This window comes from Phosphitispora fastidiosa, from assembly GCF_019008365.1.
In the GTDB taxonomy this organism is placed as follows: domain Bacteria; phylum Bacillota; class Thermincolia; order Thermincolales; family UBA2595; genus Phosphitispora; species Phosphitispora fastidiosa.
The window spans coordinates 1-57,671 of sequence record NZ_JAHHUL010000015.1 but is presented as its reverse complement, the minus strand read 5'-3'; the positions used below and the strand labels follow the sequence as shown (position 1 = coordinate 57,671).

Below are 57,671 nucleotides of genomic sequence, written 5' to 3'. Positions count from 1 at the left end.
TTTCTGTTCCCCTGCAGACTTAAATCTGCTTAACATCTCCACCCGGATAGGATATCCCGTAAACCTCTCCCTAAAGGTGTTAAAATGCTGCTGGGCGAGTATAGTTGTGGGGACCAGGACCGCAACCTGTTTATTGTCCATCACAGCCTTGAAAATGCCCCTGATGGCAACTTCTGTTTTGCCATAGCCGACATCCCCACACAAAAGACGGTCCATTGGCCTGGAAGTTTCCATATCTTTTTTGACATCCTCAATAGCGCTTACCTGGTCATGGGTCTCCTCAAAAGGAAAGGCATCTTCGAATTCCTGCTGCCATACTGTATCCGGGGAAAAACTGTGTCCCGGAATTTTCTGCCTGGCGGCATAAAGTGCAATAAGGTCATTGGCCAGGTCTTTGACGGATTCCTTTACCTTTTGCTTAACCCTGCTCCACTCGCTTCCACCCAATTTGTAGAGTTTTGGCGCCGTCCCTTCTGCACCCAGGTACTTTTGAATAAGCTCTATCTGGTCTGTCGGAACATATAGTTTGTCCTCTCCGGAATACTGGACAAAAAGATAGTCCTTCCGAATTCCGCCTACCTCAAGTTGTTTGATACCCATATATTTCCCAATACCGTGGTTTACATGGACTACAAAGTCACCGGGCCGCAAGTCTGAAAAATGGCTTATCTTGGCTCCCTGCTGAGTCTGGGCCCGGACAACGCGGGTCTTTTTGGGCTGTCCATAAATTTCCCAGTCTGTAATCACAGCAAGTTTGACTGCAGTTAATTCAAACCCGGCCTCCAGCAGCCCACATGTGATGATAACTTCCCCGGGTGCAACCCTCTGGGGGAGTTCGGATTCCATACCGGCAAAGATACTGTTTTCCTTGAGAAGCTCTCTGATCTTTTCCATCCTGCCGGGAGTGCTTCCAAAAATAACAACTGCAAAGCCATTTTCCCTGAGCATTTTTATTTCATCAACCAGGATGTCAATTTTACCCTTAAATATGTGCATGGTTTTAGCAGAAAAGTTCACAATGTTACCCGGTTTTACCCCATGTTGTTTAGGCAGAAGGGAATAACCAATCCTGGTATACCGTGTCATGACCCTGTTAAGGTCTTCGGCAGTCAAGTTATTATGCTGCTGAGCGGGAAGAGCCAGTCCCTGTTCCAATAGGCTCACATGCATTTCTACCTGTTCCCGCAGCCTGTTCTGAATAATGTCCCTCTGCCGGGACGGCTCTTCAATAAAAACTGCTGATCCCTGAGGCAAATACTCCAATACCGTGACCCCATCCGGATAAAAATACGAAAACAGGGCCTCAATTCCCTCAGGAATTATTCCCTGGTCAAGTTTTTCCAGGAAGTCACCCATCCTTTCAGACAACCTCTTATAAGCTTCATTTTTTCCGGCTTTCAGGAGCATAGTTTTTTCGGTAACAAAATCCTTTTTCAGCCGCGGCAGCGCTTTTAAAATTCTTTCCGCGGGAAAGACAGCTTCCCGCGCCGGAATAATCGTGATACTGCTGCGTTTTTCGAGAGAACGCTGTGTCTCTACGGTAAAGTCCCTTACAGAATCTACCTCATCATCAAACAATTCGATCCTGACCGGGTTCTGCGAAACCGGAGAATATATATCCAATATTCCTCCCCTGAGGCTGAAATGCCCTGGACCTTCCACCATATCCACTTTCTCATACCCCTGGTCTACCAGCAGCCTGACCGTTTCTGACAGGTCGAGCCGCTGCCCCACTTCAATCTTTAGGCAAAACTCATAAAAGACCTGGTGAGGAATAATTTTCTTCAGAAGCGCTTCAACAGGTATTACCACAATGGCTCCCTCATGCCCAATAATCCCGTCAAGGGCTTGAAGACGTTGTATCATAACCTCTCTGCTTTGAGCAATGGCTCCAAAAGGAACAGGGTCAAGGTCGGGAAAAAGCAGGACTTCCCTATCCGGTAAAAGGGATTTCAGGTCAGTAAACTTTTTCTTAGCCGACAGGGCTCCGGCAGTTACAAAAAACACCGGCTGCCTGCTGCCGCTGATAAGACCTGCCGTCAAATAGCTTGTCTGAGTTGATGACAGCCCGTACACCATCTGATATCCGGTCTTTTTCTGAAGGCCTTTTACCAGTGAGAGATAATCTGAGCTTTCACGCAATGGATCGTAAAATCCGTGTACCTTCATAATTGCATTCCCTTTCTTGTAACGGAAATAAGCCTTAAGTCGGAACTCCCTTAAACCCCTCAAAAAACACGTGCACGCCAAAAAACACCGGTTTTGGCATCCGGTGGTATCTGGATATTAAAAAAGCTCCAGCACCTGGGCTAAAGCTCTGATAGGCCTCCGGGAATATCAATCCCCTTGCTCTCCGGTGATTAACCGCTGTTCGATATTTAAATTAAATATTATAAGCTTTAGTGCAACACCGGCTTTTGTAAGAAGGCAAACTTATCTTCCTCTCCAAAACCGAGATCCCTGTTACATTCGGGACAAACTGACAGGAAAAAAACTCCGTAATCGTCAGCGTCTTGTAATATTATACCCCTCCCGTTCTCCCAGGTCAAGGCTTCTATTTCCTCCGGAAATGCATCTTCAGCAACCTCAGTCTCATCAAAAACGGAATCACAGCAGTCACAAAAAAATCTGATCTTCAAGCTGACTGCCTCCTTCTCTTAACCAAAAATTTTAACACCGTAACGTTCCAGAGCATGTGCAGCAGATACCCGCTCAACACAGCAAATAACCAGCTATGATGCCTCTGCATAACCATAAAGGTAATATATCCGTAAAAAAGGTGTCCGGCAAGACTGGCCACTCCGGCCTGCAGCCCCTGCAAACCAGCATTCCAGGCATCATAAACCCCCTCTATTAAGCCAAATGCTCCGTGAGTCAGGATTAAAGAACTACCGGTCAGAATAGCTGCCCCGGTCTTTGCGGCTTCTTCAATCAGAGGCGCTAATAGCACTATTTCCCTGGCGCCCATTAACTTTAAGGCCAGCCTGTTCCCTATCCATGAAGCCATGGCAGCCAGTGCCCCGGCCGCGAAAAACAGCATAACATCCCTCCGACCGCTTACAGTTTATTTACCTCATTCATAGCCTGTGCAGCACCTTTTTCAATTACTGCCAGTACAGCCTCCGCAGCCTCTTTGACTGTTGCAGTCATTACCTTTGCTTCCGCTTCACTGAATTTGCCGAGGACAAAATCAATATTCTCCAAATGCTCATTCTCCGGTCGACCGAGGCCGATGCGCAAACGGGGGAAATCTTCAGACTGTATCAGGTAAATTATTGACTTCATCCCATTATGTCCTCCGGCACCGCCTTTGATTCTAAGGCGCAGCTTTCCAAGAGGCAGGTCCATATCATCATAGATTATCAGGATATCCTGCAGATCGGTTTTATACCAATGTACCATGTCAAGCACAGCTTCCCCGCTGAGATTCATATAGGTCTGGGGTTTGGCCAGAATTATTTTTTCACCATCCTTAAAGCCTTCACCGACCAGGCTTTTCAATCTGACTCTGTCTACGCTAATATCCAAAACCCCGGCCAGGTAATCAATAATCATAAAGCCGATATTATGTCTTGTGGAAGCATACTTATTACCAGGGTTGCCCAATCCAATTATCAGTTTCACAAAGAATCCCCCTTTATCCACTTGTTTATTCGAGGGCTGAAGGAATTTTCCTCCTGTGAAATTTAAACTTTAGCAACCCTTTTTATGTTTGCGGAAGCTCTAAGAAACCTCCGCATCTTCAGTTTCAGCTTCGGTTTCCGCTTCGGCAGTTTCCGCATCTCTTACGGTGTCTTCTTCCTTTTCTTCCGCCACTCTGGGTGCCGCTACCATGACAACCATCTTATCCGGTTCTGTTAGAATCTTAAACTCGCCAAATACCAAAAGGTCAGCCACTGTAATATGCTGACCGGTCTCAAGGCTGGAAATATCAACATTTACCGCATCCGGCATCTTGTCGGGAGTACACTCAATTTCCAGTTCCCGCAGCCCGGTTTGCAAAACACCCCCGGTCTTCTTTCCGGCAGCCTCGCCCTTTAACACCAGAGGAACGGTTGTACGTAATTTTTCCTCCAGGGATACTTTACACAGGTCGGCATGGACAATATCTCTACGGATAGGATCTCTTTGCAGGTCTTTAATCATAACAACATATTTTTTCTGCTCCGACCCTCCTGTTACATCCAGGTCAATAAGAACATTACGCCCCTTTTGGCGAATCACGGACTCCAGATCCTTGGCATCCAGTTCAATGGCCTGTCCCTTAATGCCCTTCCCATAAACCACCGCCGGTATCCTCCCGTTATCCCGTAAATAGTGCCGATAGCTTCCTTTGGTACTTGGCCTCAGGCTGGCGCCTATCTTTGCCTCAACCATTTTCATACCCCCTCTGTTAATTGTCAAATCAGCCTTCCAGGCTAACAATCAAATTTGTTATAGTATTTCCCGGAAAATGGTATAACAAACATGTCTCATGAATAATATGGTAGCAAAGAATTTTTTGGGGGGTTTTAAAATTGAGAAAGAGCCGTAAATTTATCTCCATGCCGATAATAAGTTTAGAAGAAGGTATCCAGATTGGTGCATCCAAAAATATAGTTGTGGACCCGTCCAAAATGGAGATTGCCGCAATAATTATTGACCAGCGCGGATGGTTCCGGGAACAAAAAATAATCCCCTACACAAAGGTCCGGAGTATGGGTGATGATGCCATTACCATAGACCAGTCGGCAAATGTGCAGAGAACCATGAGCCTCCCCCACATGCTGAAGCTAATCAAGGAAAATATTAATCCCATTGGCGTCAAGGTAATCACAGAAAGCGGAACCGTGTTAGGGGTAGTTGACGAATATTATATTGATGAAATAACCGGAAAAATCGAATGCTTCGAAATCAGCGGTAAATTTCTGGAGAGTCTTTTCAAGGGCAAGGCGCTCATGCCGGCGGAACATATCAGGACACTGGGTTCAGACATCATTGTTGTTAATGAAGGTACAGAAACATATCTGAAAAAGGTCGACGGCGGGTTAAATGAAACTATCCACAACCTGAAAGAAAGCACCTCCACACTTTGGGAAACCACTAAAAAACGCACCGGAAAAATCCGTAAAAACATTAAAGACAAGTATGAAAAAAATGATAACCCCAGTACATCACCTGCAGCTGATGCAGCAGAAGACTCCGGAAACGAAAATTTCCCCGAACCGAACTCTGGTCTTGATGTAACCAGTGAAGTGGAAATAAAAAATGAAGAAATAATTACCGGAGTTTCCGACAGCGAATGCGTGGAACCTGAAGACAATGAGACAGCAAATTCTCCTGATGTGCCGGAAAATAATTCTGCAGAGCCGGAGGCTGATACTCCTGAGGAGGCAGTTAACACCCCGGAAGAGGCCAACACCAAATAAACCCAAAGTGGGGCCGCCCTTTAACTTCAGGGCCGCCCCGTCTTCCATTTCAATTCCTGTAAAAAACTCCTAGGATGCCTTGAAAAGCTTTTTATACCTGATTGCCAGGTAGTCAAACTTTTTCCTGTCACCCTTCTCCAAGGCAAGGTCAATCTCGGCCAGCATTTCTGCCTTCCGCTCTTCCCGGTCCAGTATCTTCCGGCTCATTTCGCGTTCCAAAGCCCGAATAACCTGATAATAGAAAACCTTCTCCCTGACTTCAGGCGCTATTTCCAAATCAGTATTGCAGACAGAACACCTGTAGTCCTCCTCAAAAGAAAGCCAGACAAATAATTCTTCAGGAGCTTCCAGGTCCAACAAAGAAATAATTTCTTCGATATCCTCATAATATTCGTTATCAATCCGACACAGGAATGAAACCGTTGCTGCATTAGATGCAGAAATAATCAAGGCATTCGGAAGGTGTCTGACATTTTCCACAAAATAGGTATTGGCTAACAGCCCGTCCCTGGAGCGCAGAAAATTCAGAACTTGGGAAGCCTCCCGTTTCTTTAGTGCATATTTACTTAAAAATTCGTCAATAAACTTTTTCTTTTTATATAACATTACTGCTTCTTCCATATTTACCACCCAACTCTATTGTTTAGTCGACTATATCAATTAGACAACCCTGCCGAAAAAACCTGCCTAGCAGGTGTGGTAATTTATGGCCTTACAACGTACCCCCCCAAAAAACGGGGCCCCCCATTCAATTCTTGGGGAACCCCATCCGAAAAATCAATTTTTTCTTAATCAAGGCCGATTTTAGTCCTTTTTTTCTTGATATGTTCCTCTATGCCTGCGGCGACCTCAACCGGGTCATCGCCCAGAGCTACCTTACCACCCGTGAGACCCTCAAGGTCTTCTGTCAAAAGCTTGACCAGCTCAGGCCCCCCCGCCACGGGAGGTGTGGGTGATAGATGGGTGTAAAGCCCGTATGCCAGAGCAAACATGCCGTCTATTGTCGCCTTTTGTTCCATGTATTGGGGTGCCGTAACAGCCGCCGGCAGATCTGCGGAGTCAATCCCCAGATGATTGGCCAGGGCTGTTGTTAACATGGAAATCCTGCCCGTATCGGTACAGGTTCCGAAGCTAAGCACCGGTGGTATTTTGAGGCTCCGGCATACCTCTTTAAGCCCCGGTCCTGCCATCTCAATGGCTTCAAGGTTGCACAGTCCGGCAACTTCAAGACCGTGGTTGCCACATCCGCCGCTAATAATAAGAATATCCCTTCTGATAAGCTCCTTAGCCAGGTTGACAGTCATATAATCATGGGGTCCGGTAGATAAAGTAGTACAGTTTACCAGAGCAACCACGCCTTTTATCTTACCGGCCTTTATGGCCCCGGCCAAAGGCTCGGGAGTGCCCCCAAGAGCTTTAAGCACCGCCTCTGTGGAGAACCCTGAAATTGCCTTGGTAACCTTTTGGGGTACTCTTGGTGTAATTTTTCCCTTACGCCGGGTAAAGTTTCCCACAGCGAGGTCTAACAACTGATTGGCAATGCCGACTGCTTCAGGGGGTTTGTAATCAAAATTTCTGCTGACGCCCGGAATCCGAACCAGATCATTAACACTCACAAGGGTTACGCCGTACTTTTCCTCATAAGGCTTTAAAAAAGGAGGTGAACAGTTTTCATCCATGGCAAAAACATCTATTGCCCCAGTCGCCAATGCCGGTTCAATTGTCAGCCAGTTGCCTGTCAGACCTTTGAACACTTCATCTATGGGAAGCCGCTGCAGCATCTCCTGCCCTGTTTCTATGGAACCGATAATCCGTAATCCTTTTGCTCCGGCGTCCTTAGCACGCTGCTGAACCTCAGGTCTTTTGGCAGCATAGTAAGTTGCCATCCCCACCCATGGTTCGTGCCCGTTAAAAACAATGTTAATATATTCCGGATCCAGAATCCCCAGGTCTACTTCCACCTCATGAGGCATGGGAGTTCCAAAAAGGATGTCCTGAACCATTTCAAGACCTATCTGGGCTCCGTAAATCGTGGCTACCCCCAGCCGGAGTCCCTTCTTCGCCAGTGATATAAAGTCACCGTCAACATTTGTCAGACAACTGGCCACAGCATCCTTAATCTCATGCAGTGTCCCTGCAGGATAGATAGCCAGATCCCGCCACACCTTCTGCCTCGCGGGAGGTGCAAATGCCGCAATTATCCGGCTGGGCTCATCATATCCGCGATGAAGCTCATACATCAGAAAATCTGACAGCCACAAAGCCACCTGACCCGGATCACCATTTGTATTAACCCCGCACTGTCCGGCAAACCAGTAAAGCTTCTCCCTGTCAGTGATTCCGAAGGGGGTTTTCCCTTCAATAGTGGACTTCAAGGTCCTGAAGGCCTCATAGGCATGATGGGCATAAGTTGAAGCCCCCATAGCATTTCTCAGCAGCATGTCCCGCATCGCCATGGCATCAGGAGTTATCCCACATACTCCAAGAGTGGCCCCGGTCTTCTCTGAAATGCGGCAGGGGCCATTGGTGCATAATTGGCAGCTAGTTCCTGATACGCAAAAGTTGCACCTTATTTTTTCCTGAGGCTCAAAGCGGTCGAAAGTATTGCTCATCCCATCTTCATGCAATCGTTGATACATTTCCTGAACAGACTCATGGATACTGACTTTTTCATCCAAACGGTGCCTGGTTTTATTGGTCACGTGTACATCCTCCTTGTAACATGTTAAGCTTTAGGATAGCTTTCCTCACCTCTATTCTTTTAATTCAGAAAGCTTTGCCGACAGGCGCTCTGGCTTCATTCCCACATCCACAGGAGGATATATGGCATTTCTGTTGAATAATGTATAATTCCCCTTTTAATTGAATACAGTATATTCACTTGCGAAAGGTGGTTATTATGCAAAAAATCGCTATTGTAACTGACAGCACCTGTGATTTGGAAAATGAACAACTTGAACAATATGGGATTAGTGTCCTCCCGCTTAAAATAATCTACACTGACCGTGAATTTACCGACAGGGTTGACATTACCCCGGAGGAAGTGTACCGGAACCTCGAAAAGGAAGTCCCTAAAACCTCGCTGCCCAGTCCCTCTGATGCTTTTCAGTTATTTGAACACCTGAAAAACAGCGGCTTCACCCATGTCCTCTGTATCCACATCTCCAGCGGCTTAAGCGGCACTATACAGATGGTCCGGAACACAGCTGCGGAATTCAGCGGCATTGTAATTAGGGTCCTGGACTCCAAGTCCCTGTCAATGGGGTTAGGCTTTCCTGTCCTGGAAGCAGCAAAAGAAGTCTCCAAAGGGAGCAGTTTTGACGAGGTAGTCAACAGGGCTGAAGAGGTAATTAACCGGGTGCAGACTTTCTTTGTTGTCGGCACCCTTGAATACCTGAAAAGAGGCGGGAGAATTGGCTATGTAGCGGCTTCTCTGGGGGAGATACTGCAGGTAAAGCCCATTATATCCATAAACGATGAGGGAAAATACTATACATATGAAAAGACCCGGGGCAGAAAAAAATCTCTAAACAGGATGTTAGAAATTATCCGGCAGGCAGCCGAAGGCAGGACAGTTAAAATCGCAGTGTTTCATGGAGATGCCCGGCAGGAGGCAGATTTTTTGATTAGTCAACTTAACACACTCGATAATGTTGAAGAAATAGTAACAGGCCAGATAGGTCCCGTTATGGTTGTACATACCGGCCCGGGCCTTGTGGGTGTCGTTATATTTTAGACTTTAGAAAAGGCCGAGACCAATTTACTATGGTCTCAGCCGTTCTTTCGGGGAAAGTTTTTTCAGTGTTTGCCATGCTTCTTTAACAGCTGCACCCCCGCTATGCCCGGTTTTATCATTTCTTTGGGGTCCAAAATGAAAGTCCAGCAATGTGATGGTAGTAAATCAGTATTTTCATTCATTTCTGCGAAGAGAGGATTTTACTAATAAGATACCTGCAAATACATTTATAACTACTTGTGTTTTACTAACACTTAGAGGGTTTAATACTAGTTTAAAAAAAGGAGAGGATTTCAATATCAATGAATACCAATAGATGTGAGGAATAACTCCTACAATTATAAGCATGATTGCTGGTATAATCTTAGCATTGATTCTCAACTCACACTTTCTATGGGGATATAAAAATATCAATTCAAATAGAACTCCTAATAACAAGCTAATAACCGAAGCTTTAATCGAGAATTCTACCCAATTATTCATTTTCTGATATGCTGTTGCTAAAGCTTTTTCATTAATTGAAAAAATATAAAACAATATCGCCATAAGCAAAAAGATACATCCCAATATAAACTTATTAATCTGAATATCATTTTTCATGATAAAACACATTCCTTTCACCTTAGTCAGTTATTTACACATATAGTGGGTGGATATTGTATAAATTAAATCCGCTAATCTGTTTTCCTGCATTTTTAATGGTTATTGTTTTTTTTATTTTATGTATGAATATATTAATTGAGTATTTTGCAAATTAACTAGCCGTTGAAAAAGCTGCACCCCCGGAAAAAACAAATGCCTTCACATTGCTTTTGGTTGCTGCTCTGTTGCTCATTTGGATGCCCACAATAAAGTGATGGTCCGCATCCACTGCAATTGGTTTTTTTACGGTGTTTTCGATCCCGCTGCAGGCTTGCGTTTCTCTAACTATTTCAATGCCTAATATGGATTATTTAGTCAGAACAAAAAAAATGAGCCCCGTTTGACTCATCATATTATGGAAAACCAGTTCATTAAAATTTCACTTTTAATTCCTTTTCAATCTTATCCTTCTCTTTAATAAATTTATCGGTAGTGGTCTTATAGACCTTACCGTCCTTGTTTTTAATAATTACAGGAATACCAATTAAATCAACTGCTTCACCCTTGTTCTTTTCAAACTCTTCGGCAACCGGGTCCATTTTGTCAACAGTAGGTATTTCATCTTGTGCGGCATACGCGACAAAGATACCTGCCAAAAGCAGAGAGATTGTTAAAATGCTTGCAATTAACCATTTTTTCATTAAGCAATCCTCCTTTAATTTACTATTAATAATATCTTTTAATAGGGTGTCCAGTAATAAAAACTCTGAAATTCAACTATAGGACCAAATAGATTGAACGGTGCACCATCGGCTTGCCAAGCGCTCCATGCTTGCACATTCTCTCCATTTGCCAAGTGAGCCCATTTCCATAGATTATAATCACTGGCTGTGTTTTTAGTTAAAACTTCACAGGCAGCCGTTACATTATTGTCTACAGTATCCCACTTTATAGTCACACTCCAGTTTCCATCGTCTTCTTCTGTAAAGTTTACCCCACTTGGTAGCAGGTAGCCGCTAAAGCCACTAACTCCTTTAAAATCTATATCATGCTTGGTAATAGCAGATAAAACTATATTTGAATAAACCCTATTAGGGTGTACGAATGCTAATTTATCCAATGCACGGCCCAGAGCATCATCATTAAAGGCATCGGCTTCAATTCCCGAGCCAAACAATACTTCTAAATCTTGTTCCGCAAAATATTCGAAAACCTTGTATAGTGCCTTACGGCCTGACAGAACATTGATTACAAGTCCTTTAATCAAGGTGCCTGGTGATACACGGCATTGTTTGGGATCCATAAAACAATATTATCAACAATTCTTGCCAATTCTATTTCATCACACATAGCTGCTATTAAAGGCGCACTGCCAGCCGGTAAAACGGTAAGCCCTTCTGTTCCGTTCCCAGGACCATTGCTTTACTTCTTCGGCCAGACCAAAGGTTTCTGGTAGTCTAGAAATAAACTTTATATTTTGCTGTTGAATGATTTTCAGATTGTCTCTGGTTACTAGCGCAGAATCAGTTCTTTGCTGTAGCCATTGGTTATATTAATACTTCCTTCTCTGTCATATTCACCATAAACCGAAATCGAGGTAGTGTCTGCGTAACTGGTTGGAAATCGGTACTTTCAGCAATAAGAAAAATGCCTCCCAATATCGCTGCCAAAGCACCATCAGAGAAATTGACGGAAGTAATTACCGGTGCTTGGTCATCCAGTCGACTGCACTTGATGCCAGAAAAGAAAAGACCATTGCCAGACACATTGAAAAAGAACGAATGGAACTGGAAAAAGATTGTTTGGAGTTAGGCAAAAGGACTTTTTATTGCCGCGCCGACGCTGAAAAAGAACTGGAGCTTTTTATCAGCGGACACAAACGCATACTGCATAGTATAAACGGGATAGCAGAAGAAATAGTAACCATCAAAAGAAAAGCAGGTCGACCCAAAAAGGGCGCAGTACCGGAGACAGAGACAACTTGGCGGTTAAACATAGAAATTCAAAGTCCCAGTGAACAAACCGTATCTAATTTGCGAGCCAAGGCCGGTACCTTCGTTTTAATGACCAATGTCTTAAAAGAAGAAGAACTGTCAGCTATTGATATTTTAAAAGAGTATAAAGAGCAGACGGCAGTGGAAGTTAGGTTTAGATTCCTGAAGGATCCTGTATTTGTTGACGGCATCTATGTGAAAAATCGAGAACGCGTATTAGCTTTAAGTTTTGTGTTCCTTATGGCTTTACTTATATATGCCCTTTTGGAACGCCGGGTAAGGCAAAAGTTAAAAGAAGAAACAGAGCCATTAATTTTACCTGGCAAAAGGAAAAGCAATTCACCTACAGGTACTTCCCTTCTTGAAATGTTGAAGTCAATGCAAATTGTCCGTATCGTAAATGGTGGAAAGATTAACCGCTTGTTACCTAAAAACCTTGTTAATACGCAAATTCTACGTCTCTTAAAGTTAGTTGGTTTTGATGATACCATTTATACTATGCCTAAAACAGTACCCAAAATTTAATTGAGGGGCAGAAAATCAATTTTAAGTGCTACGTAAGGGTGCGGAATATGCGTTATTACCAAATATTTGGATGGTTATTCCATTTACACTAAAGAATATTCACACCCAATGACTAAAAAGCAGATGTGCCTCTATGAGTGCCTCGGGGTTAATGTTCCATCATAGGTATAATTTGACGGGAATTCAGGTTTCAATTTGTACTTTCCTGTACGCAGAAAAACCGCGTCTCAACGCGGTTTTTAGCACTATATCAATAAATCAACGAAGTAGCTGTCAATAACCGCTATGCAAAAAGCTTGCTTACTGACAAATCCTCATGAATCCTGATTATGGCCTCCCCAAGAAGCGGTGCCACCGAAAGAACCTTAATTTTGTCAATTGCTTTATGTTCGGGCAGCGGGATTGTATTTGTTACCACAACTTCTTTAATGGGTGACTTCTGCAGCCTGTCCATAGCCGGACCGGACAGGACTCCATGAGTACAGCAGGCATAAACCTCTTTGGCACCCCGCTCCAAAAGGGCAGCTGCACCCTGAGTTATGGTCCCTGCAGTATCAATTATGTCATCAATCATAACAACTGTTTTGCCATCAACATCTCCGATAATATTCATGATTTCAGCAACATTAGGTTCAGGTCTACGCTTGTCGATTATAGCTATGGATGCCCCAATACGCTCAGCCATATCCCGGGAACGGGTAACCCCTCCCAGATCAGGTGAGACAACAATCAAATTATCAAGATTCTTGCTGAGGAAATATTCAGCCAAAATCGGAACTCCCGGCAAATGGTCCACAGGAATATCAAAAAATCCTTGTATCTGACCTGCATGCAGATCCATGGTAATTACTCTCATGGCCCCACTTGCTGTAATCACATTTGCCAGCAATTTCGAAGTTATCGGGTCACGGGCCCTGGCTTTCCTATCCTGCCTGGCATATCCGTAGTAAGGCACAACCGCAGTAATTCTCCGGGCTGAAGCCCTCTTAAGTGCATCAATGACGATCAAAAGCTCCATGATATTGTCATTAACAGGCTCACAGGTAGGCTGGATTACAAATACATCGGCACCCCTGACACTCTCATTGATCTTTACATGAATCTCACCGTCACTGAACCTGGAAACCTTTGATTCGCCAATTGATACCCCAAGGTATTCGGCTATTTCCTCGGCCAGTTTCAAATTCGCATTTCCAGAAAAGATTTTGAGTTTCCGGTTAAAGATTGGCATTGGCTTGCAAAAACCCCCCCAGCAAATTAATATAGATATTTTAACCCAATTATCTATTATATCACTTTTTCTTGTTTTTTCTAGTAGTCCAGTCAGGATAAACTTTTTGTTTTGCTCTTTCGATACAGAGAGCCCCACCGGGAACATTTTTGGTCACCGTTGAACCAGCGCCTATAATAGCGTTCTCCCCTACTGTTACAGGCGCTACCAAATTGGTATTACTGCCAATAAAGGCATTGTTTCCAATTCTGGTCTGCCATTTCTCTGTTCCGTCATAATTGCAGGTAATGGTCCCGGCGCCAATATTAACCCGCTCTCCAATATGAGCATCACCTACATAACTCAAATGCGGGACTTTGCTGCCATTCTCCACCACCGAATTCTTAATTTCTACAAAATCGCCTACCTTTACATTATCCCCCAGTACAGTTCCGGGCCTGATATAGGAAAATGGTCCGATAGTTACGCCATTGCCGGTCGTGGCATCACTAATAACAGAATTCTGCACGGTTAATGCATTTCCTGCCTTCACATCAGTTAATCTTGAGTATGGCCCCAGGATACAATTTTCTCCAAAACAACACTTCCCCTCCATGACCGTGCCAGGATATACAACGGAATCACAGCCAATAATAACCTCACTGCCTATGTAAGTGTTGTCGGGGTCAATGATTGTCACTCCCGCAGTCATATGTGCGGTCAGTATCTTCCTGCGCATCAGGGTCTCGGCGGCAGCAAGCTGGACCCTGTCATTAATCCCCATGGTTTCCAGAGCGTCCTCCACTTTAACAGCTCCCGTCCGCCCACCATTAGAAGCTATCACTGCTATTACATCAGTAAGATAATACTCGCCCTGGGCATTGGCCGGAGAAATAGTTTGCAAAGCTGTAAATAACTCTTTAGCTGCAAAACAGTAAATTCCCGTATTTATTTCATTTATCTTTAACTGGTCTTCTGAAGCATCCCGGTGTTCCACAATCCCGGTTACAGCGCCATCATCGCCTCTAATAATCCTCCCATAGCCCGATGGATCCCCAACATCAGCGGTCAATACACTAACGGAATTCCCCGATTCCTTATGTTTCTGCAAAAGCCGCTGCAGCGTATCAGATGAGATTAACGGGGTATCCCCGCACAACACCAGGATACTGCCGGTAAAATCACTTAACAGCCGTTCTGCCTGCATTACGGCATGACCGGTGCCCAACTGCTCAGTCTGTTCAACCCAGTCAACATCAAGCTTGACGGATTCCCGGACCGTATCTGCGCCGTGCCCGATGACCACAATATTCCTGCTGATACCGGCTCCTACAGCGGCGCCAATTACATGTTCCAGCATCGGTTTGCCGCATATGCCATGCAGCACTTTAGGCATTCGGGACTTCATCCGCGTTCCCTTTCCGGCTGCCAAAATAATTGCCACTACATTCACGAAAGAGCTCTCCTCCCTTTTGATTAGTTATTATAATTACCATAATTCTGACATTTTAGCATAAAATTAATATTCCACGTAAATACGGGTTTTCCTGCGGTCCACAGAAAACTTCAACTTTGCAATCAGAGATTAAAAAGGCGCGCATCTTTCAGTTCCCGATGTGCGCGCCTTTTTATACTTCATTCCTTAAACTTTTCCACAATTGTGGAAAAGTTAGTTGTTGAAGTACAAAAAAAAACAGGAATCTGCACTCCTGTTCACATTTTAACCATTAAGCTGTAGCTAAAGCATTTTGGTAAGCTTCAAGCACAGCAGACTGTATCACTTCTCGGGCAGTTGACGTAATCGGATGAGCTATGTCCCGGAACTCCCCGTCAGGAGTTTTCCGGCTCGGCATCGCTACAAACAGACCGTTCTGGCCTTCAACAACCTTCACATCATGGATAACAAAGGAATCATCCAGAGTCACAGATACAATAGCCTTCATCTTGCCGTCCTGGTTAATTTTTCTTACCCGCACATCAGTGACATTCATTTTTTGCAACCCCCTTTTCAGCCCAATCAAAATCATTCGTTAAATTTCGATATTCTTCATTTACCAAAGAATTCCTTCCTGCAAGTGCAAAATTTTAAGAAAATTTCTAATTTACTGAGAATGGATACTGGTTATGCCTGAAATTTAGGGAAAAATGTGGCGAATTAAGAGGGAATCGACGAAAAAGACCAGCACTCAGGCTGGCCGGTCGAGGTATTGAGATACGATTGAATAGTCACTGGGTTTATCAACGTCAATGCCAATTTCAGGGTATTTTGTGACTACTGCCTTTACATTAATGCCAAGTACTTCAGAAACCTTGGCTTCGAGCTCGGGAATGGAAAGCAGGTTTAATATAAACTTGAAGACAAATTTAAACCCCAGAATACGACATAATTTAACCGGGCTTTTGCGGTAATTTACAAACTCCCTGGCCTTTTCGGCGCTTCTTGGTACAGCATCAGGGTTTACAATAAAAAGGTTCCCTCCGGTAAACCTGCCCTCTTTGAGCTTCGCCGATGTTCGCTCAATTTCCGGGAACCGGTTGTATACTTCATTCATCGAAACTATCGGATAGAAAAAGTCAGCATCGTATTTCAGGCTTAAATCCACAAAGTCCTTCACTGCCTGTGCCGTCAGCAGCGGAATGTCGCAGGTGGCAATGAGGACAGGAGCAGATGTGTCAACATATTCCATGGCTTTAACAGCATTTTCGATTATTCCGTATTTTGTCTGCACTACACTGACACAATCATCAGTCAAGAACTCCCCTAACTGTTTTGGACCCGCAACCACGATTCTGCGAACTATCCCTGATTCCTTAAGGGCATCAATGACATACCTGACCATAGGCTTGCTCCCTATTCTGATCATAGCCTCGTAGGGCTCGTTACTGCAGTCCCTCAGAGGTCCGGAATTGTCACTGCCGGCAACAACTATAGCATCAAGCATTTGAATAACTCCTTAACTAGATTTGCTCTTCTGGCCCGGGATCTTTTACTTCATTTAACTTTTCCAGCATGCTGTTTTCAGCATTTTCAATATGTTCCCTGGCCAAGGCCTGAGCCAATTCTACATTTCGTTCCGAGACGGCTTCAACTATTTTTTTGTGTTCATCAAGGGCATATTTCATCCGCCCCGGTGTCGAAAGAGACGTGGTCCGAAACCTTTGTATCTGTTCGCGAAGATTACTCACAATTTGTACCAGCCGCTCATTCCGGCTAGCCTTAAAAAGAGTATCATGGAATTCGGTATCCACCTCAACCAGTTTTTCCAGGTTGTTACTCTGAACACATTCTCCTATCTTGACCAGAATACGTTCCAGCTGCTCCAATTCCTCTTCAGTAATACGTTCTGCTGCCAGGCCTGCTGCCAGGCCCTCAAGGGCAGTCCTGATTTCAAAAACATCGGCTATGTCCTTGACCGAAATCCCGGCCACATAGGCGCCCTTCCGGGGTATCATGACAACGAACCCTTCCAGTTCCAGTTTTCGGATGGCTTCTCTTACCGGAGTCCGGCTGACTCCCATTTCTTCAGCAAGCTGAATCTCCATGAGTCTTTCCCCGGGTTTCAGCACTCCGTTGATGAGGGCTTCCCTCAGTGTTTCAAATACTATTTCCCTTAAGGGTTTGTAATTATCAAGGGTAACCGGAATTAATCTACTTTCAGACATTGTTTCTCTCCCTTTCATGCGGCTGGTAAAATTTATTATTATCGGTTAATAGTCTATTCGATATGTTTTCTCCTAATTCCTGCTATCTGCGCGCAATGTCCGGGATACCCCTATAAACATACCTTCCATCTCCTTTTTCAGGCCTGCGGCAATTTCCTCTGCCTGATTCAAGTCATGGGTTATGCCAAATACGGTCGGCCCGCTTCCTGACATCAGGGCCCGCAGCGCCCCTGCCTGTTCCAGACGCTTCTTAATCTGCCCGACAACCGGATATTCCGATAAAGTCACTGATTCCAGCACATTAGCCAGACCTCCTGCTATGCCTGCCTTATCGCCTCTCTCAATTGAGGAAACCATCATCCGGGTGTCAGGCCTGCCGGCAACCCTCGCAGGGTCAAAGCCCCTGTAAATTTGGGCTGTGGAGACATCAAGCGGAGGCTTTACTAAGACCAGCCACAGTTCGGGAGCATCCGGCAGAGGAGTGATAACTTCCCCTCGTCCTTTGGCTAAAGCGGTTCCACCTCTGATACAGAAAGATACATCGGAACCTATCAGTACCGCTTGGGCTAAAAGCTCTTCATAACTTAAGCCCAGTTCCCACAAGGAGTTTAACCCCTTAAGTACCGCTGCCGCATCTGTTGACCCTCCTGCCAGTCCCGCAGCCAGGGGAATATTCTTGCTGATTTGAATCCTTACCCCGCTTTTTATTCCAAAACTCTCTTTTATAAGTAAAGCTGCCCTGTATGCTATGTTAGACGGGCCTCCCGGAAGTCCGGGATGATTGGTAACAACCTCAATCCCTTCTCCGGTCTCCTCCAGGACCACCACATCATGAAGTTCAATTGCCTGCATTACCATTTCTACCTCATGGTATCCATCAGGACGTTTCCCGAGGATGTCCAGGGTCAGGTTAATTTTAGCGGTTGCATCGAGTTCCATTCGTCTCAAAGAATCCCCCCCTTTTTACGTTATGGTAATGTATTTTCTGCCAAAGGGGAAAAATCCTTCCCAGACCCTCAATTAACAGACAACCTTTCTTCCATCATCTTCCTTAATATTAGCATTGAGCTTGTCTGATGCCTTTTTAACCAGTTCCTGTACAGGGGTAAACTTTTCGTAGAACACGACCACTATATCTCCTTTACGGGCTCGGCCCATTCCATCCTCAACAGCAGCCGTCTCCGGCAGACAAACCGTAACTCTATCTGCCTCCATACCGGCCTTTAGGGCTGCCTGCCTTAAGAGTGCGGCTACATCCCCGGCCTCGCGGCCGCGCAGGTCTTCATCTTCTTTGATAATGACTTCATCACAGTATTGAGCCATGATGCTTCCCGCTTGTATTATATCATCATTTCTCCGGTCTCCGGGCATCCCAACAACACCTATCACCCGCTTGGGGTTCAGCTTTCTTACGGTCTGCAGGGTATTCAGAAACCCTTCGGTATTATGACCATAATCCACTACAACCTTATACAGCCCGGTATCAAATACATTAAACCTGCCCGGATTGCATGTCTCATCAGATTTAAAGCTTAACAGGCCCTCCCGGATACTTTCTGTATCAACCCCCAGGGCGGCACAGCCGGCAGCGGCAGCTAAAGCGTTAAACAGATTGTGTTTCACAATACCTCCAAAAGTGCAGGAAATATGCTTTACCGGCAGAATCTTTTCAATTTTTATACCGGTTGCCTTAACCATTGATCCATTCTTTATAAATACCGCCGTTCCACCTGCACCCAGATGTCTCCTGACGATGACATTATCTGCGACAGCGCTGAAATATACTATCCCTGAGCGTACTCTGTCAGCTATTGCCGCTGCATGGATATCATCTGCATTAAGGACAGCTGCACCTCTCTTAAATACCGCCTCGGCAACCACCGCCTTCACCATTGCCATATCCTCCAGAGTCTCAATCCCCTCCAGTCCCAGGTGATCATTGCTGATATTGGTGATAATGCCGATATCGCTATAGTCATAGCCCAACCCGGCTCTGAGAATCCCTCCCCGGGCGGTTTCCAGGACCGCAACCTCCACAGAGGGATCCCTGAGGATAACTCTGGCGCTTTGGGGACCGGTAGTGTCGCCGGTTACGATTTTCCGGCCATTGATATAAACGCCGTCTGACGTGGTAGTTCCCACAACCTGGCCTGTTCCCCGGAGAATATGACTAACCATCCTGGCAACAGTTGTCTTCCCATTTGTCCCGGTTACAGTCACTATTGGAATCCTGGACCGGGTCCCCTGGGGAAACAGCATTTCCACAATTGCTCCGGCAACATTCCTGACCTTACCCTTGGCCGGATAATGATGCATTCTTATCCCCGGCGCAGCATTCACTTCTATCAGGGCTCCATTATCAGGCTCCAGCGGCTGGTCAATTTCCCGGGTTACCAGATCAACCCCGGCTACATCAAGCCCCACCAGACGGACTGCCCTAAGCACCATCTGTATCGTATCCGGGTGCACCCTTCCCGTTACATCTGCGGCGATTCCCCCTGTGCTGATATTGGCATTTTCCCGTAGATACATTATTTCGCCCTCTCCCGGCACTGATTCAGGTGTCAGCCCCTTTTTGGCCAACACCATGATAACTATGGGGTCAATTTTAATTTTGGTCAGGGGCTTTTCATGGCTTTCACCCCGCAGTGGGTCCATGTTTACCATATCAACCAGCTGTCTGACAGTGCTCTGTCCGTCTCCTACCACAAAGGCAGGAATCCGTTCCGCGGCCGCTATCACCCGGTCTCCTACAACCACCAAGCGGTAGTGCTTTCCTTTAACATGTTTTTCAATAATTGCCCTTGGACTTATCTGCAGGGCGGTCTCCATGGCCCGGGAAATTTCTTCCCGCTTTGTCAGGTTTAAGGCAACCCCCTTCCCCTGATTTCCATCAAAAGGCTTAACCACAACGGCATCATCAATCTGTCGGGCGATTTCAAGGGCTTCCGCTACAGTATGGGCTACTCCGCCCCACGGCACCGGTATCCCGGATTCTGCCAAGAGCTGTTTAACCAGCACCTTATCACATGCAATATCCACACCCACACACCGAGTCTGTCCGGTGATGGTGGCCTCAACTTTCTGCTGGTATTTGCCATATCCAAGCTGAAGAATGCTGCCTTCACCCAAGCGCATCACAGGTATTCCCCTTCTTACGGCCTCCCGTGCCACAGCCGCCGTGCTGGGCCCCAAACTGGTCCGGTCTGCCACCTGCCTGATAGCAGCAACTTCAGCAGCTAAATCAATAAATTTATTTTTCATTAGTGTATCAACAACCTTAACAGCAGCCTGTACTGCCCTGATACCGCCTTCTTTGGACTCAAATTCAGTAATCACATAGTATATCCCTGATGTTTCAGCGGAAATAGTCTTCCCGTAAACTACATCCATTCCGGCAAGGTGCTGCAGTTCCAGGGAAACATGTTCGATTACATGCCCCAGATATGTACCTTCCCTCAGCCTTTCCACAAAACCGCCCGGTTTGCCCCGGGAACAATAGTGTTCCGACAGGGTTGGCATATGAGCCTGCAGGTTCTCCACAAAGCCCGGATTTGTATCGGTAGTTAACTTCCGATACTCTCCCAGGTCAATTTTAGTCTTGATTACAGGACTATAGCAGTAAATGTTTGCTCCTTCAATTACTCTGATTTCAATTATCTCCATTTCCTTCTCCTTCCTTCAATTCACCGCTTATATCACTGATAACCGGAACCCTTGCAGCCATGTCAAAGCCATAGCCTTTTGGCAGCACATGTAAAACTACCCGGTCTATGGCCAGAGCCTGCCCAGGTGACAGTTCAGAAACATTGGTAAAAGAAACACCCCGGCCATCCATAAAAGTAACCGTCTGGGAACCGATTACTTCCAGCCTGGCATCTGCTCTTATGATTACGGCAGTATCTTCATCTACGCCCATTCCCAGTATATAGGGATTGTGTGCTACAGCAGACAGTAAACGGCCAATTCTGCCTCTCTGGGCAAAATGCTGGTCAATTACCACTTCCTCCAGCAGACCCAAACCCGGCGCCAGCTTAATACTATTCAATTTTGGCGCCTCATCACTGTTGCCCTCAACAATCATGGTATTGCTCATAACTGAAGCGCCGGCGCTGGTGCCTGCGATAACAGCTCCGCGCCGGTAAGCCTTCTGAAGAGCCTCATTCGCTGTTGTACCGCCCAATATCGAAGTAATACGCAGTTGGTCGCCCCCTGTAAAAAAGATACCCGTTGCTTTTGCCATCTTTTCGACAATGCACCGGTTATTGGCTTTTTCCCGGGAATCCAGTTCAAGCGCCTGGACTATGCCCGCTCCCAATTGCTCAAACAGGCCCTGATACTTCTTCCCGGCCCTATCCGGTTCCAGGGTAGCTGTGGTAATGATTACTAAGTTTGCCTCAGGACCGCCGGCCAACCTGATAAACTCCCTTAAAATTTCACATTTCCCTTCCTTATCCTCAGCTCCCCCGATAATCAGCAGAGTTCCATTAACCTTGTTTCCCATATAGCCCTCCGTTTTTAATCAATCAGAGGCTATTTTGCCCTTTTTTACCAGTGATTATACTATTTCCGTCCAGATGCATATAATGCTAATAACCGTATCCGGCATACATTTCGGCTGCCAACCGGCAATTATAAGGAGGTTGTCATGAACAGAGATACCGTTTATTCCCAAAAGCGCATCTATATTTATACCTTTGACCGTAGACTCTTTCTCGCCACTTCACAACGAACTGAAAAAATCTATCCCATAGCAGTAGGAAAACCACAGACTCCTACTCCCCACGGAACTTATCAGGTCATAAACAAAATTATTAATCCCGGAGGAATACTAGGCAGCAGGTGGCTGGGTCTGAGTATCCCCAACGGCCCTTACGGCATCCACGGCACTTCCAGGCCTGAATCCATAGGAAAAGCCATCTCCAATGGCTGTATCAGGATGTTTAACCAGGATGTTGAAGAACTTTTCAACATGGTTCGTATAGGAACAACGGTAATAATAAAGCCACTTGCCGAATTTTGAGTTGATGCAGGAAGTGGCAGACATATTCCTTCAGGATGGCTACAACTCCGCCGACAGTCCACTCCCGCTTACGCGGGTCGTGGGTCGGCGGACGTCAGTCTCATCCTTCCGGAACACATCTGCCACTTCCTTACTTTCAAACTCAAGATTAAAGCAATCTGCCCCAATTATTCACTGTATCTTCACACCTTAAACCCCTTGACCAGGTCACGCAGTTCATGTGCCATCCCTGACAGGTTTTCGGCAAACTGGGCAATCTCCTCGGTAGACACCGCCTGCTCCTCTACTTCAGTAGAAATGTTTTCAGCATGTTCTGAGTTAATCCGGGTCAAGTGAGAAATAGTCTCGATAGCCTCCATGGCATTATGGCTTCCAGCGGCCATTTGCTGTGTTGAGGCCGAGTTTTCCTCAGTTATTGATGCCACATTGTCTACAGCCACTACCACCGCAGAACTGTTTTCACTCATTTTCTGAGCTGCCCCTGAGATAAGCTGGATCTGGCTCAGGGTCAGCTCCACAGTCTTCATTATCTCTTCTAAGGCCTGTCCGGCATCATGAGCCAGCTGTACCCCCTCTTCGACCTCAGATGTCCCCTGCTCCATTGCTGCTACAGCCTTTTCCGTCCCTTTTTGAATACTGTTAATCAGTTCCGCAATTTCTTTGGTCGCTCTGCCGCTTCTCTCTGCCAGCTTTCTGACCTCATCAGCCACCACAGCAAAGCCCTTTCCGTGTTCACCGGCACGGGCAGCCTCAATGGCCGCATTTAATGCCAACAGGTTTGTCTGCTCCGCTATCTCGTCAATCACCTGGATAATTTCTCCGATCTTTTGTGACTGGTCACCCAGTTCCTTTATTTTGACCGCCGATTCATCGACAGAGGTTTTTATCTTTTCCATTCCGGAGATAGTGGAATTAACAGCCGCCTCCCCATTGCGGGCAACCTTGGCGGCATCAGTGGCAGCATTTAAAACAGACCGGGCATTGCTGGTAACTTCCTCAATATCTTTAGCCATGTCACCTATGGTCATAGAGGTCTGGTTGACATGAGTCGCCTGTTCCTGGGCCCCGCCGGCTATCTGATTTATGGCTTGGGTAAACTGGTCCATTATTTCTTTTGTCCGCGTCACGGCATCCATCTTGTTGTTGATACCCTGCACCATCTCTTGTATGGATGCGGCAACCAACTGCCCGCTTTTTGCTGCTTCCTCAGAAGTGAGAGTCAGACTGTCACTGGTCTGGGTAACATGGTCTACGGAATTGACCACCTTTTTTACCATAAGGTGTGTTTTCTCTATAAATTGATTAAAGTTATCTGACAGCATACTGAATTCGTCAGCGCCGCTAACCTGGAGCCGGCGGGTCAGGTCGGCATCTCCGGATGCCAGGTTCCGGGCTGCCTCCAGAATCCTCTTTACCGGGTTGTTTACCATTAATTTGGTAACAACCGCAAGAATTAGACTTATCGCCACCAGGATCCCTAACATGATCCCGATTGTCTGTTTCTGCACCACCGCAATTTTTGCTTCAGCCTGCTCTATAGATATGGCCACTCTGTAACCGCCCCAGTGCCGGCCATCTATGAAGATAGGATACGACATGTCCCACATGACTTCACCGGTATCCCGGTTATAAACCTGCTTCAGGGCCTCAGTGGTGATTGCTGCCGCTGCCCCGGTTAGATCATTGAAAATCCGCTTTGTTCTTGCTTTGTATGTGGTATTATGTGTAGGCAGGTATCCATTAAGACTTGGGTCCTCAGAGAAAGCCACCGGAATCGCAAAAACCACATCTTCATCTACCAGAAACGAGTCCACATACTCCTGCCAGTACTTGTCGGTATAACTATCAAATGCGGAACTGTAAACACTGTAAGCGCCATCTTCGGTCTTACCTGTTTCCCGGTAATTCCTGTCAAATAACTCCTCTTTGGTAATAATTCCATCTCTGATATCATTTACAACCATGGCCTGCAGGCCCAAAGCAGCAGCTTTTGCCAGGGCGAAGCCTTTTGCCTCCAGATCCTTTTCTACCCGCATCCGGACCTGGCGGCACTGATACCATGTAAAGAGACCCATAAGTATCCCCAGGCAAATGAACAGGGTAACCACTAACTTAAAAGACAGACTTTTCCCGATTCTGACCAAAACATATCCCCCCTCTGTATATGCTGTTTTGGAAATACATTACAAGAAACCCGTCACCCAACTCATACGCACGCTTATTTCAAACCTATACCCCCAGTTATTTCCTTCTTTAGTAAGTTATCACATATGCCTGCTTTAATAAATATTTTTCCCGCTAACATACAATTTTTGGAGATAAACAGTTATTTAGCAGATTAATCGGAAACATGTAGGATTTTGTTGTTAATTGCAGGTAATTCCCTTTTTTTGTCGAATTCATATTCAAAACCTGGTATTAAGGGGGGGTGTATACATTGAATCTGGGGTTTACTTCCACGTAAAGGCTATAAACAGATTATGAAAGGGGCGTTAGAGGGGATGAAAATAGGTTTATTTTTCTCCCGGTCAGGCGGAGTTACCGATAAAGTCGTCGATATTGACCACCTGGCCAGGCACTTCAGTCAGGAGTACCATACCTTCATTGTTGATGATTTCTTTACACCTGAAGGACTTAGGGTTATCCTGGCCCAAGTCAATGAAACGATCTTTGATGCGGTCGTACTTGCCGGAGATTCTCCAATGAAATACTCAAACAGGAAGAGCGCCGATTTTGTGGTAAACCAGCTTGAGTCTACAGGTATTAATATTAGCAAAATAAGTTTTGCCAATATTAAGGAACAGGTAGCCCTGGCTCACCCGGGCCAACCGCAGCAAGCAACTGAAAAGGCAAGAATTCTGGTGGAGGTTGCTATTGAAAAGGTACGCTATTCGCACCCCATCAAAACACGGCAAATTGCGCCCCACCCGGCTGTTGCCCTCATAGGAGCGACTCCGGCAGCAATGCTGGCCGCACAGCGGCTTCTGGAGCGTAATTTTAAGGTGTATATCATTGACACGGCTGACAGGTTCCGGAAATTTAAAGGAAAAGAGCGCCAGGAAAAAACCGCCTCTGTAATTACATATATTGAAATGAACCCAATGACCAGATTTCTGCTGAATACACAGATTAATGACATTTACGGTTATCCGGGGAGGTTCACCCTGAATATTACAACTAATGGTGTAACTAATGATATTACTGTTGGTAGTATTATTCTGGCAAATACTGCCGACCCTGAAACAACCCGGTCTCTGCGCCCACTGGTCCACATTGATGTAGATGATGCCGGCCTTTTCAAACCGGTCAATCCAGATACCCTGCAGGTATTCACTTATGAAAAGGGAATTTTCCTGCTCCCTGATGATGAAGAGCTGGATATTTCCTATATTGTGGCCCTGAGTGACTCGGTGGCCTTTGCCGTCACCTCCTTCCTGGAAAAAAGAGAGATCAGTTACCGGATACAGGTTTCCGAAATTAATGAAGAACTATGCAGCGGCTGCGGCGCCTGTGTGAAAACCTGTATGTTTAAAGCCTCCAGCATCGATCCCCATAAAAACATATCTATAATAGATGAACAGAGATGTAAGGGCTGCGGCAACTGTGTTACCTCCTGCCCCACCGGGGCCAGAGACCTGCTGACCTACCCTCAGAAGTACCTCACAAAAGCCATTGAATTATTGGCTGGCCGCAAAGAAAACAGCGGGCCCAAGATACTGGCATTTCTTTGTGAGGGCTGTGGATATCAGGCGCTGGACCTGGCCGGTATCGCCGGCCTAGAGTATGATATCAATGTAATGCCACTGGGCATCAGATGTGGCGGCAATATTGACACCCAGCTGATTCTTGATGCCTACCGGCATGGATTTCAGGGAATCGTGATCTGTAAATGTGCCGATACCGACTGTCGCAATATCGTCGGAAATACCGACTTGGACCGGCGCGCCAACCTCTTCCGCGAAATCCTGAGGAGCAGGGGAATTGATTCTGAGAGCCTGCGTATTGTTGAGGGTCTCAAGGGAAAAGAAAATATCTGTGTCCATACTGTTCAAACCCTGGTCGAGGAGATTAAAAATAACGGAGGTGGAAACTAATGGGGAAAGTAACAGCAGCTTCCGTCTGGCTTCAGGGTTGTTCAGGCTGCCACATTTCACTTCTGGACCTTAATGAAGAACTGCTTGACCTTCTGGAAGTTGTAGACCTTAAAGCATCTCCCCTTCAGGATGTCAAAGAAATCCCCGAAGTCACGGTTGGAATTGTTGAAGGCTGTGTTTCCAACAGCCATAACATTGAAGTGCTAAAGAAAATCCGGGAAAAATCTAAGGTGCTGGTAGCTCTGGGCACTTGTGCGTGCTTCGGCGGAATCGCCGGAATCAGAAACCTTTATAGCAAAGCTGAAGTCCTCAGCCGGGCTTACGAGGAGGCTCCCAGTGTAACGGACGGTAAAATACCTGGTTCCCCAAGTCTCCCCGACCTCCTGGAAGACGTAGGGCCAATCAACAAATATGTTACCGTCGACTATTATATTCCGGGCTGCCCTCCTCTGCCCTCAATGATAAAAGATGTCCTCCTTGCACTGGTCAACGGCACGGAACCTGTATTACCCCAAAAGAGTCTCTGTGATGAATGTGGGCGCAGCCATTCCGAAATGCTGGCTCCCAAACGGGAATTTATTACTGACTCAGTTACCTCTGTCATGGAACTGGAGACTATTGATCCCGAAAAATGCTTCCTGGAGCAGGGTGTCATGTGTATGGGCCCAGCCACCCGCGAAGGCTGCCACGCCCGTTGTCTCAGGGGCAACATGCCCTGCCGGGGATGTATGGGGCCAACACCGGGTGCCTTGGAACAGGGCGCCAAAATAGTAAATGCCCTGGCATCCGTTCTTCCGGCAGGTGGTCTGATGTTTATGGAAGATATAGTGGGCACCGGTTACCGGTATTCCTTACCCGTCTCGATAGTACCCACAAATGTAAAAAAAGGGGGTGGCACAAATGGCTAAAACAATAACCATTGATCCGGTAACCAAAGTTGAAGGTCACGGAAAAGTTACCATCCACCTTGACGATGCCGGTAATGTTACGGAATCACATTTTCATGTTCAGGAATTCCGCGGTTTTGAGAAGTTCTGTGAAGGCCGGATGGTGTGGGAAATGCCTGTCATCACCACCAGAATCTGCGGTATTTGTCCGGTAAGCCACCACCTGGCCTCAGCTAAGGCCTGTGACAGCCTTTTTGGGGTAGATATCCCCCCGGCGGCCAAAAAACTGCGGGAACTCATGCATATGTCCCAGATTATCCACTCACACGCCCTGCATTTCTTCTATCTGGCCGCCCCTGACCTTCTGTTCGGTCTTGATGCCGGGCCGGAACAGAGGAGTGTTATCGGCGTTTTAAACGCCAACCCGGAGCTTGGCAAAAAGGCGATCAGACTCCGTCAGATAGGACAGGCCTCAATTGAAAAAGTGGGCGGTCGTTCAATTCACCCGGTCGCGGCTATTCCCGGAGGGATGAGTAAACCCCTTTCCCATGAAGACAGATACATAATGATTAAGGAAATGGATGAAGGCCTTGAACTGGCAAAACTGGCATTAAATGCCGTGAAAGGGATTAATGAAAAGTACAGCGCCCTGATTCCCGGATTTGCATCATTTAGAACAAAATATATGGGTCTGGTCAAAGACGGCGCCCTGGAGCTGTATGATGGAGTGTTAAGGCTGAATGACGAGAACGGCAAAATTCTGGACGAATTCGCACCGGCAGACTACCTGGACCATATCGCTGAACACACCGAGGACTGGACTTATCTTAAGTTCCCCTACTACAAAAAACTTGGCTGGCCTGAAGGCGTATACAGGGTTGCTCCTCTCGCCAGGCTTAATGTAGCCGATAGAATCTCCACTCCTCTTGCCAATATTGAGCTGAAGGAATTTAAACAGCTCGGCAATGGCCAGCCTGTCCATGACAGTCTCTATTACCACTATGCAAGGCTTATTGAACTGCTGCATGCTGTGGAAAGGGCAAAGGAACTTCTTCATGATGATGATATAATCAGCAAGGATGTCCGGGTAACTGTTGCCAGGCAGGCAGGTGAAGGGATTGGTGTTATTGAAGCTCCCCGGGGGACCCTGATACACCATTATCAGGCTGATGATATGGGTAAGCTGGAAAAGGTAAATATTATCGTCTCTACCGCCCATAACTATGCAGCAATGGACAGGGCGGTTAATGAAGTGGCCAAAATGGTCCTGAAAGACAATAAAGTAGAGGAACCTCTACTTAATCAGGTAGAAATGGCTATCCGTTGTTATGACCCCTGCCTATCCTGTGCAACTCACCAGATCGGAAAAATGCCTCTGGAAATCCTGATAACCGGTCCAGGCGGTAATGTTGTAAGGACGGTAAGGAGGGGAATATAAAATGGACGCTTCCAATGCTGTTCGCAGCATCAAATCAGAACTTGAAAGCACTTTTGGCAACACCATGGCAGCATCAATTATTGCAATTGCCAGGACTAAGGCAAACGCACCCCTGATAGGGATGACGAAACAAAATTACCTCGACCTGGTAGATGTAATTTGCGGTGACAACCGGGTACAGAGTATGCTTGGCGCCGCCGGTGCGCGAGAAAAATCAACAAAATGGAAGAGCGTCATCGATTAACCGGATTACCTCTGAAATTGCTTTTTTTGCGTTTCTGCAGACCTCAGAAGAAAGTCTGTCTCCCACTTCAAAAACTTTGCCTCTTACAGCAACCGTATATGCTCTTGGAGTTTTCCCGTAGAGCGTTCCTGTAAGCGCCAGGAGGTCCGGAATGGAACTAATGTGGCTGGTGAAGTGCCGGGAATCCGGCTGAGAAGAGGCCTCTTCCACAACAAAAGGGTCTTCACCATCCCTGGCATCGGCATCTATAAAGATAAGCAGCTCATATCCGGCAAACAGCTCACAATGCAAAACATCAAGCTGGTGTACGGTAATAACGTCCACCAGCTTCTTGTTTTCCTCTTTCAGGTTTTCTTTTATAAGTGCGGCGCAATATACCCCCACACCGTCATCCTGTCTGATAACATTTCCAATCCCGATAACAAGCGCTTTGCGGTCCACAGCAACCTCCCACTGACTACATCATTAACATTGTCACTATCTCATCTGCGATATTGTGAATCGGAAGAATTCTATCCGCTTTCCCCATTTCGGCAACAACCCGCGGCATTCCATATACTACACAGGTTGCTTCATCCTGGACAACCGTTTTTCCTCCTGCCTGTTTCACTGCAGCTGCTCCCCTGGAACCATCGAAACCCATCCCGGTAAGGATTACGGCGACAACCCCGGACCCGTAAAAATCCACTGCAGATTCAAGAGTTACATCCACAGCCGGCCTGACACTGTGTACCGGCGGGTTCTGGTTTAACCCCAGCAGGGTTTTGGACCGCAGCATCATGTGGTATCCTCCGGGGGCGACATATGCCTTTCCGTTCAGCAGCTCATCTCCCTCCTGAGCTTCACACACCTCCAGTTGAGAGATATCATTAAGCCTGTTGGCCAGAGATTTAGTGAAACCAGGTGGCATATGCTGGACAATCAAGACAGCGGCCGATAGATTCCCGGGCAGGCGCGGAACAACCTGCTGCAATGCATTCGGCCCTCCCGTAGAGCTCCCAATGATAACCAGCTTATTTGGCGTCAACCCGGTTGATGGCAGAGGAGAGAATATTACAGGTTTTTGCAAAAGCGGCGCTATTGGGCTTCTAAAATTGGCAACAGCAGCTCTGGCAGCAATTCTAACCTTAGCTACCAGCTCTTCCTGCACCTTATGTATATCAAGGGAAATCGTCCCTGACGGCTTGCCAACAAAATCAATCGCGCCAAGAGTGAGCGCTTTTACCGTCGTCTCACTCCCCTCCTGTGTAAGGCTGCTTAACATAATCACCGGAGTAGGGCATTCTTTCATAATTCGCTCCAGAGCTGATAAACCATCAAGTCTTGGCATCTCCACATCAAGGGTAACTACGGCCGGCTTCAGCCTCTTGATTTTCTCAAGTGCATCCAACCCATCTCTGGCGGTATCAATTACGACGATATTATGATCAGACTCGAGTAAGTTGGAAACCACTTTCCTCATATATGCGGAATCATCTACGACAAGGACCTCAATCCTTTTCGACATTGTTATTCCTCCTGCACAGCATGATGACTAATGTAAGCAATTTATCCGATAAATCTTTTAATTGTTGATAATATTTTTTCGGGCTGATAAGGTTTAACAATAAAATCCTTAGCTCCTGCCTTGATAGCTGACATAACAGTATTTTGCTGCCCCAGCGCGCTGCACATGACAATAATTGCATTTGGGTCTACCTTTTTAATTTCCGCAACAGCTGTCAAACCATCCATTATCGGCATGGTTATGTCCATCAGCACCAGATCAGGTTTTATATTCTGGTATTTTTCCAGAGCCTCCTGTCCATTTTCAGCTTCATCAACAGCGTATCCATTCTCGGTAAGCAGTTTAGCACACCGCATACGCATAAATGCGGCATCATCAACCAGCAACACCTTCGCCATTTTGCCACTCCTTTCATTTGTGCCGGCTTAAGAGGCAACCTTTTTTATGAGATTGGAAACATCGACAATAAGGGCAACATTTCCATCCCCCAGAATGGTTGCCCCTGAAATCCCCTGGACATCACCTACGTACTTGCCCAGGCTCTTGATAACAATTTCCTGCTCACCTACCAAAGAGTCTACCACAAGCCCTACCTGCTGTCCAGCCAGATTGACTACAACGATAAAGAGTTTTTCCCTCTCATCTTCACTGCTACAGCCGCTGAATACAGCCTTAAGTCTGATTAAGGGCAGCGCTTTACCCCTGACAACAATTACCTCATGATTATTCACGTATTCAATCTGCTTTCTCTGTATCCTGATAGTTTCTGTTACGGTGGATAACGGGATTGCATAGACAGCTTCTCCTATTGAAACCAGCAGGGCTCTAATAATAGCAAGGGTTAGCGGCAGCTTGATTTTAAACTCTGTGCCCTTACCCACAATTGAGTTAATCTCAATAGCCCCATTAATTTTTTCAATGTTGTTCCTGACTACATCCATTCCCACCCCTCGACCGGATACATCTGTCACTTTTTTGACAGTACTCAGTCCTGACATGAAAATCAAACTAATTGCTTCTTTATCTGTAAGCCTCCTGGCCTGTTCTTCTGATACCAGCCCCTTTTTGATACCACTTTGCCTGACGGCCTCAGGGTCAATTCCCTTGCCATCATCTTTAATAGTTATAATAATATGGTTTTCTTCGTGAGCAGCCTGAAGCTTCAGCTGTCCAATCCGGTTCTTACCGCCGGCTTCCCGTTCCTCAGGCATTTCAAGGCCATGATCAACAGCATTTCTCAGCAGGTGAATCAGCGGATCGCCAATTTCCTCAATAATTGACCGGTCAAGCTCCGTCTCCTGGCCTGTCATAATAAAATCAACCTCTTTCCCCGCTTTCTGGGAAAGGTCTCTAACCATACGCGGAAACTTGTTGAAAAGGTTTTCGACAGGAAGCATCCGGGCCTTCATAATCTGTTCCTGGAGCTGAGTCGTGACCCTGGCTATGTGTATCGAAGTTCTGCCAAGGTCCTGAGACATATCATCCATTTCTTGTTCGGTCTCCATCATATTAAGTATCTGGAACAGTCTGGTTCTGTCAATAACGAGTTCCCCCACCAGGTTCATCAGACCGTCAAGAAGCTCAACATCCACTCGCACAGTTCTGTTGGTTTTCTTTGCAGCCATTTTCTTAGCCCCATTGCCCGCCTTCTCAGAATTCCCTTCTTTTGCGGCAGGCTCGGTGACAACCTTTTTAGCTGCTTCTTTAATATTATCAGGCTGTCCTGATGAAGACTCCGGGACACCGTAATTCAAGACATCGAATTTGTCTATGTCAGGCAGCTCCTGAATAAGCTTTTTAACAGACTCCTCTTCAGCCCTGCTCAGAATGAGCATTTCCAGGCAGTCAGAAACCTTTTCCTGTTCGATTTCTTCGGCAGTAGGTTTTGACTTGATTACATCACCGATTTCGCCAAAAGCCATCAGGGTAACAAAAGTACGCACAGCTGCCATCTCAGGTTCCACATTGAACTTTATCCTGACCCAGTAAGGAACAGCGCCTTCCTCCGCTCCGTGTTGCACGGCATCCTTTTCTTCCCAGGAGAGCTCCAGACTACTTCCGGCAGGCAGTCCCGGTCCGGTTCCACCATTCTGCTCTGACGCAGGTTCGCCGGTGACAGGCGGCGCTGCTGCTTCCTTTTGAACAGGAGCAGCATCTAACTCAGCTGCAATGCTCAGTTTAGCAACAATATCCTGAAGGTCCAGGTCTGATTCTTCATCATTAATAATTTCATCTCTAAGCACCCGGAGACAGTCCAGGCATTCAAAAAATATATCAACAAGATGGCTGGTAATCTCGATCTGCCTTTTGCGCAGCTTGTCGAGAACATTTTCCATGGCATGTGTCAGCTGAGCCATGCGGTTGTGCCCAATAGTAGCTGATGAACCTTTCAATGTATGAGAAGCACGAAAAATTTCCTGCATCAAATCTTCATTAAACTCTTCCTTTTCCATTCGTACGAGGTCTTCTTCCAAGGTCTGAAAATGCTCTTCAGCTTCCTCAAGAAATATCTTCATTTCCTCCGGAGAGGCATCTAAATTTAGTCCCATGGTACATCCCCCCTTCTCTCTTTTTTAACTGAAGTTATCCAGCATGGATGTGTCGTCCTTGCGAAGCACTTTAGCAAGGTCAAGCAGGATTACCAGCCCGTCCTCCAATTTGGCAATACCCAACAGGTATTCCTCATCAATACCGTTCATAATCTTTGAAGGAGGTTCAATAACCCCACCGGGAATCCGGACAACTTCAGACACCCCGTCAACCTGCATTCCAATATTACTCCCTTCAACCTCTACTACAACAACGCGAGTCAGGCGGGTTATTTCACCACCGGGCAGGTTAAATTTCTTATGCAGATTAAACACAGGAATAACAAGACCCCTGAGGTTTATCACACCTTCTATGTAATCTTCCGTACCTGGAACCTCAGTGATAGTCTGCATTGTAATGATTTCCAGCACGGTAGAAATTTCCAGCCCGTAAACTTCTCTGCCAAGCCGGAAAACCACATATTGATTGTCACCGGTCATCAGCTCTTCAGCCATATTATCCCTCCTTAAACTTAGACACGGAACCTCAGAGATAAATCTTTCAGGTTCTGAGCCATTGCTGCCATTTCTTTTGAAGATGTGGATATCAGGTCACTGGTTGAATACATCTGTTCACAGGAAGCAGTCACTTCTTCGGCTGCAGCGGCGCTTTCCTGAGCGATTGCAGCGATTTCCTCTATCGCTCTGATCACTTCATCACTACTGCCTGCCATCTCCTGTGTAGCTAAAGAATTCTCTTCTGTGATACCGGCCACAACTTCCATGGAACCTACAACTTCAGTACTGTATTCGGAAATCTGTTGGGCAGCCTTTGAAATCTTATGGATTTCATCATTTGTCCGGGACACATTAGTAATAATTCGTTCCAGAGCGCTGCCTGCGTCTGCTGCCAGCCCGGCGCCGTTTTCAACCTCCTGTGTTCCTTCATTCATTGCCGTAACAGCTCGTTCAGTACCTCCCTGAATTGCATTGACCAATTCTGCAATCTCTTTAGTTGCTTTACTGCTTCGCTCAGCCAGTTTTCTGACCTCATCAGCCACCACGGCAAATCCCTTGCCATGTTCACCTGCCCGTGCCGCTTCAATAGCGGCATTAAGGGCCAGAAGATTAGTCTGCTCAGCTATATCGTCAATAACCTGAATGATTTCTCCTATCTGCTGTGAGCGTTCCCCAAGTTCCTTAATCCGGTTGGCCGCATCAAAAACCTTGGACTTAATGTTATCCATACCTGATACAACCTTTTCTACCGCCTGCCCCCCCTGGCCGGCTACCTGGGAAGTCTCTTCTGCGGTATCTGCCGCAAACTGTGCACTGGAAGCAACCTCTTCAACACCGGAAACCATTTGACCAATCGCCATAGAGGTGCTGTTAACCTTCTCAGCCTGCTGTCCTGCCCCTCTGGCAATCGAAGTTATGGTTTCACCATGCCTGTCCATTATTTTTACAACCTCTGAGATGTCCTGAGTCTGCTTTGTGTTGCCCCTGGCCACCTCTTCAATAGCATTGTTAACTTCCTGGTTGGATCGAGTCATGTTTAATGAATTGGCTGAGAACTCATTGGCTGCAGAAGCAAACTTTTCGCTGGCAGCAATAATTTCTGAGATTATCTGTTTCATATTGGCAGTCATGCTGTTAAAAGAAGCTGCCAGTATCCCCACTTCATCATCTGTTCTGATAACAAGCTCACCGGTAAGATCCCCCTCCGCCGCCTTCTCAACAGCCGCTTTCACCTTGTTTATCGGAACAGCTATGGTTCTGGCTACCAATAATGCAATTATAATACTTATCAACAGGATGCCAATCCCGAAGATGCCAATTGTAGTAATAAAAGTGGTATTCAACGAATCCAGAAATTGTTTTGATACACCCACATACCAGATGCCAATAACCTTTCCGGATGCATCTCTGATAGGTTTGTATGCTGTTTGATACATCACTCCCACCACTTCTGCCTCACCGTAAAAAGGCTCTCCTTTTACAAGCACCTGCTGTTTCACCTCATCAGATACTTTGGTGTTAATCTGACGCACTCCGTCCCTTTTGACAGTTGTGGCAACCCTGGTATCCTCCTGGAATATTGTAACAGTATCATTGGTTAGCTCTGCAATCTTGTCTATGAGTTCGTAGTTCTCATTCATGACAGTATTACCCTTGTAAAGTTTGTTGCCTCTGATGCTCCAATCGCCGGGGAAGGTCCGGTTAATCAATTCCTCCCCTGATGCCAGGTCTCCCTTGGCCTTTTCCAGAAAAGTCTCTTTGGCTCCCTTATTCATAGAATAAATCGCCACAACACTCAGTGTAATTACTGCAAAGAAAGCAACAATAAACATCATTACCATTAACTTGCCTTTAATGCTTAACTTCACCCTGCATCACCCATCCCAACTCATATTTTTTTTTTGGCTCCACATGGTGTTGCATACTTTGACGGAATACCTGCCTGTCCGCCACTTTGGCATGATGTTCTGCCGGTTACTGGTCCAATGTTTCTCATGCGTTTCCATCAAAGTATTTAATATAATTAGCAAATTTAGCCAGTCTTAACTGATACTTCGACAAAATATGGGAAAATCCTTCAGTATTCAACTTTTACTCCGCAAATTTAAAAAAAATATCTGGAAATCGGACCCATTAATCCAATAAGAAGCACCGTTAAAAAAAATACTCCTGCTGCCAGTATGGAACGTAATCTGATTATACCCCACATAAAAGCACCCCCGTTAGCCGCAATGTTCTGCCCTAATCCCTTTCCCCGTCTGGTAATTTATACGTACCGGAGGACCTTATTATGAAACCGGAGCATAATTTTTGCCAAGTGGAATACGTATGTAAAAGAATATTAAGCATAGTGAAGGTGGTATGATTGGCAGAAACTGTGATAATAAGTCTGATAGCAGGACTTGCCACCTGTTTTGGAGCCCTGGTGGTACTAATGATCGGCAACCCCCGGGAAAAAACCCTTTCGGCCCTGTTTGGCCTGGCTGCCGGAATTATGCTTGCCGTTATAGTATTAGACCTGCTGCCCTCCGCTCTGGAACAGGGTACATTCCGGCAGACAGCAGCAGGTTTCAGTATTGGGATAATCGTCATGCTGGTGCTGGACCTTGTCCTGTCTCAAGTTTATCCGCCTTTAAAAAGTAATTCTAATCAGACAGCCTACTTTCGAAAAATGGGCTATCTGGTGGGCATCGGAATTGCGCTGCACGATCTGCCCGAAGGAATAGCAATTGCAGCAGGATTTTCTGCTCAACAGCATCTGGGCTTGGTTATTGCGGTAGCTATCGGTCTCCATAACATACCTGAAGGGATGGCAACGGCCACACCCCTCAAAATTGGAAAAGTACCGGATTTAACGATCCTGCTGCTTAACATCGTCCTCAGCCTGTTTACCCCAGTCGGCGCCATCATCGGTCTGTTGCTTTTAAACCTGTCTCCCGGTCATGTTGCCCTTCTGCTGGCAGTTGCCGCCGGAGCTATGACATATATAGTTAAAAATGAGCTTTTGCCGGAATCCAGGCGCAGACATCCCAATTATGCAACTCTTGGCGGAATTATTGGCTTTCTTTTTATATTGGTTCTGGGGTTCGTTCATTAATTCTTCCGTTAACCAACCTGTAGTACAAAAGCGGAGACACGCAGTTACAGGAATATATCCTAAACTGCGTGCCTTTCTTTTTGCCTGAAGCTTTCCGGAAGCAAAACAAAAGAAGCTGCTTAGAAACAGCTTCGACAGTTCATTACCCTTTTGCCCCCGGTATTCCAACAGGAATGCACAGGGTTTCGCCAATCTGCAGGTTCAACGGGTCTGCCTCCGGGTTGGCGTCTGTAATTGCCTCAACAGTGGTCCCATACTTCTTGGAGAGCTTCCAAAACGTATCTCCCTGCTGGATAACATGCATGATGGCATTACTCGGACAAGGACCCTCAGGTTCTTCAGGAGGTTCCGGGCACTCGGGTATTTCCGGAAGCTCAGGGCACTCAGGCGGCTCCGGAATCTCGGGACACTCAGGCAGCTCCGGAAGTTCCGGACACTCAGGTATCTCCGGAAGTTCGGGACACTCGGGTAAATCGGGAAAACAAGGAATTTGCGGGCAAGATTCCAGGTCTTCTTCCACAAGGTCTTCTTCCACAAGGTTTTCTTCCACAAGGTTTTCTTCCACAAGGTTTTCTTCCACAAGGTTTTCTTCCACAAGGTTTTCTTCAGCTTCTGCAGGCATCTCTGCTTGCACCGGAACCTCAGGTTCCACAGGCCCCCCCGTATCCGCCATAGCTCCGGTCTGGTCCCCCTGAATAAAGTCTGGCGCCTCTATAATATTTTCAGTATCTTCACTGGATATGTATTCCTTATCCTTTAAAGGCTTTTCACCTTTTTTCAGTGGAACGTATTTAAAGAAAAGGAACCTTTGTTTGTCTCCGGCCAACTATATCCCCCCTTTCAAAGCACTTTAATATAATATATGATACCTTATCCAATTTATTTCTAATATTTTCTTAGGTCAATTTCAGGGCCTTCTGTGAGGTTAAATACTATATAACCCCTTATGCCAATTAATTGTGCGCAGGAGTCCCTCTTCAAGGGTAAATGTCGGAAACCACTTTATACTTCTCCCGGCAAGACCTATATCAATCTTGAAGCCAAGGTGTTTTCCCTTTTCACAGGGGAGATTAATTATCTCAGAAGTTGAAGACGTGAGTCTGATTATACTGTTTGCCAGCTCATTTATAGAAAGCTGTGTTCCTGAACCGATATTTATTATCAGCCCCTCTACTTTGCTGCGGTAAGATACTGCCAAACTAAGCGCCCGAACAGCATCTTTGACATATATGAAATCTCTGGTCTGTTCACCTGTGCCGTAAACAATTAGTGGTTCATTGCGCAAAGCCCTGTCTATAAATGACGCCACAACAGAATTATACCCATAAATGCTGTGATTTTCTCCGAAGGTATTGCTAAACCTGATAGAGGTCACCGGGTAGTTATACCACCTGCCTACAGCCATTATGTGCTGTTCAGCCGCCAGTTTTGTGACTGCATAGGTGCTCTGAGGTATCACAGAAGACTTTTCATCAACTACAGGGCTTTCGCCGGCGCCATACACTTCAACAGTGGATGCATAAACAAAAAAGGGACGGTTCTTTGTCCGCAGAAGTGTTTGCATCAACTGAAAGGTCCCATATTCGTTATTCAGAAAATATTCCTCCGGGGTATTCATTGATTCCTTTCCCGAGTTGTACCCGGCTAAATGAATCACTACATCGATATTCAGTGAATTCATTTCTTTCACTGATATATCCTGGTATCTCTGTTTCAGATTTTGGACCTTCCCATCCAACCAATTGGTCGGCAGGCTATCTCCGTCCAGATACCCTCGCGAAAGGTCATCCAGTCCGTAAATTTTCGTAATATCCTGCCGTGATAATAATTCTTCGACAGTATGTATGCCATATAATCCGGCGGCCCCTGAAACCAGTACATTCACATAATCACCCCTTTGGCCCAGTTCAATTCATTATATTTCGAACCACTCAGGTTTGTGACTAATAAGGAGATTTAGGAAAACCCAAACGAAATTTTCCCCTTGTCTCAATTCCGCCCAGTCCATCTGTTCCGGTAATGGTATTTTCAATGACCTCACTTGTCGCTACCATCCTGTTAACAGACGTAAAGGCTACCTTTTCCACTATAAACACCGGATCAAAAGCATGAATCAGTACACGCAGGGGAGCGCTGGCATAATTAGCGCCTGCTTCCAGTAAAGCCTCATAATGTGACTGACACGCCCCTGCAAATATGATCAGATTATCCCTGTTACACTCTATCCGCCGCGCTGCTTTTACAGCTTCAACAAAGTATTTTGAGTTGTGGTAATTGCTCAGGTCGGAGAAATCAACACCTGACCTGATAATTCCATCGTGGCCCGTCAAAACAAGGATATCAGGGCTATATTTTTTTAATAACTCCGGGACAGATGCAGATTGTTCTACTTCAGGCAGATTCATTCCTCTGGCATGAATTCCGAGCTGTTCGTAGATTGCCATACACAAATTCAGATACTCCGGATTCCCGTCAATATGAAGCACCCGTCCCGGTATCTCAAAAAAATCTTCCACTGTTTCACTCTGGGCTCGCATTAAACTGTTGCTCCGTTCCTTTGCCCTTCTTTCAAATATTCTCTTCAGGCAATCATTATTAGTTTTGATAAATTTTTTGCGGTACTCCCTGATGTGTTCCCGGTCAACCTTAACCAGATCCTCAACAGGAGAGTCGGCAAAAAGCCTGACATCAAGCCCCAGTAACTTTACCCTGACTTCTCCGGAATCACTCTCAATAATGTCATTAACTTTGAAGTAAACATCATTATTGTAGGATTTCCGGGCAACAATATCGCCTACTTTTATGTCCATATCGTTCACCCCGCCCTCATCTCTGGTTATATATTATGCAGAAAAGCAGCCAGCCGTTATTGCAAAAAGAAACGGACAGCCGTCACATCATTGTGCAAAGCTGTCCTAAATAGTAATTTCAGCGCTAAATTAAGACATTATTTCTCCGGTATCAATGGATGAAGGGAGTTGCTTACTCTGGCGAACTCCTCAAAGCTAAGGGTTTCGCCCCTTCTCCCAGGGTCAATACCCAAATCCGGAAGTATTGTGCCTATTTGATTCTTATCAATCCCAAGAGAAGAAAGCGAATTTAACAGGGTTTTGCGGCGCTGGCCAAAGGCTGCTTTAACAACAAGGAAAAAAGCCTGCTCATTTTCCACCGAAGCGGGAGGGTTTTTTCTGGGAATAAACCGGATAACAGCAGACTCAACATCCGGTTGAGGCATAAATACCTTCCGGGGCACTTTTACAACCTGCTGAGGCTCACTGTAATAGTTGACCCCCAGAGTAAGGGCGCCATAGTCTTTACTTCCAGGGGCAGCAGTTATGCGCTCGGCTACCTCTTTTTGCACCATTAATATCATCAGACTGATATTAAAACGTTTTTCCAGAGCATGCATCAGCAGCGGTGTGGTGATATAATACGGAAGGTTTGCCACAACTTTAAACGGCCTGCCGTTTTTTCCATACTGCCCTTGGGTCTTCTCCTCAACCAAAGCATCAAAATCTGTTTTCAGGGCATTTCCCCAAAACATATCAATATTTGTATATCCGGACAGGGTCTCTGCCAAAACAGGCTGAAGGTTTTTATCAATTTCTATAACTACCACCTTCCCTGCTCTTTCAGCAAGAGCACAGGTTAAAGTACCTATTCCGGCACCAATTTCCAGAACCGCATCTTCACTGCCTAAAGATGCAGCATCAGCTATTTTATTGACAATATTGCCATCAACCAGGAAATTTTGGCCCAGATTTTTTTTGAATGTAAATTTATATTTATCTATTACCTGCCTTACAGTAGCCGGTGAATATAATTTCATTCAGAACTCCCCCGAAAATTAGTATATACTAGAGAAGCGTGCTTATTCAGTTCCCTATGTGCGCTCTTTCCTGTAGTACAAAAAAGGAAAGGCTTAGCCTTTCCACTATTCCAAAACATATACCTTTACTTTGCGCCGCCCCCATTTGCGAGCTTCTTTATCACTATCAAAAAATAGGTCAATTCTGTTTCCTTTTATGGCGCTTCCGATATCAAGAGCCTTAGCATATCCATAGCCCTCGACATACAGCCTTGTTCCTAATTTAATTACCGCAGGGTCAACAGCCACAGCCCCCCTATATGGATATATCCCGGAAGCAGTATTATTGCCGGTATGGGAATAAGCTGTGGAATTCATAGACAACGCTCTGTCAAATCTGATTTGACCACCACGGGAGACCTCTTTTACTGTCACAGTACCATAAGCCACTACCTTGGCAACCGGCTCACGGACAACCTTTTCGCTCATTACTTCGCGTTTTACTTCCTTACCGTTTCTATATGTAATCTTTATTGTCTTCTGAATCAAGCCATCCTGGCCTTTACAGACAACCCTGGTAGTCCCTTTCTCCATAGAAGTGTCACTTCGCCTCTCCAGTTTAAAGGGAACTTTTATAGATTCTTCAATATATTTATCACTATACCTGGATATTTCTATAGTATCACCGGACTTGATAGCTGTGCCAGGCTCCGGAACTACCTGGTCTCCGGGGTTGACTGCAATTTTTAGTTTTTCCAGGGCCTGTCCCACATTTCCCGGAGTAATCCATTGTTCGCTGATTTCACCGGCATCCACCAGATTAATGCGTAATTTACGGGTGATGCGCACGGTGATGTCATCTGTCAGTTTGGTATTCGGGGATGGTTCAATTATGTCTCGCTCACCAAGGGGAATACCGGCCTTTTTTAAAGATTCGGCCACTGTACCGCCCCTCATAACCACATTTACTTCTTTTCCGTCTGCAAATATCCTGATGTTATGCCTGTTGTAAAAAAATCCCGTTAAAATTATTATAGCTGCTACAACGACCCCGAGGCCCCAAGCAATCCACCTTTTGTCTCCCAAAAACCCTAAAGCGCTTCCCGGGGAGGTGTTAGCCTGCATGTAATCACTCCTTGTAATATCATTTTGTTTAAATTTTCTGTATTTACGAAATGGTTGTCGTTATATTTTAAACTATAAAAAGGCAATTGTCAAATTAACTTCGGAATCCAATCCACTGTTGGAATTTTATGTTATTATCTGAACAGCAACAGTCCTTCTGCCCCATTTCAGCGCTTCCGCACGCGTCTCAAAAAAGACGTCAATCTTCCGACCCTTGATAGCTCCACCTGTATCAGAAGCTATTCCGTAACCATATCCTTCAATGTATAATTTCGTGCCCATGGGAATTACTCTCGGGTCCACCGCAACTACTCCCCTCCTGGGCTTGATCCCGGTTGCGGTACGATAACCGGTGTGTGTATATGCAGTGGATACAAATTTTATCGACTGACCGGTGCCGGGTGCTCCCTGCCGGGATGACACCTGTCGTGATGGCACATCCCTGGTTGGGGCTCTGTACGAACCCACGGCTATAACCTGTGGAGTCGGAGTCATAATTACTGTGCTGCCGGTCATCTCTTTTGACAGGAGTTCATCATCACGGTAATGTTCTATAAAAGTATGCTTCATAACACCGCTTTTACCCGCTTGAGTTACCCGCTGCTGCCCGGGCTCCAGGTAAAGGTCCCACTTTTTAGTAACAGGCGCCGGGATTTCTTCATTCTCCGTTGTTTTAGTTATTCTATGCTTATAAACCCAGATAACCATGCCATCCCTTACTCTTGATGACAGGTGACGTGATACCGAATAGTATTCTACCGTTTCCCCTTCCTTCAGCGTATCAGGTGACCCACTGAAGCCAATTTCTTCTTTTATGCCGGCTTCCCTGATAACCTCCTGGACGGTTGGGGCAAACGTATGATAAGATATGGTTTTATTATCAATTTTTACAGAGACCTCCTTTACCGTACAAGATACAAAAATCCCCACTACAAGGACCAGAACCCCATATAGAACATAAGCCATAAATGTGGTCAGGCTCTGATTAATCCTCAGGCTTGCAGCCCCGTTCTTAATATCATACATACACTAACCTCCTCGCATCTACACTATGTCCTTTAAAATATATCTACAGGGTTGTCTAAAAATTACTGCCAAATAATTCCATGGTCTGCGCCTTCAAAAACATTTTAATATACTACCCGCCAGAAACATGTCATTCTATGGCAGCGACTTTACCCAAGTATTTGGCGAACCACGGGATATTGGCACAAAAAAAAGAAACCCTGCAGAGGGTTTCACAGACAGTGATCTTAATAGATAACTTTAGCTTATTTCCTTTAAAGGCGGGCTATTAACGACTTATACCGCCACTAACAATTAGTTATTGCTTTCATTTGAGTCATCGATTTATTTTTCAACTAATTAAAATTAATTTTAGAAATTTTTAATACCAAACAGTTCTTGAGTATTTCGAGTTGTTGCTTCCGCCAATTCTCCAGCAGATATCCCCCTTAGTTCAGCAATGCGTTCACCGGTAAATATCACGTAGGCAGATTCGTTTCGCTTACCCCGGTGAGGCTCAGGTGTCAAATATGGGGCATCTGTTTCAATCAGAAGGCGGTTCAAGGGAACCTCAACGGCAACCTCCCAAAGCTTAGCGGCATTTTTAAAAGTTACCGGTCCGGCAATGGAAATATAAAATCCCATCTTAACGCATTCCCTGGCCATTTCAACACTTCCGGAGAAGCAGTGCAAAACACCTCCGTTTGTGGCGGCATCTTCTTCTTTTAATATTTGCATCACATCACCATGAGCATCCCGGTCGTGTACTATTATTGGCTTGTTTATCTCTTTGGCGAGACTTATTTGCTGTCTAAATACTTTTTGCTGGATATCCCGGGGTGAAAGGTTGCGGTAATAGTCAAGCCCCATTTCCCCAATTGCAACAACTTTGGGATGGGCCGCAAGCAGCCGGACCTGTTCAAGGGCATCTGTGCCGGCATCTGCCGCATCATGCGGGTGAATTCCCACTGCAGCAAAAATAAAGTCATACTCCTCTGCCAGCTTTACAGACCGCATTGAAGAAGGTATATCATACCCTACATTAATTATGCCGGAAACCCCTTTTTCTCTGGCGCGCATTAACATTTCATTCCGGTCCGGATCATATCTTTTGTCATCAAGATGAGCATGTGAATCAAAAAACAACTCTATCACCAACTCCACTACTTAGCTTTTGAACCGCTGGGGATCTCTTTGTCAGGGTCTACGGTAACAATTCCCAAGCTGTCACCCTCTGAAGCAGCCAGAATCATCCCTTCGGATAAGATTCCTCTTAATTTGGCAGGTTTTAAATTGGCAACAATTAGAATCTTTTTGCCGATCAACTCTTCAGGACTATAATGTTTGGCAATTCCAGCAACTATTGTCCTCTGCCGGTCCCCCAAGGCAACCTCCAGCTTCAGAAGTTTATCCGTTTTCTCAACCCTTTCAGCTCTTAAAACCTCTGCCAGGCGTAAATCTATTTTAGCAAAGTCCTCAAAGGAAACGTATTCTTCCTGTTTGTCAGCTTCCTGTTCGCCAGCTTCCTGTTCGCCGGCTTCCTGTTTCAGTACTGCTGTACTTTCGGCCTCCTCACTCAGCACCTTTTCAACGTCGATCCTGGGGAAAAGGGCAGCCCCCTTTGAAACAGCCGCACCCGATGGGAACCGGCCCCATTCTTGTAACGATTCCCATGTTTTTACATCATCTGCCGCATTCTTGAGCCCGGTTTGTTCCCAGATGCGCGGAGGTAATGTCGGCATAAAGGGAGCAACCATAATAGTGATGACCCTGATGCTTTCCATCAGGTTGTAAAGGACCGTGCCCAGACGCGCTCTTTTATTTTCGTCTTTAGCCAGCAGCCATGGGAAGGTCTCATCAATATACTTGTTAGCTCTGCTGATAAATCGCCATACTGCCACCAGAGCGTTACTGAGTTCGTAAGTTTCCATAAGCTGCTCATATTCCTCAACAACCGCGCCTGCCGTCTTTATCAAATCCCTGTCGATGTCATCATATTCATCCGGAGACTGCACCGCACCGGCAAAGTACTTTTCTACCATAGCCACAGAGCGGCTCACTAGGTTGCCCAGGTCATTGGCCAGGTCAGAATTAATCCTCTGTACCAGCGCCTCTTCCGAATAATAGCCATCTGCGCCAAAAGGCAGTTCCCTTAACAAATAGTAACGTATGGCATTGACTCCGTACTTATCAATCAGCACTAATGGATCTATTACATTCCCTTTGGATTTGGACATCTTCCCGCCTTCAAGCAGCAGCCATCCATGAGCAACTACCTTTTTAGGCAGTTCAATTCCCGATGCCATCAAAATTATAGGCCATATGATAGTGTGAAAACGCACTATGTCCTTAGCCATAAGATGGACATCGGCAGGCCAGTATTTATTAACCAGAGAATTATCCGGTTGACCTCCCGTCAGCGCCGAATAATAGTTGGTCAATGCATCAATCCACACATAAATTACATGTTTGGAGTCAAAGGGAACCTTAATCCCCCAGTCAAAGGTTGTCCTGGAAACGCATAAGTCCTCAAGACCCTGTTTAATAAAGTTAACCATTTCATTGCGGCGGGATACAGGCTGAATAAATGCAGGATTGTCTTCAATATGCTTCAGCAGGCGATCGGCATATTTCGACATTTTAAAAAAGTAACTTTCTTCCTTAACAAGCTCTACCGGACGCCCACAATCAGGGCAGACCTTTCCCTCTGCCTGACGTTCGGTCCAGAAGGTTTCGCAAGGGGTGCAGTACCAACCTTCATACTCTGATTTGTATATGTCCCCCTGTTCGTACAGGTTAACAAATATCTCCTGGACAACCTCTTTATGTCTGTCTTCCGTGGTCCTGATGAAGTCGTCATATGAGACTTCCAGCGCCTTCCAGAGTTCTTTAAACCCGGCCACAATCCGGTCCACATATTCCTTGGGTTCCATGCCTCTCTCTTTGGCAGTACGCTGAATTTTCTGGCCATGCTCATCAGACCCTGTCAGGAACCGGGTGTCAAATCCCTTTAGCCGCTTATACCGGGCAATGGTATCAGCTGCCACAGTGGTGTATGCGTGACCGATATGTAATTTGTCACTGGGATAGTAAATCGGTGTGGTAATGTAGAAACTTTTCCTGACCATAATCTCACTCCTCTTTATTTGGATACACTTTAAACGGTCCACAAAAACGAAAAACCCACGCCCCGGAAAATAACGAAAGGGACGAGGGATATCCACGTGGTACCACCCTTTTTTACTTTGTGAAACACAAAGCCTTATACAGGTACAGAATGTATTATCTGAACAGAAGGAGTTTTCTATACCTGAAGCCTGTTAACGGAGCTTATCCGGCACAGCCTACTTTCTTAACAATTTCAGCCTGCTGTTCTGGGGCCATGTTCAATACAGTTTCTCCGGCTGGGCTTTCACCTACTCCCTGCTCTCTGGGCGGATAATCCCGTATTTACTCTTCCCCTTCATTACATTTCGGAAACCAATTTTAATGAGTATAAACAGATAATAACTATAAAACTGCCTTTTGTCAAGTTTTCCCTGGAGTTGCATCATATATACACTGGTTCCGAATATATCCTCGTTGTACCCCCTTAAATATCTGCCCACTTTCGTATTTTTTTAGAGCGGATTGTTTTTTGCCAAAGCTTGACTACCGGCACTATGGCTGCATAATTTGGCAGAATTCTTTCTAAAAAAGTGGTTGACTTTTAATGGAATCACTGGTATCATTTACTTGTAAATATTTGTCGAAAGTCGCTGGGAGGTTATAAGTATGAAATCAACAGGAATTGTTCGCAAAGTTGACGAGCTCGGACGTGTCGTGATTCCGATTGAGCTGCGCAGAACTCTTGGCATTGATGAAAAAGATGCACTTGAGATTTATGTGGACAGTGAAAAAATCATTCTCAAAAAATACGAACCCGCTTGTATCTTTTGTGGAAACGCGGATGATGTGCAGCACTTCCGCGGAAAAAATGTTTGCAAAGAATGTGCCCACGCAATGGCCGATGCGGCTGATGCGCAGTAAAAGTTTAAAGTTTACCTTGTAGAATAAAGAGAAGGACTTCTTTTAAAGGAGTTCTTCTCTTTTTTACCTTAATTAACCGACTTATTTACCTTCAGCTTCCAATACGGCAGTATATACAGCGTTTCTGCCTGTGCCTGTGCGACGGGCAACTTCCTTAATAGCTTCTTTTTTATCCCACCCCCGGGTGACTAAATCAATTACCATTAGAGACAGACCGGAAGCTTCATGAACCTGAGGGTTTTTTTCATCTCCTTTAATGCCTTCCAGGACTATGACAAACTCTCCCTTAGGACTTTTTTCCTCAAAATGTCTAACTACATCTGACAGCAATCCCCGCACAACTTCTTCATGGATTTTGGTAAGTTCCCTGGCTACAGCAACTTTCCTGTCTCCCAGCAGTTTTTGTATTTCCTTTAGTGTTTTAATTATCCTGCGGGGTGACTCATAAAAAACCAGGGTCCTTTCCTCAGACTTCATCTGTTCCAAAACCTTATTCCGCTCTTTTTTAACCCTGGGTAAAAATCCTTCAAACACAAACCTGTCTGTTGGCAGTCCCGAACTTACCACTGCACTAACAAGCGCCGCCGGGCCCGGAACCGGAACTACCGTAAACCCTTCATTTATTGCCAGACATACCAGTTCATATCCGGGGTCCGAAATTCCAGGTGTACCGGCATCAGAAACCAGAGCCACATCTTTTCCGGCATTGAGCTCAGATATCAGAATCTGCCCCTTTCCTTTTTCATTATGCTCATGGTAGCTGGTAAGGGGGGTATGAATATCATAATAGCTCAACAGCTTCCTGGTGTGCCTGGTATCTTCGGCAGCTATAAGGCTTACCTCTTTAAGTATCCTCAGGGCCCTTAATGTGATGTCCTCAAGATTGCCTATCGGTGTGGCACACAGGTACAGGATACCTTTTTTATTATCTCCGGTCATTTTCTGATCACCTTTAATAATCTCTAATTTCTCCTGCCTTGTCAGCTTTTTTATCTCTGCTTCTCGGGTCATGGCTTGTTCTTTTGAGGGGCATTCTTCGGAAAACATAAGTTCTACAGGCCCCCGGCCCCGCGTAAATTTGGCCCCTTTTCCCGTATTATGCTTGGCAATTCTCTTTTCCAGGTCGTTGGTATATCCTGTGTAGAGTCTCCCATCGCTGCATTTCAATATATAAGTATAAAATTTAACCGTCATAACAGCCACTTCCCCGGGAATACGGTTTACCTGGATAATAAATATCCCAAAAGGCATTGGTATAACTGCCATCTTCATTATAAACAAAAAAAGGCTCCTGTATAATAAGCTCAGGATTACCGCCCAATTGGGCCTCAATAAGTATCATGTTGGGTTTTTTACCCGGGTTCGGATGTACCATCTGCAGCCTTCGAGGCCTTAAACGGTATTTTTCCAGTGTAACAATAATTTCAGAAAGCCTTTCAGGCCGATGGACCATAGTCATTCGCCCTCCATACCGGACCAGCCTGGAGCCGGCATTGACAACATCATCAAGACTGCACCGGATTTCGTGACGCGCAATAGCGATTACGTCAGTCACATTCTGAGCGCCTCTGCCTACCGGAAGATAAGGGGGATTGGTCGTTACCACATCAAATTGGCCAACTCCCAGCACCCTGTCTGCTTCACAAATATCCCCTTGAATTATATCAATGAGACCTTCGAGTCGGTTGCCGCGAACACTTCTTCTGGCCCGGTCACAGCTATCCTCCTGTATTTCGAGTCCGATGATTTTCCCAGCTGCTTCCCTTGACGCTAAAAGCAATGGTATCACTCCGGTACCCGTGCCCAAATCAATAATTTTGTCCCCCTTCTTCAGAGCGGTAAAGTTAGCCAACAACACAGCATCCATGGAAAAACAGAAGGCAGACGGAGACTGAATAATCTTTAGGCCTCCCCTAATCAGGTCATCAAGCCGCTCTCCCTCCATAATGTCAAAACGGGAATTGGCATCAGAATCATTATACAGCATACCTAAAACCCCCGTTACTTTTTGTCAAGAAACCCCATACAGAAAAGGCAGTCACCTTCGGAACGGAACTCTCCGAAATGAAGATTGCAAATATGAAATCCTTCGCTATATAGGCGGACCAGATTTTCAAACCCGTGTTTCCGGCTTTGTTCATGCTTGTTTTTGGGATCGGCGGCATCCTTCAGATAATACTGGTAAACATCCATTATTTCCCGGCGCAGTTTCTCGTTTTCATCCTCTAAAGCATAAGCTCTTGTTTTAAGGGACTGCAGTTCCTGCATAAGACCCTTCATCTTATCTTCAAATTCGGCCAACAGGGCATTTAATTGTTTCAAAGGTCCTCACCTTTTCCCTCACTTTCACAGTTTCGTGAGTTTTTCTGGGGTCTTTTATCTCTTTTTTCCACACATTTTTCTTTGCATTTGTCTTTGCATTTTTCTCTTGGGCAAATCTGCAGTTCATCCGGTGTGAATTCAACCAGCTGCCTGCTTTCTTTGATTTCTACCATAAGTTTCTTTTTCAGGATATTGACCGATACCACCTTACCTTCTCCCACAGGTGTTATCACAGGAGTCCCCTCAGGAGGAAAGGCCGCTTTTTCAGTTTCATAGGCCTCTGACTCATATTTCAGACAGCACATCAGCCTGCCGCAGATGCCTGATATCTTTGTCGGGTTCAGGGAAAGGTTCTGCTCCTTGGCCATCCTGATAGATACCGGGTCAAATTCCCCCAAAAACGTAGCACAGCAAAGGCCGCGCCCACAGGTACCCAATCCGCCCAACATCTTGGCTTCATCTCGAACACCGATTTGCCTGAGTTCAATTCTGGTACGGAAAATAGCAGCTAAATCTTTAACCAGGTCCCTAAAATCAATTCTTCCATCTGCAGTGAAATAAAATATTATTTTGTTAGCGTCAAAGGTGAATTCAACATCTACCAGTTTCATGGGCAGACCATGTTCTTCGATTTTCTTCGCACATACCTTATAGGCTTCTTTTTCCTTGTTCTTATTAATTTCAATTTGTTTTAAGTCAACCGGATTTGCTTTACGGATAATCTTCTTAAGTGGAGCTACAATTTTTTCTTCTTCCACCATTTTAGGCTCAACAACAACCTGTCCGGATTCAATCCCCCGGGTCGTTTCCAGGATAACTATTTCATCAATCCTGAGATCAATGTCACCTGGGTCAAAGTAATATATTTTCCCTGCAGATTTAAATCTGATGCCAACCACTCTAATCATTATTATGGGCCCTCCTAACTCCTGCCACCTTTTTTAAGCACATCCGGCAAGCCTCAGCATTAGTACTTCTATTGCAAGTCTGAAATTTACATTACGGCTAATCTGCATTTTGGCTTCAACAATGTTCTGGATACTCTTTATAAGATAGCTCTTGTCTTTATATTCAGAATCTGTTTTTAACTCCTCAATCTTGTCAATATTAATAATCAGACTTGTGTCAGATGTCTCTTTCCATATCAACTGGTCTCTGTACCATAAGAGTAACTGCTCCAGTACTTCAGGCATAATCTCTTTATTTTTCTCAAATTCCTCAGCTTTCTTTATAAGTTCACCGATATCCCCCTTTTTAACCCTTTCATACAACTGAAAGACCAACTCCCTTGTCCTCAGACCTTTGTCGGGTTCAGCCATGGACCAGGCCTTACCAGGCAGTCCGTTACAGAGAGTGGCCAGCAGTACTGCAGTTTCAGGGTCACCCCTGTTGTTATCTCTTAAAAATTGTTCTATCTCCTGCTGCGGGACCTTCCCAAGTGCAACCATTTGACAGCGAGAGACAATTGTTGGCAATAAATTATACGGATTTACAGTTGTTAATAAAAAAACTGTCCCTGGCGGGGGATCCTCAAGAATTTTTAACAGGCAGTTACCTGCATCCCGGGTCATGGTTTCCGCCCGGCTTATCAGATATACCTTCCCCGAAGCCTCATAAGGTTTGAAGGAGGCTGTTTTCTGCAGTTCCCTCACCTGTTCTATCTTAATGTTATTTCCCTGAGGTTCTACCAGGAAAAAGTCGGGAAAGCTGCCCTTGGCAAACCTCATACAGATACTGCATTCGCCACAGGCATCGCCTGTTCCTTCCCTGCACAACAGGGTATTGGCAAACGCCTTTGCCAGAGTGGTTTTTCCAACCCCTTCCGGGCCATGAAAAAGGTAGGCATGGGCTACCCTGCCTTCAGCCAACGCATTCTGTAAAATCATCTTTGGCTGTTTATGCCCGATCACATTAGCTATCATCATAATTATTATCCCTCTGTCTATGAATAAATATCTATTAATAAGCCCCTGATCTCATCAACCTTGGCAAGTACCGCTATTTTATCCTTCTGTTCCGATAATAACATTTGGGTTAGACTTTCCATTTCCTTATTAACTGTCTCCACCATTGAATAAACCTTGTGCCTGCCTCTTCTGTCCCATCCATGCTGTTCCCGCATCTGGTACATTTTATTTACCGCATAATCAAGGAATTTCTGAATGAGATCCTTATATTTTTTTAAGTCCCTTATATTTAGAGTTCCCCCCAGCACCCTGCCCTGTTTTTCGATATCACTTAATAAATTCCCCAACTGCTGGTGCACAATGTCATTGTGGACTTTATGCAGTTGTTCGTTAAATGATTGATTTTCCCGACCGGCAACCTGTTTAGCATCCTTGTCAGATATTGCAAAACCGGAAGTACCATCTTTTGTTATTTTGCGGATTTTCATAATCCCAAAACCTCTTTTACCAGTCGGACGACCTCAGAATGTATAGTTTCCGGGTCCCTGCCGGCATTAATTATTTTACACCTTTGGGGTTCTGATAATGCCAGATCCCTGAAGCCCTGTCTCACTTTCCTGTGAAACTCCATATTTTCCTGTTCGATACGGTCTTTTTCTTCTCCTGCTGCCACAATCCTTTTTTCATTGATGCGTCCAATGCCGATATCGGGGTCCAAGTCAAATATCAGGGTAAGATCTGGAACCACCCCGGCAACTGCCATTGCATTGAGTTCATTTAAAAAACCAATATCAATGCCGCGCCCAAATCCCTGATAAGCTATGGTGGAATCAGTATACCGATCACACAGCACAATCTGTCCTTTCTCAATAGCCGGCCTGATAACCTCTTCCACATGCTGGGCCCTTGCCGCTGCATATAATAATGCTTCAGTGCGGGCAACCATTTCTTTGTTCCGGGGATCAAGCAGCAAACCTCTGATTTCTTCACTTATGCTTGTCCCGCCCGGCTCCCTGGTGTATACAACACTCTTATTCAGCTGTTCCAAGCTTAGACCCAGCATCTTGATCTGGGTAGTTTTACCTGCCCCGTCAGGGCCCTCAAAAGTTATGAATATGCCTTTCATCCAATCCTCCGGTGTGCGTAAATTAAAATGAATCAACTACTTTTATGGTATCCAGCGTGGGGTCGCCGGGACCATGAAACATGCAATCCCAGGATCTCAATTCCCAGATTAAAGCTACTATTTCACTAGTAATCATTTCTCCCGGACAGAGCAGCGGTATTCCCGGTGGATAAGGGGCTACCAGTTCTCCCGCTACCTTGCCCACAGCTTCCTTAAGAAGTACCTGCCTTAGCGGGGCAAACCACGCCTCCTCAGGATTGAGAATAACTCTGGGTGGAGGAATATTCACCGGCCCGGGTAAACTTTTCTCAGCACCGTTAGGGAATGATTTGGAGGCAATGTCAGTCAGGGCACTTATAAGCCTGTCCCCATCTTCAGGACTGCTTCCGATTGACAGCATACATAAAATACAGAACCTGTCACATAGTTCAACCTGAATATGGTACTTTTTATGCAGCATTTCGGCGGCTTGGCAGCCCGACAGCCCCAAATCCGTAAAAGAAATATAAAGTTTTGTAGGATCAACAACAGCCATCCCCGATATCTGGGAAAGATCCTCCCCAAAGCATTTAATCCCCGGTATCCCACTTATTTGCTCCCTAATGTACCTTGCTATCTTTAAGGTCCTACCCATTAAGCGCCTGCCCGACATTTGCAAATGTCCCGTTGCTGCATCCAGGGAAGCCATCAACAAATAAGAAGGGCTTGTTGACTGGAGAATCCCGAGCTGCCGGGCTATTTGGCTGTCATCAATAATTTTGCTTTTTACGTGAAGCATAGATGCCTGTGTAAAGGCATCCAGGGTTTTATGGGTACTCTGAATACTTATGTCAGCGCCTGACTGCAGCGCTGTTTGGGGCAATTCATCACTGAATATAAAGTGAGCCCCGTGAGCCTCATCAACAACCAGCGGTATATTATAACGATGAACTACTTCCGCAGTTCTTGACAGATCTCCGGCTAATCCGTAATACGAAGGATAAACCTGAAATACTGCCCTAATCAGAGGGTATCTTTCAAGCATCACAGCAATTTCCTCAGGTGCAGGGGGATAAGGTATCAGATACTCGGCATCCAGCTGCAGAGGTAAATACCTTGGCTTCAGACCGGCAAGAATACACGCCCCTATTACCGAGCGGTGCATGTCCCTGGGAAGTAATACTTCTTCTCCTCTCCTGCATACCGATAAAAGAGCTGCATGTATTCCTACAGTAGAACCATTTACGAGAAAAAAAGTCCTGTCTGCACCAAAAAGCCGGGCAGCCCGTTGCTGTGACTCTTTTATCGGCCCCATAGGATTGTGAAGGTCATCCAGCCCGGGAATTTCGGTCATATCTAAAGCAAAAGGGTTGGTCCGCATTAAACGGGCAAATTTCCGGTGGATGCCCCGGCCCTTCTTGTGACCCGGCATATGAAAGGGAACAATATTCCTCTTTTTGTTCTTCACCAGAGCCTCTATTAAAGGCATATACCCGGACTTGTGCATTGGAATAAGCCCCTTTCTCACTGTTGAATTCGCCTTATTTAAGGTAAATTCCTTTTTGCCCCTGCCTAATATAAAAAAAAACAGTGAAAATACTCACTGTCAAATTCAGCAGGTAAACCAAATGTTCCTCACCTTCTCCTTTAAAAGAAAGTAAGATTTATCCTCTACTGTAGAATCGACAATCTTCTTTTCACATTTTTCACATATATACCGTCCCAGTAATTTAAATCCTTCTTCGCCTTCATAAATCTTTTCAGCGCAAAAACTGCAATGAACCAAGCCCTTCATTAACGTTCCCCCTAACCTTCCTTTCCATTATATATAAACTTAAGTAAATAGTAATCCCAATTATTTTTCCCTGAGTCTGTATTGTTGACAAGTTTCCTGTAATATAACCATATACTATTCTATGTACCAAATACTATAAAGGTTCTTTACAAATTCTGCTTCTCGGATTATTATGGAAATAGGTGGGGAAGGAGATATTAATGTGTGGAATTTTGTCGAAACATATCTTTTTATGAAATTAACAGAGGCTTTTAATAAGGTTAGATATCCGGGAACAGTTAGCCCCTTGGGCCAAAAGAGGACTCTAACAGCCAGGAGCAGTAAATCCGCAGACGCTCACCCTGATTTTAACACACTGATTATGGACGCAGCCCGGCGGCATGGGCTGCAGCCGGAACTTATAAAAGCGGTAATTAAGGTTGAATCCAATTTTGACACTGGTGCCCAATCCTCGGCAGGCGCCCAGGGATTAATGCAGTTAATGCCGCAAACAGCTAAGTACCTGGGGGTTAATAACCCTTTTAACCCTGCTGAGAATATAGAAGCAGGGGCAAAATATCTGAAGCAGATGCTGGATAAGTTCGACGGAAACCTGCAGCTAGCCCTGGCCGCATATAATGCTGGTCCGGGCAATGTAAATAAATACGGTGGAATTCCACCTTTTAAGGAAACTCGTAATTATGTCAGGAAAGTGACCGAGGCACTCAATATCGACTACATGGCATAACCATAAAAGCTTGCCTATCTGAACACACAACCATTTTCCTGAACCGGGGACCCCTTATTTGGAATATATCCTCAGGATGTCTCCATTGGGGGGTTTTGTCTTTTGAGGTAAACACGCCCTACGTGATTGGCCTTTAGATGAGATAGTTCTTTCCTCTCCTACAAGAAATTACTAATTAATTATATTAAAAAGAAGGATTTTGTCAAAAATTGTTTAAATGTTTATATAAGTTGCTGCTAGAACCTTCGTGACCGAGGAGGGTAAAAAAATGGCTGTCAGATTCTTGGACTGTATGGGTTCTCATTATATGGTAGGCATACAGCAGGGCCGAATGGGCAAACAGGCCATTCATGCTGCTTGGGAAATTTTTTCTGATTCTCAGCACCTGGAGATGATTCGAAAAGCAAAATTTGCTCCCAAAGCCCTTTATCTTATCCATTGTCAACAGAAAGCCGAAAACTTTCTGAAAAAGATTGTTAAAGATGCACTCCCCGAACAGCATGAGCGAATCAAAGGGATTGCTTCAGGTGCAGACATACCCGAGAAAATTATCTACCTGCTCCAGGCAATTGAAATGGAGCTTACGCCCAAACCCAGTATGTATGCACTTGGATCCGGAACCATAATGGGCATCAAGCCGGAGGCTACCAATACAGGTGAACCTGTATTGATTAAGAACCTGGACTATACCCTTCCTTACCAGGACATGCTTTTTGTCAGGAGAAACAAGCCCATGGCTGGCTGCCAGACACTTGACGTATCTCTGGCCTTTTCTTCAGGAGCCCATGCGGGGGTAAACGAACACGGGTTATGTTTTCTGCATACTTTTGCTTACCCGTCTGACAGTCTTAGCATTAAAAGTATCCCCCTTAGCATTGTTCTCCAGGAGGCGCTGGAAACATGTTACACTGTTGAAGAAGCTGCCAGATTAATTAACCGGCACAACAGGGATGCAGGGGCCAGTATTCTGCTGGCTGACGCTTCAGGTGACATGAGAGTGCTGGAAACCAGCAGGTCAAGCTCAGCTCAGCGGTTGGCCGAAAATAACTATATCATTGCCACAAACCACTATACATCGCCGGAAATGACAAAAAATCAATTTCCTATGGATGCCAAATGGGGTGATAAAGCCTTACCCCGGCTGCGAGGAGAAGCTGTATATAACTCCAGCCTTTCAAGATACTCAAGGGCCGAACAATTGCTCTCCAAAGGAGCAATAAACCCCGACTCTATTGAAGAGATACTTGCTGATCATAATGAAGAGGTTCCGGGAGAAAATACGATTTGCCGCCATGGTGCAGTATTTTCCACTCAGGCTTCAATTATAATATATCCTAGCCGCAAGTCCATCCGCGTCGCCGCCGGTAAACCATGTGAAGGTCAGTTTGAAGAGTTCACCATGAAAAAAGTTTAGATACCGGAAGAGAAGTTTAACATCAATTGCTATCTAAAATCCCCATATATAGATAATAGCCACCGGAATTAAAACCGGTGGCTATTCCTTTATGAATTTTCAAATCGAATAGTTTCATGCTTCGCTCAGCTCTGGGCCAATTGCGGACAGCCACTGGTATCTTTCAGCAATCTGCGGGCCCAATATAAATAATTTTCCACTTCCCATTCTGTTGCACCAAGTAAAATACTTGGCTCACATCAGTGGTCTCAATTCCAGTGATCTCTGGTTCTAAAGTACAACTGAATTTTACAGACATGACGCCGTCAAACCCAGCGCAATTTCCAACATACCTCGTAATCGTTTGCACACTCATATCCTCGTGGCCTTTGATCCACATTAATTTTTGTTCTAATTCAGATCTGGCAAGTGCAAATCCATCAGCATCTTTTCCTTTTAGATAATTCCAAAAAGCCTCTGATGCTGCCACTTCAGGGTCGAAGTTTTGGTATTCCCCGGGTTTGCTGTCAAAAAAACTGTAGGAGATAGAGGTAAAATCATTAGTGTAAGTCTGTTGACCGTTTTTACCGTTCCACTCCCATAAAATCTCAATTGACTTAACATTATGTCCAATATTTTGCGCCCTGGCAGTAAAAAGCCTAAAATTGCTTTCTTCATTACCCCTACTGCTCATACCCTGGGTAACAACATCTGCACCGTTAATCTTTAAATCAATATCAGGAAAATTAGACTTAACCTCAACATCAGCTTCAGCATCAGCATCAAGATAGCATCCCGAGGCCTCAAGTATCCATGAATTAGATTTATCATAGGTAAAACTGTAGAAACGGATTACTCTGACAAGAAAATATTTGGCGCTATCGGGAACCCAATTTGATTTCAAAATCAATCTGTTCCAAATGTTATCAGGAATTTCTGGAGACTTACTCTCTTTATTAATAATTCGAATCTCTTTAATTTGCACCGGGTTATCTTCGCTAAGTTTCCACTCGGGCAGGTACATGGTTTTCATGGTTACCGTATTGTTAATATAAGCAGCTAAGGAAACTGTCAGCCAGACAGCTAAAATCCCAAGTAACACAATCCATCTCTTTTTCAACGACCTCAACACCTTTGTCGTTATGCTTTTATATGGAATATTCTCCATAAGGAGGAAATAACCTTTATGACGCGAACTATATTTCGGCTAGTTTTATAGTATATGAGTAGGCTCCCGGAAATGACATAAATGAAAACATCAATAGCGTTCTTCCCTCAGTGAAGGATTGCTGTCACAAGTCTGAAGCTCGGGTCGCGCTGATGGAGGGTGGCAGATATATTCCTCCAGGATGGCTACAACTCAGCCGGCTTGCCACTCGCTCAGCTCGTGGGCCGGCTGACGTCAGACTCATCCTTCCGGAACATATCTGCCACCTTAAAAATTTTTGGTTTGCGCTTAGCGCAAACCTTCCTTTTTTCTTCTATCTTGCTCAAATATGAAAAACTCTTTGTAAAAATCAAGTGGTTTAACCTGTTGACAAAATCAGGTTTTTGTTAAGGGTCGATGTGTTCCGGAAGGCGGTGTCTGTCGTCCGGCCGGGCTGGCCATGGCACCTCTTAGCACTTTAGTGCTTAGAGGTGGCGGTACCCTTGGGGTAAACCCGCCACTGCGGGAGCCGCTGCCGGCGGAGACGTTGCCCGCCGGAGGAATACATCCACCCTTAACTGCTGATGGTGTTTGTCAATGAGAAGAACCACTTGCTCTCACAAGTGGTTCTTCATATTAAAATCCGGCAACGTCCTACTCTCCCAGGACCCTGCGGTCCAAGTACCATCAGCGCTGAGAGGCTTAACTGCCGTGTTCGGGATGGGAACGGGTGATCCCTCTCGCCATAGTCACCGGAAAATGTAATCGGTATTTAGTTGAGGTTTGTTCCCTCAAAACTTTACAGAGAATTTGTTCGTAAGAGAATTTCACTACTACTTCAGGTCAAGTCCTC

Annotated in this window: 55 protein-coding genes, 1 rRNA gene, 1 pseudogene and 1 other annotated feature (1 of these 58 running past the window's edge); of the genes and pseudogenes, 13 read left to right on the top strand and 44 right to left on the bottom strand. The window is 45.4% G+C overall.

Annotated features, from left to right (window positions below; all coding sequences use genetic code 11):
• The 5 genes from mfd to Ga0451573_RS13480 form a co-directional block, all read right to left on the bottom strand.
• A protein-coding gene (mfd, locus tag Ga0451573_RS13500; protein ID WP_231684656.1) for a transcription-repair coupling factor crosses the window boundary here: on the bottom strand, positions 1 to 2,169 show its 5' portion. 1,356 nt of this gene lie to the left of the window's left edge; only the first 2,169 of its 3,525 coding nucleotides appear in the window; it begins with the start codon at positions 2,167 to 2,169; its stop codon lies beyond the left edge, outside the window.
• 230 nt (positions 2,170 to 2,399) lie between these two features.
• Positions 2,400 to 2,639 carry a hypothetical protein gene (locus tag Ga0451573_RS13495; protein WP_231684655.1) on the bottom strand — a complete coding sequence of 80 codons (240 nt, stop codon included), beginning with the start codon at positions 2,637 to 2,639 and terminating at the stop codon, positions 2,400 to 2,402.
• Positions 2,636 to 3,040, bottom strand: a complete 405-nt coding sequence (locus Ga0451573_RS13490) for a hypothetical protein (protein WP_231684654.1) — start codon at positions 3,038 to 3,040, stop codon at positions 2,636 to 2,638. The genes Ga0451573_RS13495 and Ga0451573_RS13490 overlap by 4 nt, the downstream gene beginning before the upstream one ends.
• Before the next feature lie 17 nt (positions 3,041 to 3,057).
• Positions 3,058 to 3,624: an aminoacyl-tRNA hydrolase gene (gene pth / locus Ga0451573_RS13485; RefSeq protein WP_231684653.1), complete on the bottom strand. Its 567-nt coding sequence runs from the start codon at positions 3,622 to 3,624 to the stop codon at positions 3,058 to 3,060.
• Positions 3,625 to 3,723: 99 nt separating this feature from the next.
• The gene (locus tag Ga0451573_RS13480; protein WP_231684652.1) at positions 3,724 to 4,377 is read right to left on the bottom strand and encodes a 50S ribosomal protein L25/general stress protein Ctc; all 654 of its coding nucleotides are present in this window, start codon (positions 4,375 to 4,377) and stop codon (positions 3,724 to 3,726) included.
• Positions 4,378 to 4,517: 140 nt separating this feature from the next.
• On the opposite strand from Ga0451573_RS13480, the gene Ga0451573_RS13475 reads away from it, so the two are divergent.
• The gene (locus Ga0451573_RS13475) at positions 4,518 to 5,408 is read left to right on the top strand and encodes a PRC-barrel domain-containing protein (protein WP_231684651.1); all 891 of its coding nucleotides are present in this window, start codon (positions 4,518 to 4,520) and stop codon (positions 5,406 to 5,408) included.
• Positions 5,409 to 5,477: 69 nt separating this feature from the next.
• Here Ga0451573_RS13475 and Ga0451573_RS13470 read toward each other — a convergent pair whose 3' ends face one another.
• Complete coding sequence (locus Ga0451573_RS13470; protein WP_231684650.1) at positions 5,478 to 6,029, bottom strand: YpiB family protein; 552 nt, start codon at positions 6,027 to 6,029, stop codon at positions 5,478 to 5,480.
• A 167-nt stretch (positions 6,030 to 6,196) separates the two neighbouring features.
• Positions 6,197 to 8,110, bottom strand: a complete 1,914-nt coding sequence (cooS, locus tag Ga0451573_RS13465) for an anaerobic carbon-monoxide dehydrogenase catalytic subunit (protein WP_231684649.1) — start codon at positions 8,108 to 8,110, stop codon at positions 6,197 to 6,199.
• 197 nt (positions 8,111 to 8,307) lie between these two features.
• Between cooS and Ga0451573_RS13460 the strand changes: the two genes are divergently transcribed.
• On the top strand, positions 8,308 to 9,144 hold the full coding sequence (locus Ga0451573_RS13460; protein WP_231684648.1) for a DegV family protein: 837 nt from the start codon (positions 8,308 to 8,310) through the stop codon (positions 9,142 to 9,144).
• 174 nt (positions 9,145 to 9,318) lie between these two features.
• On the opposite strand, the gene Ga0451573_RS13455 is transcribed toward Ga0451573_RS13460, so the two are convergent.
• The 3 genes from Ga0451573_RS13455 to Ga0451573_RS13445 all read right to left on the bottom strand — a co-directional run bounded on the left by Ga0451573_RS13455 (position 9,319) and on the right by Ga0451573_RS13445 (position 11,029).
• Positions 9,319 to 9,690 carry a hypothetical protein gene (locus Ga0451573_RS13455; protein ID WP_231684647.1) on the bottom strand — a complete coding sequence of 124 codons (372 nt, stop codon included), beginning with the start codon at positions 9,688 to 9,690 and terminating at the stop codon, positions 9,319 to 9,321.
• A 467-nt stretch (positions 9,691 to 10,157) separates the two neighbouring features.
• Positions 10,158 to 10,427 carry a hypothetical protein gene (locus Ga0451573_RS13450; protein WP_231684646.1) on the bottom strand — a complete coding sequence of 90 codons (270 nt, stop codon included), beginning with the start codon at positions 10,425 to 10,427 and terminating at the stop codon, positions 10,158 to 10,160.
• Positions 10,428 to 10,465: 38 nt separating this feature from the next.
• Positions 10,466 to 11,029, bottom strand: a complete 564-nt coding sequence (locus Ga0451573_RS13445) for a DUF4277 domain-containing protein (protein WP_269438273.1) — start codon at positions 11,027 to 11,029, stop codon at positions 10,466 to 10,468.
• A 313-nt stretch (positions 11,030 to 11,342) separates the two neighbouring features.
• On the opposite strand from Ga0451573_RS13445, the gene Ga0451573_RS13440 reads away from it, so the two are divergent.
• Positions 11,343 to 12,245, top strand: a complete 903-nt coding sequence (locus tag Ga0451573_RS13440) for an IS1634 family transposase (RefSeq protein WP_231684644.1) — start codon at positions 11,343 to 11,345, stop codon at positions 12,243 to 12,245.
• Positions 12,246 to 12,528: 283 nt separating this feature from the next.
• Here Ga0451573_RS13440 and Ga0451573_RS13435 read toward each other — a convergent pair whose 3' ends face one another.
• From Ga0451573_RS13435 to Ga0451573_RS13400, 8 genes are all read right to left on the bottom strand, one after another.
• On the bottom strand, positions 12,529 to 13,476 hold the full coding sequence (locus Ga0451573_RS13435; protein WP_231684643.1) for a ribose-phosphate diphosphokinase: 948 nt from the start codon (positions 13,474 to 13,476) through the stop codon (positions 12,529 to 12,531).
• A 61-nt stretch (positions 13,477 to 13,537) separates the two neighbouring features.
• Complete coding sequence (gene glmU / locus Ga0451573_RS13430; RefSeq protein ID WP_331459424.1) at positions 13,538 to 14,908, bottom strand: bifunctional UDP-N-acetylglucosamine diphosphorylase/glucosamine-1-phosphate N-acetyltransferase GlmU; 1,371 nt, start codon at positions 14,906 to 14,908, stop codon at positions 13,538 to 13,540.
• A gap of 274 nt (positions 14,909 to 15,182) precedes the next feature.
• Positions 15,183 to 15,446 carry a septation regulator SpoVG gene (gene spoVG / locus Ga0451573_RS13425; protein ID WP_231684642.1) on the bottom strand — a complete coding sequence of 88 codons (264 nt, stop codon included), beginning with the start codon at positions 15,444 to 15,446 and terminating at the stop codon, positions 15,183 to 15,185.
• 195 nt (positions 15,447 to 15,641) lie between these two features.
• Complete coding sequence (locus Ga0451573_RS13420; protein ID WP_231684641.1) at positions 15,642 to 16,397, bottom strand: nucleotidyltransferase family protein; 756 nt, start codon at positions 16,395 to 16,397, stop codon at positions 15,642 to 15,644.
• A gap of 16 nt (positions 16,398 to 16,413) precedes the next feature.
• The gene (locus Ga0451573_RS13415) at positions 16,414 to 17,118 is read right to left on the bottom strand and encodes a GntR family transcriptional regulator (RefSeq protein ID WP_231684640.1); all 705 of its coding nucleotides are present in this window, start codon (positions 17,116 to 17,118) and stop codon (positions 16,414 to 16,416) included.
• Between the two features lie 72 nt (positions 17,119 to 17,190).
• Entirely contained in the window at positions 17,191 to 18,057 is an 867-nt protein-coding gene (gene ispE, locus Ga0451573_RS13410; RefSeq protein WP_231684708.1) for a 4-(cytidine 5'-diphospho)-2-C-methyl-D-erythritol kinase, read from the bottom strand.
• An 81-nt stretch (positions 18,058 to 18,138) separates the two neighbouring features.
• Positions 18,139 to 20,784: a cyanophycin synthetase gene (cphA, locus tag Ga0451573_RS13405; protein WP_231684639.1), complete on the bottom strand. Its 2,646-nt coding sequence runs from the start codon at positions 20,782 to 20,784 to the stop codon at positions 18,139 to 18,141.
• Positions 20,771 to 21,622, bottom strand: coding sequence for a cyanophycinase (locus tag Ga0451573_RS13400; RefSeq protein WP_231684638.1), 852 nt, complete (start codon positions 21,620 to 21,622; stop codon positions 20,771 to 20,773). The genes cphA and Ga0451573_RS13400 overlap by 14 nt, the downstream gene beginning before the upstream one ends.
• Before the next feature lie 144 nt (positions 21,623 to 21,766).
• Between Ga0451573_RS13400 and Ga0451573_RS13395 the strand changes: the two genes are divergently transcribed.
• The gene (locus tag Ga0451573_RS13395; RefSeq protein ID WP_231684637.1) at positions 21,767 to 22,141 is read left to right on the top strand and encodes a L,D-transpeptidase; all 375 of its coding nucleotides are present in this window, start codon (positions 21,767 to 21,769) and stop codon (positions 22,139 to 22,141) included.
• 182 nt (positions 22,142 to 22,323) lie between these two features.
• Here the strand turns inward: Ga0451573_RS13395 and Ga0451573_RS13390 are convergent, their stop codons facing one another.
• Positions 22,324 to 24,285, bottom strand: a complete 1,962-nt coding sequence (locus Ga0451573_RS13390) for a methyl-accepting chemotaxis protein (RefSeq protein ID WP_231684636.1) — start codon at positions 24,283 to 24,285, stop codon at positions 22,324 to 22,326.
• 357 nt (positions 24,286 to 24,642) lie between these two features.
• Between Ga0451573_RS13390 and Ga0451573_RS13385 the strand changes: the two genes are divergently transcribed.
• The 4 genes from Ga0451573_RS13385 to Ga0451573_RS13370 are packed head-to-tail and all read left to right on the top strand — an operon-like array spanning position 24,643 to position 28,804.
• Entirely contained in the window at positions 24,643 to 26,235 is a 1,593-nt protein-coding gene (locus tag Ga0451573_RS13385; protein ID WP_231684635.1) for a hydrogenase iron-sulfur subunit, read from the top strand.
• Positions 26,235 to 27,143 (top strand): NADH-quinone oxidoreductase subunit B family protein, encoded by a 909-nt coding sequence (locus Ga0451573_RS13380; protein WP_231684634.1) that lies wholly within the window; start codon positions 26,235 to 26,237, stop codon positions 27,141 to 27,143. Before Ga0451573_RS13385 ends, Ga0451573_RS13380 begins: the two co-directional genes overlap by 1 nt.
• The gene (locus Ga0451573_RS13375; protein WP_231684633.1) at positions 27,136 to 28,560 is read left to right on the top strand and encodes a Ni/Fe hydrogenase subunit alpha; all 1,425 of its coding nucleotides are present in this window, start codon (positions 27,136 to 27,138) and stop codon (positions 28,558 to 28,560) included. The genes Ga0451573_RS13380 and Ga0451573_RS13375 overlap by 8 nt, the downstream gene beginning before the upstream one ends.
• Before the next feature lies 1 nt (position 28,561).
• Positions 28,562 to 28,804: a hypothetical protein gene (locus Ga0451573_RS13370; protein ID WP_231684632.1), complete on the top strand. Its 243-nt coding sequence runs from the start codon at positions 28,562 to 28,564 to the stop codon at positions 28,802 to 28,804.
• On the opposite strand, the gene Ga0451573_RS13365 is transcribed toward Ga0451573_RS13370, so the two are convergent.
• The 6 genes and pseudogenes from Ga0451573_RS13365 to Ga0451573_RS13340 form a co-directional block, all read right to left on the bottom strand.
• Positions 28,775 to 29,245, bottom strand: coding sequence for a hydrogenase maturation protease (locus Ga0451573_RS13365; RefSeq protein WP_231684631.1), 471 nt, complete (start codon positions 29,243 to 29,245; stop codon positions 28,775 to 28,777). The genes Ga0451573_RS13370 and Ga0451573_RS13365 overlap by 30 nt on opposite strands.
• A 16-nt stretch (positions 29,246 to 29,261) precedes the next feature.
• Complete coding sequence (locus Ga0451573_RS13360) at positions 29,262 to 30,311, bottom strand: protein-glutamate methylesterase/protein-glutamine glutaminase (protein WP_231684630.1); 1,050 nt, start codon at positions 30,309 to 30,311, stop codon at positions 29,262 to 29,264.
• A gap of 41 nt (positions 30,312 to 30,352) precedes the next feature.
• On the bottom strand, positions 30,353 to 30,709 hold the full coding sequence (locus Ga0451573_RS13355) for a response regulator (RefSeq protein ID WP_231684629.1): 357 nt from the start codon (positions 30,707 to 30,709) through the stop codon (positions 30,353 to 30,355).
• Between the two features lie 27 nt (positions 30,710 to 30,736).
• Positions 30,737 to 32,860, bottom strand: coding sequence for a chemotaxis protein CheA (locus tag Ga0451573_RS13350; RefSeq protein WP_231684628.1), 2,124 nt, complete (start codon positions 32,858 to 32,860; stop codon positions 30,737 to 30,739).
• A gap of 24 nt (positions 32,861 to 32,884) precedes the next feature.
• Entirely contained in the window at positions 32,885 to 33,355 is a 471-nt protein-coding gene (locus Ga0451573_RS13345) for a chemotaxis protein CheW (RefSeq protein WP_231684627.1), read from the bottom strand.
• 308 nt (positions 33,356 to 33,663) lie between these two features.
• Positions 33,664 to 35,226, bottom strand: a pseudogene (locus Ga0451573_RS13340) (methyl-accepting chemotaxis protein); the annotation flags it as partial.
• Between the two features lie 497 nt (positions 35,227 to 35,723).
• Between Ga0451573_RS13340 and Ga0451573_RS13335 the strand changes: the two are divergent.
• The gene (locus tag Ga0451573_RS13335) at positions 35,724 to 36,455 is read left to right on the top strand and encodes a ZIP family metal transporter (protein ID WP_231684625.1); all 732 of its coding nucleotides are present in this window, start codon (positions 35,724 to 35,726) and stop codon (positions 36,453 to 36,455) included.
• 142 nt (positions 36,456 to 36,597) lie between these two features.
• On the opposite strand, the gene Ga0451573_RS13330 is transcribed toward Ga0451573_RS13335, so the two are convergent.
• The 8 genes from Ga0451573_RS13330 to metG form a co-directional block, all read right to left on the bottom strand.
• Entirely contained in the window at positions 36,598 to 37,281 is a 684-nt protein-coding gene (locus tag Ga0451573_RS13330; protein WP_231684624.1) for a LysM peptidoglycan-binding domain-containing protein, read from the bottom strand.
• Positions 37,282 to 37,380: 99 nt separating this feature from the next.
• Entirely contained in the window at positions 37,381 to 38,340 is a 960-nt protein-coding gene (locus tag Ga0451573_RS13325) for an NAD-dependent epimerase/dehydratase family protein (protein ID WP_231684623.1), read from the bottom strand.
• A gap of 58 nt (positions 38,341 to 38,398) precedes the next feature.
• Positions 38,399 to 39,265: a sporulation peptidase YabG gene (yabG, locus tag Ga0451573_RS13320; RefSeq protein ID WP_231684622.1), complete on the bottom strand. Its 867-nt coding sequence runs from the start codon at positions 39,263 to 39,265 to the stop codon at positions 38,399 to 38,401.
• 137 nt (positions 39,266 to 39,402) lie between these two features.
• Positions 39,403 to 40,284, bottom strand: coding sequence for a 16S rRNA (adenine(1518)-N(6)/adenine(1519)-N(6))-dimethyltransferase RsmA (gene rsmA, locus Ga0451573_RS13315; protein WP_231684621.1), 882 nt, complete (start codon positions 40,282 to 40,284; stop codon positions 39,403 to 39,405).
• Positions 40,285 to 40,389: 105 nt separating this feature from the next.
• On the bottom strand, positions 40,390 to 41,388 hold the full coding sequence (locus tag Ga0451573_RS13310) for a resuscitation-promoting factor (RefSeq protein WP_231684620.1): 999 nt from the start codon (positions 41,386 to 41,388) through the stop codon (positions 40,390 to 40,392).
• A 126-nt stretch (positions 41,389 to 41,514) separates the two neighbouring features.
• The gene (locus Ga0451573_RS19850) at positions 41,515 to 42,414 is read right to left on the bottom strand and encodes a 3D domain-containing protein (protein WP_269438271.1); all 900 of its coding nucleotides are present in this window, start codon (positions 42,412 to 42,414) and stop codon (positions 41,515 to 41,517) included.
• Positions 42,415 to 42,765: 351 nt separating this feature from the next.
• Positions 42,766 to 43,539, bottom strand: a complete 774-nt coding sequence (locus tag Ga0451573_RS13295; protein ID WP_231684707.1) for a TatD family hydrolase — start codon at positions 43,537 to 43,539, stop codon at positions 42,766 to 42,768.
• A gap of 17 nt (positions 43,540 to 43,556) precedes the next feature.
• Complete coding sequence (metG, locus tag Ga0451573_RS13290) at positions 43,557 to 45,521, bottom strand: methionine--tRNA ligase (protein WP_231684619.1); 1,965 nt, start codon at positions 45,519 to 45,521, stop codon at positions 43,557 to 43,559.
• Between the two features lie 74 nt (positions 45,522 to 45,595).
• Positions 45,596 to 45,869: a binding site (T-box leader), on the bottom strand.
• 298 nt (positions 45,870 to 46,167) lie between these two features.
• On the opposite strand from metG, the gene Ga0451573_RS13285 reads away from it, so the two are divergent.
• A complete protein-coding gene (locus tag Ga0451573_RS13285) occupies positions 46,168 to 46,422 on the top strand; it encodes an AbrB/MazE/SpoVT family DNA-binding domain-containing protein (protein ID WP_231684618.1) in 255 nt (84 codons plus the stop codon).
• A gap of 81 nt (positions 46,423 to 46,503) precedes the next feature.
• Here Ga0451573_RS13285 and rsmI read toward each other — a convergent pair whose 3' ends face one another.
• From rsmI to Ga0451573_RS13240, 9 genes are all read right to left on the bottom strand, one after another.
• Positions 46,504 to 47,616, bottom strand: coding sequence for a 16S rRNA (cytidine(1402)-2'-O)-methyltransferase (rsmI, locus tag Ga0451573_RS13280; protein WP_231684617.1), 1,113 nt, complete (start codon positions 47,614 to 47,616; stop codon positions 46,504 to 46,506).
• Positions 47,606 to 48,409 (bottom strand): tRNA1(Val) (adenine(37)-N6)-methyltransferase, encoded by an 804-nt coding sequence (locus Ga0451573_RS13275; RefSeq protein ID WP_231684616.1) that lies wholly within the window; start codon positions 48,407 to 48,409, stop codon positions 47,606 to 47,608. The genes rsmI and Ga0451573_RS13275 overlap by 11 nt, the downstream gene beginning before the upstream one ends.
• A 14-nt stretch (positions 48,410 to 48,423) precedes the next feature.
• Complete coding sequence (locus Ga0451573_RS13270) at positions 48,424 to 48,744, bottom strand: initiation-control protein YabA (RefSeq protein ID WP_231684615.1); 321 nt, start codon at positions 48,742 to 48,744, stop codon at positions 48,424 to 48,426.
• On the bottom strand, positions 48,741 to 49,652 hold the full coding sequence (locus tag Ga0451573_RS13265) for a PSP1 domain-containing protein (protein WP_231684614.1): 912 nt from the start codon (positions 49,650 to 49,652) through the stop codon (positions 48,741 to 48,743). Before Ga0451573_RS13265 ends, Ga0451573_RS13270 begins: the two co-directional genes overlap by 4 nt.
• A gap of 33 nt (positions 49,653 to 49,685) precedes the next feature.
• Positions 49,686 to 50,669 (bottom strand): DNA polymerase III subunit delta', encoded by a 984-nt coding sequence (gene holB, locus Ga0451573_RS13260; protein ID WP_231684613.1) that lies wholly within the window; start codon positions 50,667 to 50,669, stop codon positions 49,686 to 49,688.
• A gap of 17 nt (positions 50,670 to 50,686) precedes the next feature.
• Positions 50,687 to 51,139 (bottom strand): YaaR family protein, encoded by a 453-nt coding sequence (locus Ga0451573_RS13255; RefSeq protein ID WP_231684612.1) that lies wholly within the window; start codon positions 51,137 to 51,139, stop codon positions 50,687 to 50,689.
• Complete coding sequence (tmk, locus tag Ga0451573_RS13250; RefSeq protein WP_231684611.1) at positions 51,136 to 51,777, bottom strand: dTMP kinase; 642 nt, start codon at positions 51,775 to 51,777, stop codon at positions 51,136 to 51,138. The genes Ga0451573_RS13255 and tmk overlap by 4 nt, the downstream gene beginning before the upstream one ends.
• Positions 51,778 to 51,799: 22 nt before the next feature.
• Positions 51,800 to 53,263: an aminotransferase class I/II-fold pyridoxal phosphate-dependent enzyme gene (locus tag Ga0451573_RS13245; protein ID WP_231684610.1), complete on the bottom strand. Its 1,464-nt coding sequence runs from the start codon at positions 53,261 to 53,263 to the stop codon at positions 51,800 to 51,802.
• A 105-nt stretch (positions 53,264 to 53,368) separates the two neighbouring features.
• Positions 53,369 to 53,551, bottom strand: a complete 183-nt coding sequence (locus tag Ga0451573_RS13240; protein ID WP_231684609.1) for a sigma factor G inhibitor Gin — start codon at positions 53,549 to 53,551, stop codon at positions 53,369 to 53,371.
• 202 nt (positions 53,552 to 53,753) lie between these two features.
• Here Ga0451573_RS13240 and Ga0451573_RS13235 point away from each other — a divergent pair, with 202 nt between their 5' ends.
• Both Ga0451573_RS13235 and Ga0451573_RS13230 read left to right on the top strand, forming a co-directional pair.
• On the top strand, positions 53,754 to 54,278 hold the full coding sequence (locus Ga0451573_RS13235; protein WP_331459422.1) for a lytic transglycosylase domain-containing protein: 525 nt from the start codon (positions 53,754 to 53,756) through the stop codon (positions 54,276 to 54,278).
• Between the two features lie 268 nt (positions 54,279 to 54,546).
• Positions 54,547 to 55,692, top strand: coding sequence for a C45 family autoproteolytic acyltransferase/hydrolase (locus Ga0451573_RS13230; protein ID WP_231684608.1), 1,146 nt, complete (start codon positions 54,547 to 54,549; stop codon positions 55,690 to 55,692).
• A gap of 163 nt (positions 55,693 to 55,855) precedes the next feature.
• Here Ga0451573_RS13230 and Ga0451573_RS13225 read toward each other — a convergent pair whose 3' ends face one another.
• Entirely contained in the window at positions 55,856 to 56,791 is a 936-nt protein-coding gene (locus Ga0451573_RS13225) for a hypothetical protein (protein WP_231684607.1), read from the bottom strand.
• 207 nt (positions 56,792 to 56,998) lie between these two features.
• Between Ga0451573_RS13225 and Ga0451573_RS13220 the strand changes: the two genes are divergently transcribed.
• Entirely contained in the window at positions 56,999 to 57,229 is a 231-nt protein-coding gene (locus Ga0451573_RS13220; RefSeq protein ID WP_231684606.1) for a hypothetical protein, read from the top strand.
• 230 nt (positions 57,230 to 57,459) lie between these two features.
• On the opposite strand, the gene rrf is transcribed toward Ga0451573_RS13220, so the two are convergent.
• Positions 57,460 to 57,575: ribosomal RNA gene (rrf, locus tag Ga0451573_RS13215) — 5S ribosomal RNA — on the bottom strand.
• Positions 57,576 to 57,671: the final 96 nt, after the last annotated feature.

What these genes read in the sequence shown, in the direction of transcription:
- Ga0451573_RS13490 (WP_231684654.1), bottom strand. Translation starts at nt 3,040, where the DNA reads ATGCTGTTTTTCGCGGCCGGGGCACTGGCTGCCATGGCTTCATGGATA.
- Ga0451573_RS13480 (WP_231684652.1), bottom strand. Translation starts at nt 4,377, where the DNA reads ATGGTTGAGGCAAAGATAGGCGCCAGCCTGAGGCCAAGTACCAAAGGA.
- Ga0451573_RS13470 (WP_231684650.1), bottom strand. Translation starts at nt 6,029, where the DNA reads ATGGAAGAAGCAGTAATGTTATATAAAAAGAAAAAGTTTATTGACGAA.
- Ga0451573_RS13460 (WP_231684648.1), top strand. Translation starts at nt 8,308, where the DNA reads ATGCAAAAAATCGCTATTGTAACTGACAGCACCTGTGATTTGGAAAAT.
- Ga0451573_RS13455 (WP_231684647.1), bottom strand. Translation starts at nt 9,690, where the DNA reads ATGGCGATATTGTTTTATATTTTTTCAATTAATGAAAAAGCTTTAGCA.
- Ga0451573_RS13450 (WP_231684646.1), bottom strand. Translation starts at nt 10,427, where the DNA reads ATGAAAAAATGGTTAATTGCAAGCATTTTAACAATCTCTCTGCTTTTG.
- Ga0451573_RS13445 (WP_269438273.1), bottom strand. Translation starts at nt 11,029, where the DNA reads ATGGATCCCAAACAATGCCGTGTATCACCAGGCACCTTGATTAAAGGA.
- Ga0451573_RS13435 (WP_231684643.1), bottom strand. Translation starts at nt 13,476, where the DNA reads ATGCCAATCTTTAACCGGAAACTCAAAATCTTTTCTGGAAATGCGAAT.
- spoVG (WP_231684642.1), bottom strand. Translation starts at nt 15,446, where the DNA reads ATGAATGTCACTGATGTGCGGGTAAGAAAAATTAACCAGGACGGCAAG.
- Ga0451573_RS13420 (WP_231684641.1), bottom strand. Translation starts at nt 16,397, where the DNA reads ATGCTTGATGCTATAGTTGTTGCCGGCAGTGACAATTCCGGACCTCTG.
- Ga0451573_RS13415 (WP_231684640.1), bottom strand. Translation starts at nt 17,118, where the DNA reads ATGTCTGAAAGTAGATTAATTCCGGTTACCCTTGATAATTACAAACCC.
- ispE (WP_231684708.1), bottom strand. Translation starts at nt 18,057, where the DNA reads ATGGAACTCGATGCAACCGCTAAAATTAACCTGACCCTGGACATCCTC.
- cphA (WP_231684639.1), bottom strand. Translation starts at nt 20,784, where the DNA reads ATGGAGATAATTGAAATCAGAGTAATTGAAGGAGCAAACATTTACTGC.
- Ga0451573_RS13400 (WP_231684638.1), bottom strand. Translation starts at nt 21,622, where the DNA reads ATGGGAAACAAGGTTAATGGAACTCTGCTGATTATCGGGGGAGCTGAG.
- Ga0451573_RS13395 (WP_231684637.1), top strand. Translation starts at nt 21,767, where the DNA reads ATGAACAGAGATACCGTTTATTCCCAAAAGCGCATCTATATTTATACC.
- Ga0451573_RS13385 (WP_231684635.1), top strand. Translation starts at nt 24,643, where the DNA reads ATGAAAATAGGTTTATTTTTCTCCCGGTCAGGCGGAGTTACCGATAAA.
- Ga0451573_RS13380 (WP_231684634.1), top strand. Translation starts at nt 26,235, where the DNA reads ATGGGGAAAGTAACAGCAGCTTCCGTCTGGCTTCAGGGTTGTTCAGGC.
- Ga0451573_RS13375 (WP_231684633.1), top strand. Translation starts at nt 27,136, where the DNA reads ATGGCTAAAACAATAACCATTGATCCGGTAACCAAAGTTGAAGGTCAC.
- Ga0451573_RS13370 (WP_231684632.1), top strand. Translation starts at nt 28,562, where the DNA reads ATGGACGCTTCCAATGCTGTTCGCAGCATCAAATCAGAACTTGAAAGC.
- Ga0451573_RS13360 (WP_231684630.1), bottom strand. Translation starts at nt 30,311, where the DNA reads ATGTCGAAAAGGATTGAGGTCCTTGTCGTAGATGATTCCGCATATATG.
- Ga0451573_RS13355 (WP_231684629.1), bottom strand. Translation starts at nt 30,709, where the DNA reads ATGGCGAAGGTGTTGCTGGTTGATGATGCCGCATTTATGCGTATGCGG.
- Ga0451573_RS13350 (WP_231684628.1), bottom strand. Translation starts at nt 32,860, where the DNA reads ATGGGACTAAATTTAGATGCCTCTCCGGAGGAAATGAAGATATTTCTT.
- Ga0451573_RS13345 (WP_231684627.1), bottom strand. Translation starts at nt 33,355, where the DNA reads ATGGCTGAAGAGCTGATGACCGGTGACAATCAATATGTGGTTTTCCGG.
- yabG (WP_231684622.1), bottom strand. Translation starts at nt 39,265, where the DNA reads ATGGACATAAAAGTAGGCGATATTGTTGCCCGGAAATCCTACAATAAT.
- rsmA (WP_231684621.1), bottom strand. Translation starts at nt 40,284, where the DNA reads ATGAAATTATATTCACCGGCTACTGTAAGGCAGGTAATAGATAAATAT.
- Ga0451573_RS13310 (WP_231684620.1), bottom strand. Translation starts at nt 41,388, where the DNA reads ATGCAGGCTAACACCTCCCCGGGAAGCGCTTTAGGGTTTTTGGGAGAC.
- Ga0451573_RS19850 (WP_269438271.1), bottom strand. Translation starts at nt 42,414, where the DNA reads ATGTATGATATTAAGAACGGGGCTGCAAGCCTGAGGATTAATCAGAGC.
- metG (WP_231684619.1), bottom strand. Translation starts at nt 45,521, where the DNA reads ATGGTCAGGAAAAGTTTCTACATTACCACACCGATTTACTATCCCAGT.
- Ga0451573_RS13285 (WP_231684618.1), top strand. Translation starts at nt 46,168, where the DNA reads ATGAAATCAACAGGAATTGTTCGCAAAGTTGACGAGCTCGGACGTGTC.
- rsmI (WP_231684617.1), bottom strand. Translation starts at nt 47,616, where the DNA reads ATGACGGTTAAATTTTATACTTATATATTGAAATGCAGCGATGGGAGA.
- Ga0451573_RS13275 (WP_231684616.1), bottom strand. Translation starts at nt 48,409, where the DNA reads ATGCTGTATAATGATTCTGATGCCAATTCCCGTTTTGACATTATGGAG.
- Ga0451573_RS13265 (WP_231684614.1), bottom strand. Translation starts at nt 49,652, where the DNA reads ATGATTAGAGTGGTTGGCATCAGATTTAAATCTGCAGGGAAAATATAT.
- holB (WP_231684613.1), bottom strand. Translation starts at nt 50,669, where the DNA reads ATGATGATAGCTAATGTGATCGGGCATAAACAGCCAAAGATGATTTTA.
- Ga0451573_RS13255 (WP_231684612.1), bottom strand. Translation starts at nt 51,139, where the DNA reads ATGAAAATCCGCAAAATAACAAAAGATGGTACTTCCGGTTTTGCAATA.
- tmk (WP_231684611.1), bottom strand. Translation starts at nt 51,777, where the DNA reads ATGAAAGGCATATTCATAACTTTTGAGGGCCCTGACGGGGCAGGTAAA.
- Ga0451573_RS13245 (WP_231684610.1), bottom strand. Translation starts at nt 53,263, where the DNA reads ATGCACAAGTCCGGGTATATGCCTTTAATAGAGGCTCTGGTGAAGAAC.
- Ga0451573_RS13240 (WP_231684609.1), bottom strand. Translation starts at nt 53,551, where the DNA reads ATGAAGGGCTTGGTTCATTGCAGTTTTTGCGCTGAAAAGATTTATGAA.
- Ga0451573_RS13230 (WP_231684608.1), top strand. Translation starts at nt 54,547, where the DNA reads ATGGCTGTCAGATTCTTGGACTGTATGGGTTCTCATTATATGGTAGGC.